The organism is Streptomyces macrosporus (assembly GCF_039533145.1).
Lineage (GTDB): Bacteria > Actinomycetota > Actinomycetes > Streptomycetales > Streptomycetaceae > Streptomyces > Streptomyces macrosporus.
This window is the reverse complement of record NZ_BAAASZ010000007.1, coordinates 6,973-50,347: the sequence shown is the minus strand read 5'-3', so window position 1 is coordinate 50,347 and position 43,375 is coordinate 6,973. Positions and strand designations below refer to the sequence as shown.

Annotated in this window: 39 protein-coding genes and 1 pseudogene; 18 read left to right on the top strand and 22 right to left on the bottom strand. The window is 74.5% G+C overall.

The window, feature by feature from the left end; all coding sequences use genetic code 11:
* Positions 1-185: 185 nt before the first annotated feature.
* The 6 genes from ABD335_RS04570 to ABD335_RS04545 form a co-directional block, all read right to left on the bottom strand.
* On the bottom strand, positions 186-1,835 hold the full coding sequence (locus ABD335_RS04570) for an FAD-dependent oxidoreductase (protein WP_344320765.1): 1,650 nt from the start codon (positions 1,833-1,835) through the stop codon (positions 186-188).
* Between the two features lie 17 nt (positions 1,836-1,852).
* Positions 1,853-2,767 carry an AurF N-oxygenase family protein gene (locus ABD335_RS04565; protein WP_344320764.1) on the bottom strand — a complete coding sequence of 305 codons (915 nt, stop codon included), beginning with the start codon at positions 2,765-2,767 and terminating at the stop codon, positions 1,853-1,855.
* Between the two features lie 539 nt (positions 2,768-3,306).
* The gene (locus ABD335_RS04560; protein ID WP_344320763.1) at positions 3,307-3,924 is read right to left on the bottom strand and encodes an Rv1733c family protein; all 618 of its coding nucleotides are present in this window, start codon (positions 3,922-3,924) and stop codon (positions 3,307-3,309) included.
* Between the two features lie 86 nt (positions 3,925-4,010).
* Positions 4,011-4,796 (bottom strand): rod shape-determining protein, encoded by a 786-nt coding sequence (locus tag ABD335_RS04555; protein WP_344320762.1) that lies wholly within the window; start codon positions 4,794-4,796, stop codon positions 4,011-4,013.
* Between the two features lie 283 nt (positions 4,797-5,079).
* Positions 5,080-5,397 carry a molecular chaperone DnaK gene (locus ABD335_RS04550; RefSeq protein ID WP_344320761.1) on the bottom strand — a complete coding sequence of 106 codons (318 nt, stop codon included), beginning with the start codon at positions 5,395-5,397 and terminating at the stop codon, positions 5,080-5,082.
* A 253-nt stretch (positions 5,398-5,650) separates the two neighbouring features.
* Positions 5,651-6,913 (bottom strand): NAD(P)/FAD-dependent oxidoreductase, encoded by a 1,263-nt coding sequence (locus ABD335_RS04545; RefSeq protein WP_344320760.1) that lies wholly within the window; start codon positions 6,911-6,913, stop codon positions 5,651-5,653.
* A 231-nt stretch (positions 6,914-7,144) separates the two neighbouring features.
* Between ABD335_RS04545 and ABD335_RS04540 the strand changes: the two genes are divergently transcribed.
* The 4 genes from ABD335_RS04540 to ABD335_RS04525 all read left to right on the top strand — a co-directional run bounded on the left by ABD335_RS04540 (position 7,145) and on the right by ABD335_RS04525 (position 11,198).
* Positions 7,145-8,740 carry a helix-turn-helix domain-containing protein gene (locus ABD335_RS04540; protein ID WP_344320759.1) on the top strand — a complete coding sequence of 532 codons (1,596 nt, stop codon included), beginning with the start codon at positions 7,145-7,147 and terminating at the stop codon, positions 8,738-8,740.
* 357 nt (positions 8,741-9,097) lie between these two features.
* Positions 9,098-9,424, top strand: coding sequence for a TraR/DksA C4-type zinc finger protein (locus ABD335_RS04535; RefSeq protein WP_344320758.1), 327 nt, complete (start codon positions 9,098-9,100; stop codon positions 9,422-9,424).
* Positions 9,425-9,661: 237 nt separating this feature from the next.
* Positions 9,662-10,483 carry a rod shape-determining protein gene (locus ABD335_RS04530; RefSeq protein ID WP_344320757.1) on the top strand — a complete coding sequence of 274 codons (822 nt, stop codon included), beginning with the start codon at positions 9,662-9,664 and terminating at the stop codon, positions 10,481-10,483.
* Between the two features lie 94 nt (positions 10,484-10,577).
* Positions 10,578-11,198 (top strand): Rv1733c family protein, encoded by a 621-nt coding sequence (locus tag ABD335_RS04525; RefSeq protein ID WP_344320756.1) that lies wholly within the window; start codon positions 10,578-10,580, stop codon positions 11,196-11,198.
* A 55-nt stretch (positions 11,199-11,253) separates the two neighbouring features.
* Here ABD335_RS04525 and ABD335_RS04520 read toward each other — a convergent pair whose 3' ends face one another.
* Genes ABD335_RS04520 through ABD335_RS04510 form a run of 3 tightly spaced genes read right to left on the bottom strand, consistent with a single transcriptional unit; the run spans position 11,254 to position 13,560 of the window.
* Positions 11,254-12,123, bottom strand: a complete 870-nt coding sequence (locus ABD335_RS04520) for a 5-oxoprolinase subunit C family protein (protein WP_344320755.1) — start codon at positions 12,121-12,123, stop codon at positions 11,254-11,256.
* Positions 12,116-12,793 carry a 5-oxoprolinase subunit B family protein gene (locus tag ABD335_RS04515; RefSeq protein ID WP_344320754.1) on the bottom strand — a complete coding sequence of 226 codons (678 nt, stop codon included), beginning with the start codon at positions 12,791-12,793 and terminating at the stop codon, positions 12,116-12,118. Before ABD335_RS04515 ends, ABD335_RS04520 begins: the two co-directional genes overlap by 8 nt.
* Positions 12,790-13,560 (bottom strand): LamB/YcsF family protein, encoded by a 771-nt coding sequence (locus ABD335_RS04510; protein ID WP_344320753.1) that lies wholly within the window; start codon positions 13,558-13,560, stop codon positions 12,790-12,792. Before ABD335_RS04510 ends, ABD335_RS04515 begins: the two co-directional genes overlap by 4 nt.
* A gap of 535 nt (positions 13,561-14,095) precedes the next feature.
* On the opposite strand from ABD335_RS04510, the gene ABD335_RS04505 reads away from it, so the two are divergent.
* From ABD335_RS04505 to ABD335_RS04485, 5 genes are all read left to right on the top strand, one after another.
* The gene (locus ABD335_RS04505; protein ID WP_344320752.1) at positions 14,096-15,547 is read left to right on the top strand and encodes an FAD-binding oxidoreductase; all 1,452 of its coding nucleotides are present in this window, start codon (positions 14,096-14,098) and stop codon (positions 15,545-15,547) included.
* Between the two features lie 5 nt (positions 15,548-15,552).
* Positions 15,553-16,791 carry an FAD-binding oxidoreductase gene (locus ABD335_RS04500; protein ID WP_344320751.1) on the top strand — a complete coding sequence of 413 codons (1,239 nt, stop codon included), beginning with the start codon at positions 15,553-15,555 and terminating at the stop codon, positions 16,789-16,791.
* 71 nt (positions 16,792-16,862) lie between these two features.
* Positions 16,863-18,194 carry a (Fe-S)-binding protein gene (locus ABD335_RS04495; protein WP_344320750.1) on the top strand — a complete coding sequence of 444 codons (1,332 nt, stop codon included), beginning with the start codon at positions 16,863-16,865 and terminating at the stop codon, positions 18,192-18,194.
* Between the two features lie 32 nt (positions 18,195-18,226).
* The gene (locus tag ABD335_RS04490) at positions 18,227-19,897 is read left to right on the top strand and encodes an L-lactate permease (protein ID WP_344320749.1); all 1,671 of its coding nucleotides are present in this window, start codon (positions 18,227-18,229) and stop codon (positions 19,895-19,897) included.
* Positions 19,898-20,190: 293 nt separating this feature from the next.
* Positions 20,191-20,685 (top strand): ATP-binding protein, encoded by a 495-nt coding sequence (locus ABD335_RS04485; protein WP_425583546.1) that lies wholly within the window; start codon positions 20,191-20,193, stop codon positions 20,683-20,685.
* A 70-nt stretch (positions 20,686-20,755) separates the two neighbouring features.
* Here ABD335_RS04485 and ABD335_RS04480 read toward each other — a convergent pair whose 3' ends face one another.
* From ABD335_RS04480 to ABD335_RS04455, 6 genes are all read right to left on the bottom strand, one after another.
* On the bottom strand, positions 20,756-21,979 hold the full coding sequence (locus ABD335_RS04480) for a cytochrome P450 (protein WP_344320747.1): 1,224 nt from the start codon (positions 21,977-21,979) through the stop codon (positions 20,756-20,758).
* Positions 21,980-22,414: 435 nt separating this feature from the next.
* On the bottom strand, positions 22,415-22,615 hold the full coding sequence (locus ABD335_RS04475; protein WP_344320746.1) for a ferredoxin: 201 nt from the start codon (positions 22,613-22,615) through the stop codon (positions 22,415-22,417).
* Between the two features lie 30 nt (positions 22,616-22,645).
* Positions 22,646-23,329 (bottom strand): TetR/AcrR family transcriptional regulator, encoded by a 684-nt coding sequence (locus ABD335_RS04470; protein WP_344320745.1) that lies wholly within the window; start codon positions 23,327-23,329, stop codon positions 22,646-22,648.
* 2 nt (positions 23,330-23,331) lie between these two features.
* Positions 23,332-24,504, bottom strand: a complete 1,173-nt coding sequence (locus ABD335_RS04465) for a cytochrome P450 (RefSeq protein WP_344320869.1) — start codon at positions 24,502-24,504, stop codon at positions 23,332-23,334.
* 388 nt (positions 24,505-24,892) lie between these two features.
* Positions 24,893-25,549 carry a TetR/AcrR family transcriptional regulator gene (locus tag ABD335_RS04460; RefSeq protein WP_344320744.1) on the bottom strand — a complete coding sequence of 219 codons (657 nt, stop codon included), beginning with the start codon at positions 25,547-25,549 and terminating at the stop codon, positions 24,893-24,895.
* Between the two features lie 165 nt (positions 25,550-25,714).
* Positions 25,715-26,284 carry a cytochrome d ubiquinol oxidase subunit II gene (locus tag ABD335_RS04455; RefSeq protein WP_344320743.1) on the bottom strand — a complete coding sequence of 190 codons (570 nt, stop codon included), beginning with the start codon at positions 26,282-26,284 and terminating at the stop codon, positions 25,715-25,717.
* 365 nt (positions 26,285-26,649) lie between these two features.
* Between ABD335_RS04455 and ABD335_RS04450 the strand changes: the two genes are divergently transcribed.
* The 3 genes from ABD335_RS04450 (at position 26,650) to ABD335_RS04440 (ending at position 28,576) form a co-directional block, all read left to right on the top strand.
* Positions 26,650-27,213, top strand: coding sequence for a DUF2243 domain-containing protein (locus ABD335_RS04450; protein WP_344320742.1), 564 nt, complete (start codon positions 26,650-26,652; stop codon positions 27,211-27,213).
* Positions 27,213-28,061: a cytochrome c oxidase assembly protein gene (locus ABD335_RS04445; RefSeq protein WP_344320741.1), complete on the top strand. Its 849-nt coding sequence runs from the start codon at positions 27,213-27,215 to the stop codon at positions 28,059-28,061. The genes ABD335_RS04450 and ABD335_RS04445 overlap by 1 nt, the downstream gene beginning before the upstream one ends.
* A gap of 161 nt (positions 28,062-28,222) precedes the next feature.
* A complete protein-coding gene (locus ABD335_RS04440; RefSeq protein ID WP_344320740.1) occupies positions 28,223-28,576 on the top strand; it encodes a hypothetical protein in 354 nt (117 codons plus the stop codon).
* 112 nt (positions 28,577-28,688) lie between these two features.
* Here the strand turns inward: ABD335_RS04440 and ABD335_RS04435 are convergent, their stop codons facing one another.
* Genes ABD335_RS04435 through ABD335_RS04425 form a run of 3 tightly spaced genes read right to left on the bottom strand, consistent with a single transcriptional unit; the run spans position 28,689 to position 30,977 of the window.
* On the bottom strand, positions 28,689-29,396 hold the full coding sequence (locus ABD335_RS04435; protein WP_344320739.1) for a B3/B4 domain-containing protein: 708 nt from the start codon (positions 29,394-29,396) through the stop codon (positions 28,689-28,691).
* Positions 29,397-29,449: 53 nt separating this feature from the next.
* Complete coding sequence (locus tag ABD335_RS04430; RefSeq protein WP_344320738.1) at positions 29,450-30,097, bottom strand: FMN-binding negative transcriptional regulator; 648 nt, start codon at positions 30,095-30,097, stop codon at positions 29,450-29,452.
* A 43-nt stretch (positions 30,098-30,140) separates the two neighbouring features.
* Positions 30,141-30,977, bottom strand: coding sequence for an EamA family transporter (locus ABD335_RS04425; protein ID WP_344320737.1), 837 nt, complete (start codon positions 30,975-30,977; stop codon positions 30,141-30,143).
* 117 nt (positions 30,978-31,094) lie between these two features.
* Between ABD335_RS04425 and ABD335_RS04420 the strand changes: the two genes are divergently transcribed.
* Entirely contained in the window at positions 31,095-31,679 is a 585-nt protein-coding gene (locus tag ABD335_RS04420) for a helix-turn-helix domain-containing protein (protein ID WP_344320736.1), read from the top strand.
* Positions 31,680-31,795: 116 nt separating this feature from the next.
* Here ABD335_RS04420 and ABD335_RS04415 read toward each other — a convergent pair whose 3' ends face one another.
* The 3 genes from ABD335_RS04415 to ABD335_RS04405 all read right to left on the bottom strand — a co-directional run bounded on the left by ABD335_RS04415 (position 31,796) and on the right by ABD335_RS04405 (position 34,486).
* Positions 31,796-32,929 carry a calcium:cation antiporter gene (locus tag ABD335_RS04415; RefSeq protein WP_344320735.1) on the bottom strand — a complete coding sequence of 378 codons (1,134 nt, stop codon included), beginning with the start codon at positions 32,927-32,929 and terminating at the stop codon, positions 31,796-31,798.
* A gap of 214 nt (positions 32,930-33,143) precedes the next feature.
* Complete coding sequence (locus ABD335_RS04410; protein ID WP_344320734.1) at positions 33,144-33,701, bottom strand: type 1 glutamine amidotransferase domain-containing protein; 558 nt, start codon at positions 33,699-33,701, stop codon at positions 33,144-33,146.
* A gap of 344 nt (positions 33,702-34,045) precedes the next feature.
* Positions 34,046-34,486, bottom strand: a complete 441-nt coding sequence (locus ABD335_RS04405; RefSeq protein ID WP_344320733.1) for a hypothetical protein — start codon at positions 34,484-34,486, stop codon at positions 34,046-34,048.
* A 579-nt stretch (positions 34,487-35,065) separates the two neighbouring features.
* Between ABD335_RS04405 and fdh the strand changes: the two are divergent.
* The 5 genes and pseudogenes from fdh to ABD335_RS04380 all read left to right on the top strand — a co-directional run.
* Positions 35,066-38,302: pseudogene (fdh, locus tag ABD335_RS04400) on the top strand (formate dehydrogenase); the annotation flags it as partial.
* Positions 38,303-38,385: 83 nt separating this feature from the next.
* A complete protein-coding gene (locus ABD335_RS04395) occupies positions 38,386-39,405 on the top strand; it encodes a 4Fe-4S dicluster domain-containing protein (RefSeq protein WP_344320731.1) in 1,020 nt (339 codons plus the stop codon).
* A complete protein-coding gene (gene nrfD, locus ABD335_RS04390) occupies positions 39,402-40,505 on the top strand; it encodes an NrfD/PsrC family molybdoenzyme membrane anchor subunit (protein ID WP_344320730.1) in 1,104 nt (367 codons plus the stop codon). The genes ABD335_RS04395 and nrfD overlap by 4 nt, the downstream gene beginning before the upstream one ends.
* Before the next feature lie 612 nt (positions 40,506-41,117).
* Positions 41,118-41,825 (top strand): helix-turn-helix transcriptional regulator, encoded by a 708-nt coding sequence (locus tag ABD335_RS04385; RefSeq protein WP_344320729.1) that lies wholly within the window; start codon positions 41,118-41,120, stop codon positions 41,823-41,825.
* Positions 41,822-42,790, top strand: a complete 969-nt coding sequence (locus tag ABD335_RS04380; protein ID WP_344320728.1) for a pyridoxal-phosphate dependent enzyme — start codon at positions 41,822-41,824, stop codon at positions 42,788-42,790. The genes ABD335_RS04385 and ABD335_RS04380 overlap by 4 nt, the downstream gene beginning before the upstream one ends.
* Before the next feature lie 206 nt (positions 42,791-42,996).
* Here the strand turns inward: ABD335_RS04380 and ABD335_RS04375 are convergent, their stop codons facing one another.
* A complete protein-coding gene (locus ABD335_RS04375; RefSeq protein WP_344320727.1) occupies positions 42,997-43,329 on the bottom strand; it encodes a TcmI family type II polyketide cyclase in 333 nt (110 codons plus the stop codon).
* Positions 43,330-43,375 lie beyond the last annotated feature (46 nt).

Genomic DNA, 43,375 nt, shown 5'->3' with positions numbered 1-43,375 from the left:
AAACCCACCCCGCCTCCGTACGGCACGGGGGACGGTGGTCACACCGCCCCAGGGGCACCGCGGACCGGGCGCCACCACGAGGCGCGGCACCGGCCCCGCCCGCGCGGATTCCGTGCGATCGGGGAGGCGGTGACGACGCTCCCCCGCGGGACCCGGGCCGAGCCGCCGGCTCGGAGCGGGCGATTTCAGCGCGGCAGCCACCGACGGCCGCCCTTGGCCGCCGCCACCAGCTCCCGGCTCGTGGCCAGTTTGACCCGCGGCCGGCCCTCCCGGCGGCCTCGGGCCACCTCGGTCCGGTCGATCGCGGCCAGGCCGCGGGCGTCGACCAGCCGGCGGCTGCGGCGCCGCGCGAGCCGGTGGAAGGCCCGCGCCCCACCCGTCGGCGCGGGCAGGGCGCCGTCGAGGGCGTCGCGGAGCAGCGTGCCGACCGTCTCGGCGGCGCAGACGCGGTTGGCGCCGATGCCGCCCGAGGGCCCGCGCTTGATCCAGCCGACGACGTACGTTCCCGGCCGGCCGGTCACACGGCCGGCCTCGTGCGGGACGGTGCCGGTGGCCTCGTCGAAGGGCAGCCCGGCGACCGGCACGCCGCGGTGACCGACCGCCCGCAGCACCATGCCGGCCGGTATCTCCGTCTCCCCCGCGGCTCCCGTCGTGCGTACGGCGCGGACGCCCTCGTCGCCGAGCAGCTCCACGGGCGCGGAGTGGAAGCGGAGCACGATGCGCCGCCCCGGCGCGGGCGGGCGCGTCCAGTCCACCCGCTCGCGGGCGACGCCCCGCAGCACCGCGGCCTTGTCCTTGGGCCCGGCGGCGTCGATGCTCGCCCCGGTGCGGGGATCGTGGTCGTCCACGACCACCCGCACGCCGGACAGGTGGGTGAGGGCGAGCAGTTCGGGTCTGGTGTACGCCGCGTCCTCGGGGCCGCGGCGCCCGAGGACCACCACCTCGCGCACCCTGCCGGCGTGCAGCGCCCGGAGCGCGTGGTCGGCGATGTCGGTGCCGGCCAGCGCCTCCGGGTCGGTGACCAGGATCCGGGCGACGTCGAGGGCGACGTTGCCGTTGCCGACCACGACCACCCGCTCGGCGGACGGGTCGACCGCGTCCGGCGCGACCTCCGGGTGGGCGTTGTACCAGGCGACGAACGTGGCGGCGGAGACGCTCCCGGGCAGGTCCTCGCCCGGGATGCCGAGGCGGCGGTCGGCGGGGGCCCCGACGGCGTAGACGACCGCGTCGTGGTGTGCGGCGAGTTCCTCCGGGGTGATGTCCTCGCCCACCTCCAGACCGAGGTACATCCGCACCCGCGGGTGCACGTGCAACCGGGCGAAGGTGTCCCCGACCTTCCTGGTCGCGGGGTGGTCCGGCGCCACGCCGTACCGTACGAGGCCGCCGGCCGCCGGTACCCGGTCGACGAGCGTCACCTCGGCGTTGGTGTGCAGCAGCAGGTCTTCGGCGGTGTACATGCCGGCCGGGCCGGTGCCGACGACGGCGATCCTCAGCGGCGCGAAGTCGGACGGCAGGGTGCGCTCGAACGTCGGCTTCCCCCACGCGTGGAAGTTCGGTCCGTCGCCGACCGGTTCGGGCTCCTTGTCCTCGAAGTACGCGGCGTTGAGGGCGGCGTACTCCCGCTGTGCCTCGGAGAGGCCGTCCGCCGGGAGGATCGCGTCCACCGGGCAGGCGTCGGCGCAGGCCCCGCAGTCGATGCAGGACCTCGGGTCGATGTACAGCATCTCCGTGCTGCCGAAGTCCCGTTCCTCCGGGGTCGGGTGGATGCAGTTGACCGGGCAGGCGGCGACGCAGGTGGCGTCGCCGCAGCAGTTCTGGGTGATGACGTAGGCCATGTCGCGCTCGCCCGGGGTCAGATCAGGTTGGCGCGCTTGTAGAACACGAGCGCCGGCTTGGTGAGCAGACGGGCGGAGGCCAGGAACTCCATGAGGCCCGAACAGCTCGACCGCATCATGGCCTTGTGGTGCTCGTTGGCCCTCGCCTCCCGGACGGCGCGCTTCTCGTCGAGCCCGGCCCTGGAGTAGACCTTCCTGTTCACCATGCTGGTGACGATGACGTAGGACGCGACCGCGATCACGAAGGCGTTGACCTGGCGGCGGAGGAACCCGGCGCCCGCGAGGCGCTTGCGCGTCTCGTCACGGGCGAACTTCATGTGCCGGGACTCCTCGACGACGTGGATGTTGTTGATGGTGCGGACGAACGGCACGACCCGCTCGTCGCGCATCCAGTCGCGCTGCATGACGTCGAGGACCTCCTCCGCCACCAGGATCGCCGCGTACGCCACCTCGCCGAACGCGAGCGTCTTGAAGGCCCGGCCGAGTTCCAGCGCGATCCGGTGCGGCCGGTAGTGGGGGGCCTCCAGCTTCGCGGCACCGCGGGCGAACATGATCGAGTGCCGGCACTCCTCGGCGATCTCCGTCAGGGCCCACTGGAACTCGGGGTCGGTGGGGTTCTTCGTGTAGATGTCGCGCAGCACCATCTGTTGGAGGATCATCTCGAACCAGATGCCGGTACTGGCCACCGAGGCGGCCTCCTGCCGCGTCAGTTCCTTGCGCTGCTCCTCGGTCATCTCGTTCCAGTACGCCGTGCCGTAGAGGGTGCTCCACTCCGGGCTCGCGCCGTGGAAGTCCTTGTCCAGCGGCGTCTCCCAGTCCACCTCCGTGGCCGGGTCGTACGCCAGCTTCGCGGCCGAGTCGAGCAGCCGTCGGGCGACATCGTGTTCCTGGGACCGGTCCTGCGTCTTCGGCCGAACGGTGCTGCTGGCCATGGTGCGCTCCTCGAAGCGTGTGCGACGTTCCTGGTTCGCCGTTGGGTCGAGGGCGGCTGCGGTGCCGTCGGTCGGCCCTCGTGCCCGATGGATCGCGGAGGGTCGCCCCCGCGCTTGTTAGACAGACTGTAAATCAAGGGTTCCGTCCGGGCTACCCCCGAGTAAGGAATCCGATCGACCGGGTTCCCGCGGCACCGGTCGCCAACACCGGTCACCGGCGGGCGAGTTGAGCCGGTGGTTCGGTCGGCGGTTCGGTCGACCGTTCCGGATCAGGGGGCGCGGCCCGACCTTCGGGGCCGCCGAGCTCCGGGAAGCGGTGCGCCGCCGCGTCGACGGCCACGCCGCGCACGAGGATCGCGGCGACCGGCACGATGCCGGCGGCCGCCGAGCGGGGGCGTCGCCGAGGCCGCCCGCGAGACGGGGAGCGGGGTGCGCGCCGGTTCCGCGCACCCGGCCGCGCACCCCGCCTCGGTCCGTGCCGTCCGGCGCCACCGGGCCCCGCCGTTCGCACGGGGGCCGGAACCGGCCGGGCCCCGGGGTCAGGGCGAGGCGGTCCAGCGGGGAGCGGTCCTCGCCCACGCCTCGTCCCACTCCGCCGCGCGGCGTCGGTCGAGGACGCGCCGGGCGAGGGCGTAGGCGGCCCCGCCCGCGACGGCGACGCCGATGGCGGCCAGGAGCGCCCAGCCGGTGGCGCTGCTGCGGATTTCGTCGGAGGTCATCGGGGGCTCGGCGAGGTCGCCGGCGCCGTCGATCCACACCCGGACGGTGTCGCCGGCGACCTGGCCGGAGCGCACGCCGGTGGTGGCGGTGCGGGTGGTGCCGTCGGGCGCGGTGTACCGCACGAGGGCCGGGTGGCGGCCCTCCTCGGCGGTGCGGGAGTCGGACGCGGGGTGCTCCGCGGCGTCGCGGACCAGCACGGCCGTGACCTGGCGTCCGGTGCGGGCCTGCTCGGAGGCGACGTGTTCCAGCGAACGGTGCGCGGCCCCGCCGGCCGCCAGTGCGGCCGGCGGGGCGGCCGCCGCGACGGCGACGGCGAGGATCAGGCCGATCCATGCCTCCAGCAGGTCCGTGGGCCGGCGTAGGGGGTTGCGCCGCCACCGCCATCCCCACCGGGACCGGGCGGGCGGTGGCTGGGCTTGCGGTATCAGATTGGTCACGTCGCCCTCCTTCGACGTCGTCGGGCCCGACGGGTGGTCAGGGCCGTGGGCGCCCGGTGGACGGACGGGCCGGGCGCGGTGGGTGGTCAGCGGGGGTGCCGCAGCGCGGAGCGCAGGACTTCGGCGGCGCCGCGCAGTGCCGCGGTGTGCGGCTGGGGGGCGGGGTGGATGGGTGTGTCCAGCCGCAGGGAGAGCTGGTAGGTCACCTCCGGGCGCAGTGCGCCGCCACCGCCCAGCAGCGGACCGCGCTCCAGGGCGTCGACGAGGTGCGGCACGAGGCTGCCGCGCAGCATGTCGGTGACCATCGCGGCGATCTCGGCGACGAGCCCGCGGGGGGTGGTGGTGTCGAGGTCGCTGGTGCCCAGGGCGGTCCTGCGAGCCGCGCTCACCGTGCCGTCGACCAACAGCGCCACCTCGGTGAGGTGGGCGCCGAGGTCCACCACCAGCAGCGGACGGGACAGGTCGGCCCGGGCGCCCAGGGCGATGGCCCGGGCGCTCTCGACGGGCAGCACGGTGCGGGGGCGCAACACCTCCAGCGCCTCGGTCGCGGCGGTGTGGTGGCGCCGGTCGCTGAGGACGGGCGTGGTGAAGGCGACCACGGGGCGGGTGAAGCGGGGGATGCGGCCGCCCAGCAGGCGCTCCACCATCCGGGCGGTGCCGTCGGCGTCGACGATGGTGCCGCGCCGGATGGGGTGGGTGACCCTGCTGTCGGGGAAGGCCACGGTGGGCACGTCGATGATGCCGCGGCGGCCCTGGGTCCAGGCGCGGGTGCGGGTGCTGCCCAGGTCGATGGCGACGCCCGGGCACAGTCGGCACGCCGGCCACGTGGGGAAGCGGTGGGCGGAGGTCGCCACGGATTCGGTGTCGGTCACCGTTCCGCCTCCCTGACCCGGTGGCGGCGCGCGGGGTGGCGGTCTCGTTCCGTCCGCTCCGGGACGGCCGCCACGCCGTCGAGGACCGTGCGGGCCGAGACGGCCGGTCGGACGGGGAGCCGGCGCCGCTCGCGCGGGCTCCCGCACGGCACGGTCGGGTCCACTGGGGTCGGGCCCGCGTTGTCGGGGACGACCTGCTGGTTCACGGCTTCACCCTCCACAGGGCGCACGAGGTGAGGAGGCTCCGGCTGGCACGGGGTACTGCGGCGTGGGACGACGGCGGTCAGCCGAGCCGCTGTCGGCAGGCGACGCGGCGGCGCGCGTACGGCGGGGTGTCCGTCCGCTCGGCGGGGACGGGCCCGGCGCAGCCCCGGCGGGTGCTGCCGTGGGCGCCGCCGTCCGGGTGCGCGAAAGCGGCGTCGATGTCCTCGATGTCCTCCCGTACCCGCTGCGCGGCGGCCCTCTGCGCGGTCGTCAGGGCGTCGTCCGGCACCGCGAGCCGGGCGAGGCGGGAGGCACGCTCGTGCTCCGGGCGCTCACGTGCCTCGCGCACGGTCGTGCCGCCCGGGCGCGGGCCGGGGCGGGTGGTGTCAAGCGACATCGATGCGGTCCTTGTCCGGAGGGCCGGCGTGGGCAGCGGCGCGACGGGCCGCCGGCTGTCGCTCCCCACCTTGGCCGAGCACCCGGCCCACGGCCATCGGTGGCAGGCCCCATTTCCGCCGGCGCGCGGGATGTACGCGACCGGGCGGCCGGCCCGACGGGCGCCTCGCGCATGGGCCCCGGTCCCCACCGGGCCGGCCGCGGAGCGCGGGTGGCGCGACCGGCGGCCACCCGCGCTCCGCGGCGGAGGACCGTCACCGCAGCGGGTCGAACGGCGCCAGCTCCGCGGGTTCGCGGCCGGTGGCCACCCGCTCCGCGAGCAGCCGGCCCGTGACGGGCCCCAGGGTGATGCCCCACATGCCGTGGCCGCCCGCGGCGAAGACCCGCGGGGAGCGGGTGGCGCCGATCAGCGGCAGGCCGTCGACGGTGCAGGGACGGGAGCCGACCCACTCGTCCCGGCGTGCGTCCAGGTCGGCGCCGTGGAGCAGCGGCCGCGCGGCGTCGACGATGGCCTTGATCCTGCGGCCGTCCAGTGGGGCGTCGGGGTGGCGGAACTCCATCATCCCGGCGACCCGCAGCCGATCGCCCAGCGGTGTGCAGGCGACCCGCTGGGCGGGGAAGTAGACCGGTCCGGCCGGCGGCTTCTCCACCGGGACGCTGAAGCTGTAGCCGCGGCCTGCCTGCACGATGCGGCGGATGCCGAACTTCCGGCCCAGCTCGCCGAGCCGGACGCCGCCGGCCAGGACCACCGCGTCGAACCGCTCGGACGCGCCGCCGGAGAGCACGATCTCCACGCCGGCGGCACGGTCGTGCACGGCGGCCACCTTCGCGCCGGTGCGGATCTCGCCGCCGCGGGCGCGGACGGAGTCGGCCAGCGCGTGCACGAACGCGCCGGGGTCGATGTAGCGCTGTCCGTGCAGGCGGATCGCCGCGCCGATGTTCCGCGACAGGGCCGGCTCCGCCTCGCGGGCCTCCTCCCCGTCGAGGACGTCGAAGTCGATCTCCTGGCCCGCGGCACGGATGTGCGCGAGCTCCTCCAGCAGGGTGGTGCGCTCCCGCGCGGTGCGGTACGCCGCCAGGAAGGACTTGGCCTCGACGGTGGGCGTCGCCACGCCGCCCCGGGCGAGGAGATCGAACGCCGGCAGGGCCAGCCGGTTGACGGGGACGAGCGCGCCCATCGCCTTCCGCCACCGGGCGGTGGTGCTGTGGCGGGCGAAACCGGTCAGGAACCTGACCAGGCTCGGGTTGGCGCTGGGCGGGACGTACACCGGCGAGGCGGGGCTGAACACCGCGCGCAGCCCGTACCTGAGCACGGCGGGTTCGGGCAGCGGGGTGGCCAGGCCGGGGGTCAGCCATCCGGCGTTCCCCAGCGACGCCCCGGCGGCCACACCCCCGCGGTCGTACACCGTGACCTCCACCCCGTGGTCCTGCAGGAACCAGGCGGTGGACAGTCCGACCATCCCCGCGCCGACGACGGCGACACGATCCGGGCGAGCACCGGAGACAAAGGAAGCCATGGCGGAAGCCTCTCCTCTCGATCACGACCCTCCGATCATGTGGCCGGCGGGCCCGTCCGTCTTTGTGCCGGCCGGCCCATCGGGGCGACGGAGGTGGTCCGGTGCGCACAACGGGACGCGCGCAGCGGGGACAGGGCACGATGAGGCCATGCGCATCTCCTCCACATCCCGCCCGGTGGGCCGTGCCGCGATGGACGACGCCCACTTCCAGGCAGCCGACCGGGGCCTGCCGTGATCACCGTCGTCGACCTCGTGGAGTCCCTGGGGGCGGGGCTGCTCCGGATCGTCGCCCCGGGTCGGGGCGGGGACGTCCACGACGTCGTCCTGGCCGAGCCGGGCGACGGCACGGGACAGCCCGGCGAACTCGTCCTCGGCACCGGCCTGACCGGCCCGGAAGCGGCCGTCGCCCTGCTGGAGCGGGCGGCGGCGTCCAAGGCGTCGGGCGTCGTGGTGAAGCACCCCCTGGCCACGGACCCCGACGTCCTGCGCGCCGCCCACGGTGCGGGCCCGGCGCTCGTCGAACTCCAGCCGCACACCTCCTGGACGCATCTGGTGTGGCTGCTGCGGGGCATCCTCGACCGCGCGTCGGCCCCGGGCGCGCCGGGCCCGGAGACCCCGGGGATGCACGGCGACCTGTTCGCGCTGGCCGACGCCGCGGCGAAGATCGCCGACGCCCCGGTGACGATCGAGGACGCGCACTCCAGGGTCCTCGCCTACTCCACCCCCCAGGACGCGACCGACGCCGCGCGGATGTCGACCATCGTGGGGCGGCGCGTGCCCCCGCACCTCCTCGCCCACTACCGCGCGGCCGGGGTCTTCCGCGAACTGGCCCGCTCCGACGACCCCGTCCTGGCCCCCGCGGGACCGGACGGCACCCTGCCGAGGCTGGTCGTCCCGGTGCGGGCCGGAGGCGAGTGGCTCGGCTCCATCTGGGTGGTGGTCCGCGGGCCCGTGCCGGCCGACCGCGTCCGCGAACTCGCCGACACCGCGTCCGTCGTCGCCCTCCACCTGCTCCGCCTGCGGGCGGAGGCCGACCTCACGCGGCGGCTGACGGCCGGGGCCCTGCGTGCGGTGCTGCGCGGTGTCCGGGACCCCGCCGACCCCACCGCCACGGCGCCCGTGCTCCCCGCGGGGCCGTGGCGCGTGGTGCGGCTGATGGACACCGTCGACACGGCGGACGCGCGGCTGCGGTTGGAGGTGTGGGAGTCGATCGCGCGGCGGTTCGGATGGCACCAGCCCCTGCTCGCCCCCCTCGACGGCCTGCTGTTCGGCGTGGTCACCGACCCTCCGCCGGACAGGCGGCCGCCGGGCGCGGCCGACGAGCCCGGCTCGCTGGCCTGGCTGCGGCACGTGCTCGCCCGGATGCGTTCGCACGGCTCCGGCCCGCGAGCGGCCGTCGGCGGGCTCGCGCACTCCCGGGCCGAACTGCCGCGCTCGCGGACCGAGGCCGTCGAACTCGGCCGGCTGCTCGCCGCCGGACGAGTGACGCCGGAACCCCGGGCCGACGGGCTGGTCGTGCTGGAGGACGCCTGGGACGCCATCGTGATCGAACGGGCCCGCGCCGCGGTCGCGACCGCGGCCACCCTGCCCGGCAGCCCCCTGGCGGCCCTCCAGGCCCATGACCGGGCCCACGGCACCCGCTACCTGCCCACCCTCAGGGCCTGGCTGGACCACTACGGCGATCCCCAGCAGGCCGCCCACGCCCTGCGGGTCCACCCCAACACCCTGCGGTACCGGCTGCGCAAACTCGACGCCATAGCCCCCGTGGACCTCACCTCGCCGCGGATGCGCCTCGCCCTGCGGCTGCAACTCGCCGCCTGGGAGTGACGGAAGCCCCGGCCCGCGCCGCGCGACGAACCGACGGGGCCGCGACGGGCCGACGACGGGCCTCCGGGCGACCCGTCTCGCGCCCGTCGCCGGGACGCGGGCGCGGAACGCGCCCCGGCGGGGCGCGGCGACCGTCCGGGTTCCGATCAGGACCGTTTCCCGAACCGTCTACACCCTGGGGCCGGCCGGAAATGGGTGCTGCACCCGATGGCCCCCGCCCCACGGCCCGACCAGGGTGGGGGCCGGTGGTTCCGCTCGCCGCGGCGGGCCGCGCGCGGCCGTGGGAGCACCCCGCCGCGGCGACGCGGCGGAACCCCGCCCCCGTCCCGCACGGCCCCCCGGAAGGACCCGCACTCGATGTCGCTCGACACGACCCGCTCGGCGTCCCGCGCCGAACGCCTCACCGCGTACGAAGCCCGCCAGCGCCTCGGACAGGAGCGCGCCTCGCGCCTCGCCCAGCTCGACGCGATCAAGGAGACCGGCCACGAGGAGACCGACCGCCTCATGGCCGCGCAGAAGAGCGCCGTCCTGGACGTGTTGAAGGAGATCGACGCCGCCTTCGACCGGGTGGCCGACGGCAGCTACGGAACCTGCCAGGGGTGCGGCAAGCCCATACCGGTCGAGCGGCTGGAGATCCTGCCGTACACGCGCTGCTGCGTCACCTGCCTGCGCCGCACCGCCTGACGGCCGACGGACCGCCCCCGCCACCCGCCCCGCCCAGCCCTGTCAAAGGGGTCACCTCGTGAACGACCAGGCCGCCGACGCCCGCACCGCGGCCCCCTCCCCGCAGACCCTCGCGGCGCTCCGCGGGAGCCCGCGGGAACAGCACCGCCTCCGCCGGAAGCCGCCTCGCCGGACCGCGGAACTCCCACCGGTCCGAACGGACCGCGCCCGCCGCCGGCGGGCCGGGAAGGCCGGACGGTGACCGTGGACCGCCCCCGCCCCTCCCCGCCCGGAGGACACGGCGCGCCGTCGGCGCGCCACCTGCGTTCGGGCATCGCGCTCGACCTCGGCAGCGCGCGGACCCGGGCCTGGGTACCCGGCTGGGGACTCCTCCTCGACGCGCCCACCCGGACCTCCTCCGACCCCGACGCCTCACGCCCCCTCCGGCAGGGCGCCATCGTCGATCCCGAGGGAACCGCCCGGATGCTCGAACACCTGCTGGGCCGTCACCTCCCCCGCTCCGAAGGTCTCCCGTTCGCCCTCACCACGCCCGTCCTGGGCGGCATCCCCTACCGGGAGGCGGCCCTGGCGGCGCTGCGGGTGCTGCGGCCCCGCACCGTCGTGACCGTCCCCACCGCCAAGGCCATCGCGCTGGGCGCCCACGCCGACCTGTCCCACCCCCTGGTCATCGTGGACGTCGGCGCCCAGGTCACCGAGGTCTTCCTGCTCGTCGACGGCGCGGTCGCGGACGCCCACCGCGCCGCGCTGGGCACCGACGACCTCGACGGCGCCGCCACCCACCACGAACTCGCCGAGGCGGTGGCCGCCATGGTGGCCGACACGGTCGGACCGGACCGCACCCCACAGGCCACGGACGCCCTGCAGCACGGCGTGCTCCTGGCCGGCGGCGGCGCCCTGCGTCCCGAGGTCCCCCGCCGTCTCGCCAAGCGGTTGAGCGTGCCCATCCAGCCGATCCCCGCGCCCCACACCGCCGCCGTGCGCGGCGCCGCCCAATTCCTCCAGGCCGCCCACGGGCGTCCTCCGGCCACCGGCGTCGCCGCCCTCCCCCGGCAGCGGTGACCCACGACGCGCGGCCACCGGCACGACTCTCGGCCCCCGCCGCCCCGGCGGGCGCCCAGGCTCCCCCTCCCCCGGCACCGGAAAGAGAGGCGACATGACCGACGGGACACCGCGGGCCCAGCCCCCGCCCGCACCACGCCCACCGCGGTGGTGGCGGTGGCGGCGCAATCCCCTGCGCCGCCCCATCGACCTGCACCGCGTCCGGACCGCCCTGGCCCTGACCGTGACCGTACTGGCCGCGGCGCCCACCGCCGCGCTGCTGGTGGGCGACGCCGTACACCGCTCGCTGGAGCGGACCGCCCACGAGCAGGCCCGATCGCTGCACCGCGGCACGGCCGTCCTGCTGCACGACGTTCCCCGTCACCTCGAACCCGGCTCGGAGGAGGCCCGGCACGTCCGCTACCCGGCCACGGTCCGCTTCACCGACCGCACCGGACGGACGCGCACCGCCGGCACCGAGGTACCGCCCGGTCTGCCCGCGGGGACCACCGTCCAGGTGTGGAGCGACGACGAGGGACGTCTCGCCGATCCGCCCCTGACGGCCGGACAGGTCCGGGACCGCGCCACGGCCTGGGCCGTCGCGACCGGCGCGGGGGTGGTCCTCACCGGTGCGGTCGCGTACGCGGCGATCGACCGTGTGCTGAAACGGCGAGCCCTGGACCGGTGGGAGAAGGCGTGGGCCGACACGGCGCCCCGCTGGACGACCTCCGCATGACGGCCCTCCGCCGCGCCGGCCGCGCGACGGGGGACGGGCCCGGTCCGAAGGACGCTCAGCGCCGCGCCGGCACGAACCGCAGCCGCGTCCCCGGCACCGCCTGGGCCGCCGCCCACAGGTGCTCCTCCGGTACGACGCCGATCACCGGATAGCCCCCGGTGACCGGGTGGTCGGCCAGGAAGACGACGGGCCGGCCGTCCGGCGGGACCTGTACGGAGCCGAGGACCATGCCCTCGCTGGGCAGCTCGTCCGCCCGCGCGCGCTCCAGCGCCGGCCCCTCCGTCCGCAGGCCGATCCGGTTGCTCGCGGTGGAGACCGTGTAGACGCCGCGGCCGAGGGCGGCCCGTGCCCGCGGCGTGAACCAGTCGTGGCGGGGGCCGAGGACGACCGGCAGCACCAGCTCGGCCGGCGGCCCCGGCCAGGGGATGGCGTCGGCGCCGCACGACCGGCCCCGCGGTGTGCCGAGCGGGAGGACGTCGCCGACGGACAACGGCGCCGGCCCGAGCCCGGACAGCAGGTCCGTCGAGCGGCTGCCGAGCACGGGCTCCACCGCCACGCCGCCGGCGAAGGCCACGTACGAGCGCAGCCCGGCGGCGGCCCGGCCGACGTCCAGCACCGCGCCCGCGGGCACCCGCACCGGCGCCCCCCACGCCGCGGGCCGCCCGTCCACGCGCACGGCGCAGGGCGCGCCCGTCACGGCGACCGTGACGGGCGACAGCGGCCGCAGCGCGGTGCCGTCGACCGTGGTCTCCAGGGTCGCCGCCTCGGCGGCGTTGCCGACGAGGCGGTTCGCCATCCGATGCGCGGGGGCGTCGAGCGCGCCGGAGCGGGGCACGCCGAGGTGGGCGTGGCCCGTGCGGCCGAGGTCCTGAACGGTCGTCAGCGCGCCGGGCCGTACGACCTCCACGCGGAGCCGGTCACTCACGGGCGTCCGCTCCCCCGCCGGAACGGGCGGCACCGGCGGCGCCCCCGGCGTCCTCGGCACCCTCCACGACGAAGCGGACCCGCGTCCCCGGCGACAGCAGGGCCGCCGGCTCGCGCGCCGGGTCCCAGAGCACCGTGTCCGTACGGCCGATGAGCTGCCAGCCGCCCGGCGAGGAGCGCGGGTAGACGCCCGCGTACTCCCCGGCGAGCGCGACGGACCCCGCCGGCACGGCGGTGCGGGGCGTGGCGCGCCGGGGCACCCGGTAGCGCTCCGGCAACCCCGTCAGATAGCCGAAGCCGGGGGCGAAACCGCAGAACGCCACCCGGAAGCGGATCCCGCCGACGATGTCCGGCACCTCCTCGGGCCGCACGCCCCACATGCCGGCGACCTCCGCCAGGTCGGGCCCGTCGTAGCGGACGGGAACGCGCAGTTCGGGGCCCGACTCCGCGGTGAGCGGCGGCACGTCCCAGCGGACCAGGTCCGCGGCGAGCGCGCCCGGGTCGGCCAGGCCGTCGAGGAGCACGGTCCGCGCGGCGGGCACGACCTCCCGTACCGGCGGCAGCGTGCCCGCGGCGCGGCGCCGCAGCACCTCGGCGTGGAGCGCCTCCGCCTCGGCGCCGCTGTCGACCTCGACGAGCAGTGCGTGCCGGCCCACGGGCAGCACCCTCACGCGAACGCCTCCAGGGCGACCCCGGCCGCGACCAGTTCGCGCCGCACGCGCTCGGCGAGTCCGGCCGCGCCCGGTGTGTCGCCGTGCAGGCACAGCGACCGGGCCGGGACGGCGACCCGCTCCCCCGTCGCGGCGGTGACGACGCGCTCGACCGCCATGCTCAGGGAGCGCGCCACGACCTCGTCGGGGTCCTCCACGACCGCTCCGGGCTCGGTGCGCGGTACGAGGGTGCCCCGCGCGGTGTACGCGCGGTCGGCGAACGCCTCGGGCACCACGGGGAGTCCGGCGGCGGCCGCCGCCTCGTGCAGCCGCGAGCCGGGCAGGCCGAGCACGGGCAGCCGCCGTTCGCCGCCCGCCAGGAGCGTCCCCTCGACGACCGCCGCGGCCTGTTCCGCGTCGTGCACGGTGCGGTTGTAGAGGGCGCCGTGCGGCTTCACATAGGCCACCCGCGCGCCGGCGGCCCGCGCGAAGACCTCCAACGCCCCGATCTGGTAGGCGATCTCGTCGGCCAGTTCGCGTCGCGGCACGTCCATGGAGCGCCGGCCGAAGCCCGCGAGGTCCCGGTAGGAGACCTGGGCCCCGATCCGCACGCCGCGCTCGGCGGCGAGTTCGCACACCCGGCGCATGGTCGAGGGGTCGCCGGCGTGGAAGCCGCAGGCGACGTTGGCGCTGGTGACCACGGACAGCAGGCGTTCGTCGTCGGTCAGGCTCCAGCGGCCGAAACCCTCGCCGAGGTCGGCGTTGAGGTCGATCACGAGAGCGGTCATGGGGATCCGTTCGTTGTGCGGGGCTCCGGGGCGGCACCGGAGCGGCCGGTCGTCGCGTGACACGACCTTCTCACACCCTGCCGAACCGTCTGGAAGCACAACACAAAGGGCTGTTCAACCATCCTACAAGAGGTGTGTCGCCCCTCCGCCGCCGGTGAGACTCCCGGTCGTCGAACCACGTCCGGCGCCCGGGCGGAGCGGGGAGGGATGCCGTGGCCGACGGGACGGAGCACCGCGTCGAAGAGGCGTCGGGGGGATGGCGAGGACCGAAGGAGCCGGGCCCCGCGGGCGTCGACCGACTCCTCCACGCATCACCCCGTCGTCGGATCGTCGAACGGTCTCCCGGCCTCCGTCCGTGCCGTCCGGCGCTCCCCGTTCCTCGCCCGGTCCGCGGGGAATCCGACCGTGACGAAGCATTGACGCACAGGCACAGTCCCCCTAGCTTCCGTATCGCGGTCACCGATTTCCAAATCATGGAAAAACCATGGAAAAGCAGGTCGGGGACCGCGGTTCCGTCACGGATCGGGGAGGCCCCGTGATCGACACTGCCCTTCGCCGCGCGTTCCAAGCCGCCCTGGGACCGGACGCCGTGCTCGACGACCCCCTGCAACTCCGCACGTACGAGTGCGACGGGCTCACGGGATTCCGTCGGGTGCCGGCGCTGGTCCTCCTGCCCCGCGACACCGAGGAGGTGGCCGCGGCCGTCTCGCTGTGCGCCGAGGCGGGCGTCCCCTTCGTCGCCCGGGGAGCCGGAACCGGGCTCTCCGGTGGCGCGGTGCCCGTCGCGCAGGGGGTCGTCGTCTCCCTCGCCCGGATGCGGCGGGTCCTGGAGTTCGACCCGGAGGACCGGCGGACGGTCGTCGAGCCCGGCGTCACCAACGCCGAGATCTCCCGGCTGGCGGCACCGCACGGCCTCCACTACGCGCCGGACCCGTCGAGCCAGGTGGTGTGCACCATCGGGGGCAACGTCGCGGAGAACTCCGGCGGCGCGCACTGCGTGAAGTACGGGTTCACCGTCCACCACGTCCACGCGCTGCGGGTGGTGCTCCCGGACGGCTCGACCGTCCGTCTCGGCGGGGACGCGCCGGAGACCGCCGGACCCGACCTGCGCGGCCTGTTCATCGGCTCCGAGGGCACGTTGGGCATCGCCACCGAGATCACCGTGCGGCTGCTGCGCTCCCCCGAGGGCGTGCGCACGCTGGTCGCCGACTTCCCCACCGCGAGGCAGGCCGGCGACGCGGTCGGCGAGATCATGGCGGCGGGGATCGTCCCCGCCGCCGTGGAGATGCTGGACGCGTTGGCGATCGAGGCGTGCGAGGCCGCCGTCGGCGCCGGCTACACCCGGGGCACCGCCGCGGCCCTGGTGGTGGAGCTCGACGGCCTCGACGAGGAGTGCGAGGAGCAGTTCCGGGACGTCGTCGCCGTCTGCCGGAGGCAGGGCACCACGAAGATCCGCGTCGCCGCGGACGCGCGGGAGCGCGCCCTCGTCTGGAAGGGGCGCAAGGCCGCCTTCGCCGCGATGGGACGGATCAGCCCGGACTACTTCGTCCAGGACGGCGTCGTGCCGCGCACCCGGCTCGCCGAGGCGCTCGACCGCATCGCCGAGATGTCGAAGGCCCGGGGTCTGCGCGTGGCCAACGTCTTCCACGCCGGCGACGGCAACCTGCACCCCCTGGTCCTCTTCGACGAGAAGGCCGGTGAGACCGAGCGCGCGGAGCGCCTGTCGCGGGACATCGCGGAGATGTGCGTGGAGTTGGGCGGATCGCTCAGCGGCGAGCACGGCATCGGCCTGGACAAGGCGTGCTCGATGCCGCGCATGTTCGGCGAGGACGACCTCGCCGCCATGGAACGGCTGCGGAAGGCGTTCGACCCCGACGGCCTGTCCAACCCCGGCAAGGTCCTGCCCACGCCCCGGCTGTGCGGTGAGCCGCCGGGCCGGTACCGGCCGCACCCCCTGGAGACGGCCGGCGTCGTCGAGAGGTGGTGAGGGCGGTGGCGGACGACTCCTCGGCCGCGGTGCGCCCCGGCGCGTCCCCGGCCCCGAGGTCCGGCGGCGTCCGGTCGGTCGTACGGCCGGAGAGCCTGGCCGAGGCGGTCGACGCCGTGCGGGCGGCGGCCGCGGCCGACCGGGCCCTGCTGTTCACGGGCGCGGGCTCCGCGCTCTCCTGGGGGGCGCCTCCGAGGCGGACCGACGTCGTGCTGGAGACGACCGGGCTGAACCGTGTGCTCGACCACGCCGCCGCCGACCTGACGGTCCGCGTCCAGGCCGGCATGTCCCTGGAGGAGCTCCAGCGGCTGCTCGCCCCCTCCCGCCAGTGGCTGCCGTTCGACCCGCCGGCGGCCTCCTCGGGCGCGACCCTGGGCGGACTGCTGGCGTGCGCGGACGCCGGTCCCCGACAGCCGGCCTTCGGCAGCCTGCGGGATCTGGTGATCGGCGCGACGCTGGTCCTGGCGGACGGGTCCGTCGTCCGCACGGGCGGACGGGTCATCAAGAACGTGGCGGGCTACGACCTGGCGAAGCTGTTCGCCGGTTCGCTCGGCGCCTTCGGCCTCGTGGCCGAGCTGACGCTGCGTGTGCATCCCCGCCCACGGGCGACCGCGACCCTGGCCGTCCCCGTGGCGGGGCCCGAGGGGGCGCTCACGGCCGCCCGTGCCGCGCTGCGCTCGCCGCTGGAGCCCGTCGCGGCGGAGTGGGACGGCGCGCACCGGCTGCTGCTCCGCTTCCACGGCACGCCGGGCGGCGTCGAGGCCCGGCTGCGGCTCGCCGCCGCGGTGCCCGAACTCGCCGGCGCGCGGCCGATCGGCGACGAGGCGGAGCAGGCGGACGTCTGGGCCGCGCAGGCCCGGCTCGTGAACGGCGACGAGGGCGACACGGTGCTGCGCGCCGGTGTCCGCCCCGCGCACCTGCCGGATCTGGTGCGGTCCCTGGAGGAGTGCGCCCGGCGCGACGGGGTCGAGGCCACCGCGTGCGGCAGCGTCGCCATCGGGGTGCTCACCGTGCGGCTGCGGGGCGGGGACGCCGCCTCGCACGCGGCGTGCCTCACCGACTGGCGCCGGACCGTCCACGCCCTCGGCGGCACGGTGACGCTGCGCAGACGCCGCGAGGGCGTCGACGCGCTCGCCGACGCCTGGGGCCCCGCCCCCTCCGCCCTTCCCGTACTGCGCGCCCTCAAGCGGCGGTTCGACCCCGCCGACCGGTGCGCGCCCGGCCGCTTCGCTCCCTGGTTCTGACGCGCCACGCCCTCCCCCCGCCCGGCTCCGGGCCCGCCCCGCGAGCCGGAACACTCTCGTGAGGAGCATCCGTGACCCCCCATCGACACGAGGAGAACACCCCGCCCGCACCGTCCCCCGAAGGCTTCGACGGACACCGCCCGCCGTCCCCGGAAATCGTCTCGGACTGTGTCCACTGCGGCTTCTGCCTGCCGGCCTGCCCCACCTACGCGCTGACCGGCGAGGAGATGAACTCGCCACGCGGCCGCATCTACCAGATCAAGCTGATCGGCGAGGGGCAGGAGCCCCTGAACGCCGCGGCCGTGAGCCACTTCGACGCCTGCCTCGGCTGCATGGCCTGTGTGACCGCGTGCCCGTCCGGGGTGCGGTACGACCGGCTCATCGAGCGCGTGCGCCCGCAGATCGACCGCAACTGGGCCCGCACACCGACCGATCGGCTCTTCCGGGGCCTGATCTTCCGCCTCTTCCCCCACCCGCGGCGGCTGCGTCTCGCCGCCCTGTTCGGCGCGCTGTACCAGCGGCTGCGGATACGCGACGTGCTCGCCGGGACCGGCGTCCTGGCGCGGCTGCCCGCGCGGCTGCGTGCCCTGGAGGGGCTGCTGCCCGACGTGCGGCTGCGTTCCGCCCTGCGGCGCCTCCCCGACCGCACGCCCGCCCTCGGCACCGTCCGGCGCACCGTGGGCCTGGTCACCGGATGCGTCCAGCAGGTGTTCTTCGCGCACGTCAACGAGGCGACGGTGCGTGTGCTCACCGCCGAGGGGTGCGAGGTCCTGGCGCCCCGCGCGCAGGGGTGCTGCGGCGCGCTCAGCGGGCACGCGGGACGCGAGGAGGAGGCCCTGGACCGCGCCCGGAGGCTCGTGGACACCTTCGACCCGCTCGACGTCGACGTGATCGTGACCAATGTGGCCGGCTGCGGCTCGTCCCTCAAGGAGTACGGGCGGCTGCTGGCCGACGACCCCGACTACCGGGAGCGGGCGGCCGCGTTCGCGGCGAAGGTGCGGGACGTCTCCGAGTTGCTGGCCGAACTGACGCCGGTGGCGCCCCGCCACCCGGTGCCGGCGCGGGTGGCGTACCACGACGCGTGCCACCTCGCCCACGCCCAGGGCGTCCGGGACGAGCCCCGCGCCGTGCTGCGCGCCGTGCCGGAGCTGGACCTCGTCGACATCCCCGAGGCCGACATGTGCTGCGGTTCCGCCGGCGTCTACAACCTCGTCCAGCCGGAGACGGCCGAGCGGCTCGGCCGCCGCAAGGCCGAGAACGTCCTGGCCGCCGAGCCCGAGGCGGTGGTGACGGCCAACCCCGGCTGCCTGCTGCAGATCGGCAGGCACCTCGGCCCCGACCTGCCCGTGCTGCACCCGGTCCAGATCGTCGACGCCGCCATCCGAGGCGTCCGTCCCTGGTGAGCCCCGGCCCCCCGACGCACCTGGAGGCTTCCGTGTTCAGACCCGAACCGGCTCCCCTGGGCGGCTCGCTCGCCTGGTCGGCTCTCGTCGCGACACTGCCCCTGATCGTGTTCTTCGTCCTGCTCGGCGTGGTGCGCCTGAAGGCCCACTGGTCCGGGCTCGCCGCCCTCGCCACGTCCGTGGCGATCGCCGTCGCCGTGTACGGGATGCCCGCCGGCCAGGCCCTCAACGCGGCCGCCGAGGGCGCCGTGTTCGGGCTGTTCCCGATCATGTGGATCGTGGTCAACGCCCTGTGGATCTACCGGATGACGGTGGACACGGGGGACTTCGAGGTGCTGCGCCGCTCCTTCGCCAGGATCTCCGACGACCAGCGTCTCCAGGCGATCATCGTGGCCTTCTGCTTCGGTGCCCTGCTGGAGGCCCTGGCCGGCTTCGGCGCACCGGTGGCCATCACCTCGGTCATGCTCATCGCCCTCGGTTTCCGGCCGTTCTCGGCGGCCACCGTGGCCCTGCTCGCCAACACCGCCCCCGTGGCGTTCGGGGCGATGGGCACCCCGGTGATCACCCTCGCCCGGTTGACGGGCCTGCCGCTGGACGCCGTCTCCTCCACCGTCGGACGGCAGACCCCGGTGCTCGCCCTCTTCGTGCCGCTGCTGCTCGTCTTCCTGGTCGACGGCCGCCGGGGGGTGCGGGAGACGTGGCTGCCGGCCGTCGTCTGCGGAACGGCCTTCGCCCTGGCGCAGTTCGCCTGCTCCAACCACCTCTCCGTGGAACTGACGGACATCGTCGCCGCGCTCGCCGCCCTGGGCGCCACGGTCCTGACCATGCGTGCGACGGGGATCGGCGTGCCCGATCCCGCCGGCCGCCCGCGGACCGCGCCGATCACCGCGGGCGGGAGCGGGGAGACGGACCCCGCCGGCCCGGAACGGTCGGAGGGCGTCCCGGAGGAGCGGGACCGTCCCGGCGCCGCCGTCCGGGCGTACGCGCCCTACCTCGTCATCATCGCGGTCTTCGCCGTGACCCAACTCCCCGCCGTGAAGACGTTGCTGGCCCACGGCACGGTCGCCTTCCCGTGGCCCGGCCTGCACGTCGCCGACCCGGTCACCGGGGAGCCCGTCAAGGCCACGGTCTACACGTTCAACTGGCTGCCCGCCACCGGAACGCTCCTGCTGCTCAGCGGGTTGATCACGGCGGCCGCGCTGGCCGTGCGCCCGGCCGTGGCGGCGCGCGCGTACGTCGGCACCCTGCGACAGTTGCGGTGGGCGATCCTCACCGTGGCCTCGGTCCTGGCGCTCGCCTACGTGATGAACCTGTCCGGCGAGACGAACACGATCGGACGCTGGGTCGCCGCGGCGGGCACCGGCCTGGTCTTCCTCTCCCCCGTGCTGGGCTGGCTGGGCGTCGCCGTCACCGGGTCCGACACCTCCGCGAACGCCCTGTTCGGCGTCCTCCAGGTGACCGCCGCCAGGAGTTCCGGGCTCAGTCCCGAGCTGTTGGCGTCCGCCAACAGCTCGGGGGGCGTCCTCGGCAAGATGATCTCCCCGCAGAATTTGGCCATCGCCGCGGCCGCGACCGGTCTCGGCGGCCGGGAGTCCGAGCTGTTCCGCAAGGTCCTGGGCTGGAGCCTCCTGTTGCTGCTGATGATGTGCTGTCTCGTCGCCCTGCAGTCGACACCGCTGCTCGGGTGGATGCTGCCGACCTGACGCCCCGAGCCGGTGCTCCCGGCGCCCGTGCGCGACTTCCGCGCACGGGCGCGGACGGGCGGGGACGGGCGTGGTGGACGGGCGCACCCGCGGGAACCACCGGCGTCGACCACACCCGCCATCGGTACTCTCGCCGGTTTCGCGCGGCACGGCGGAAGAACCTCGACCGACCGCCCCGCACGGGCGGGAGGTCCGGCGGACCGGTTCGCGGGACGTCGCGTCATGGGGCCCGCCCACCGCGGGTACACGGTGGGCGGTGATTCGGGAAAGGGGTTCTTGTGTCCGAGTCCTCGATGCGAGCGGTGGGATGGGCCCGGTCGATACCGGTGGCCAGCGAGGTGAGAGCGGCACGGCAGTGGGCGCGCGAACACCTGGAGTCGCTCGGGTGGACGACGACGGCGCCGGAGACGGTGGACGCGGTGCTGCTGACCGTCTCGGAGTTGGTGACGAACGCGCACGTGCACGCCCACAGCACCGCGCAGTTGGTGCTGGTGTGGGACGACCGGTGCCTCCACGTGTGTGTGCACGACTCCTCCGCCAACCTGCCCGCGCCCCGGTCGCCGAGCACCGAACGCACCTCCGGGCGCGGCATGTTCCTGGTCGACGCCCTCGCCGACACGTGGGAGGCCCACCCCTGCACGGACGGAAAGACCGTCATCGCCTGCTTCCGTCCGCCCGACCGGCCCACCCGCACGCCCGACGAACCCGGCGAGCCCGACGGCCCCGAACAGGCCGCCACGCCCACCGGCGAGGTCCGGGAAGGCGAGGTGCGGGAAGGGGCCGACTGAGCGCGGGGGGGGGCGGCCCGGTCCGGTCCGCGCGGAGGGCCGAGGTCCCGTCCCACCTCTCGGGGCGGGGCTACCAGGCCACCGGCAGTTCGTGGACGCCGTAGACGAACCCGTCGTGCTTGAACGGGATGTCCTCGAAGTCCGCCGCCGGTCTCAGCCCGGGCACACGGCGGTAGAGGGTGCGGTAGACGACCTCCAACTCCAGCCGGGCGAGGGTCTGTCCGAGGCACTGGTGGACGCCGAAGCCGAACGCGACGTGGTGGCGCGCCCCACGGGTGATGTCGAGGCGGTCGGGGTCGGGGAAGGCGTCGGGGTCGCGGTTGGCGATCTCGTTGGGCAACACCAGCCCCTCGCCGGCGCGCACCCGCCGGCCGGCGATCTCCATGTCCTCCAGCGCGACGCGGCGGCGCCCGCCGTGGGCGATGCTGAGGTAGCGCAGCGTCTCCTCGACGGCCCGGGTCGCCACGGCGGGGTCGTCGGAGTCGCGCAGCAGGGCCAGTTGGTCGGGGTTGCGCAGCAGGAGCAGCGTGCCGAGCGCGATCATGTTGGCGGTGGTCTCGTGTCCGGCGATGAGCAGCAGCACGGCCGTCGCGGTGGCCTGGTCCGCCGTCAGCTCACCGGCCCTGATCCTGTGGCCGAGCCCGGACAGCAGGTCGTCGCCGGGGTCCTCCAGCTTGGCGGCGACGAGTCCGCCCAGGTACCGGGCGAGTCGTCCGAACGCCTCGTCCCGCTGCGCCGGGGTGGTGCCGCGGCTGATGATCGTCCTGCTGTTGTGCTGGAAGAAGCCGTGGTCCGCGTAGGGGACGCCGAGGAGTTCGCAGATCACCAGCGACGGGACCGGCAGCGCGAACGCCTCCACGAGGTCCGTCGGGTTCGGCCCGTCGAGCAGGTCGTCGACCGCGTCGTCGACGATCCGCCGCACCATCGGCCGCATCGCCTCGACCTTCTTCACCGCGAAGGCGGAGCCGACCATGCGCCGCAGCCGGGCGTGCTCGGGGTCGTCCATGCCGATGAAGCTCAAGGTGGCGTTGCCGCCGGGGGCCTGGCGCGGATAGGCGGGGTGGGTCATGTCGGCGCTGACGCGGGGGTCGGTGAGCACGGCGCGCTGGTCGGCGTGGCGGGTGACCAGCCAGGGGGTGCTGCCGTCCCACAGCCGCACCCGCGTCAGCGGTGTCTCGCGCTGGAGGTCGCGCAGCGCGGGCGGCGGGTCGAAGGGGCACCCCCGCGCCCTGGGCATGGGGTACTCGGGCACTTCGGCCGTGCTCTCGGCGGCCGGGTCCGACGTCCTGGTCATGGTCGTCCTTCCGGTGGGGGTGGTGTGGAACGTCCCGGTGGTCGTGCCGGGGCCGTGTCGGAACTCCGCGTCCTCGGACACCGCCGCGGTCAGCGCGCCCCGTGAGGTCGCGCGGTGCCACGAGGTGGTGTTGCCGGTGCCGGCGCGCCTGCTTGGGCATGTTCCAGCCGACCACGCCGACGGTCTCGCCGTCGCGTTCGTAGCGGGCGACGAAGCGGCGGGAGGCGGTGTCGCCCTCCACCACGGTCACCTCCGCGTCGGTGGCGGGCGGTGCGCAGCGCGGCGCGCAGGGCGAGCGCGTCCTCCAGGGAGCGCAGCACGTGCACGCCGCCCAGCCCGGCCTGGCCGGGCAGGAGCGCGGTCGCGCCCCGGTCGCCACCACGACGGCGTCGGCGGACAGGACGAGGCCGACGACGAGCACGCTCGCGGGCGTGCTCACGTCCGCTCGCCCAGCGCGATCGCCGCGGCCGGGCAGACGTCGGCGGCCTCACGGACCGCGGCGTGCAGGTGCTCGGCGGGCTCCGGGTCCAGCAGGACCACCACGCCGTCCTCGTCGCGCTGGTCGAACACGTCCGGCGCGGCGAGCACGCAGGAACCGGCGCCGCAGCACCTGTCCTCGTCAACGGTGATCTTCACGTCTCGTACTCCTCGGTGTGTCGTTCCCGGTCACGCGCCGGTCGTGGTGACCGGCGCCGCCCACAGGCCGGTGATCGCGTCGATCAGACCGGCGGCGGTGTCCTCCCAGGTCCTCTCGTGCCGGTTCCTCTCGTGCGCGGGGCTCCCCTCGGCCAGGGCGCGCTCCCGCTCGGCGCAGACGTGGGACACGAGGTTGCGGGCCATGTCGCCGCGCTCCAGGCGGACGGACGGCGGCAGCGCGGGCAGGCACCGGTCGAGCCCGTCGAGGACCTGTTGGACGGGACGTGTGGCGAGCGCCTCGTCGAGGACGACCCGCCGCGGCACGGGGTCGGTCGTCACCTGCGCGCCGAAGCGGGCGAACCAGGTGGGGCCGCCCAGGGCTTCCAGGTGCTCGGTCAGCGGCCGCACCAGGCACGCCACCCAGTCGCGCACCTGCCCGTGGCCGCCTCTCCGGGCGCGCGTCTCCGCGATCATCCGGCTCCGCCTCCGCTCCATCGGCTCGGCGTGGCGCCGCACGACGGCACGCACCGGATCGGCCCTGGTGCCGAAGTGGTGGCCGACGGCGAAGTTGTTCCCCTGCCCCGCCGCCTCGCCGATCCGACGGTTGGACAGGGCGGAGATCCCGTGCTCGGCGAACAACCGCTCGGCCACGGCGAGGATCGACTCCCGCGTCGCCGGCGACCGCCCGTTCCGGCCGGTTCGCGTGTCCGCCACCGCTACCAGCGCACCGGCAGCGCGCGCAGTCCGCCCACGACGAGCCCGTCCACCCGCTCCAGCTCCCGGACGGGCACCGCGAGTTCCAGCCCGGGGAGCCGGCGCAGCAGCACGTCCAGCACGGCCCGCAGCTCGGTGCGGGCCAGCGACTGGCCCAGGCACGCGTGGGCGCCCGCGCCGAACGCCAGGTGGGCGTTGGGGGTGCGGCCCAGGTCCATCTCGTCCGCGTCGGCGAAGGCGCTCCCGTCGCGGTTGGCCGCGGCCAGACTGCACACCACGGTCGTGCCGCGCGGGATCACGGTGTCCCCGACCTCGGTGTCCTCGGTGATGTGGCGGGGGATGCCGAAGCCGGCGTCGGCGTCCGTCCGCAACGCCTCCTCGACCGCCGTGCGCACCAGCGACCGGTCGGCGAGCAGCGCCTCCCAGCGTCGCCGGTCGGCCAGCAGCATGCCGACCATCTTGCCGATCATGTTGGCGGTGGTCTCGTGCCCGGCGACCAGCAGACCCTGAGCGGTCGACAGCAGCACCTCGTCGGACATGACGTGGCCCGCCCCGGCGGCGGAGATCAGTTCGCCGATCAGATCGTCACCGGGGTCGTCGCGGGTCGCGGCGATGTGCTCCGACATGTAGGCGCGGAACTCCGCCTGCGCGACGTCGATCTCGGCCTGCGTGTAGCGGGTGAGGCTGAGCAGGGTGTCCGACCAGTGGGAGAACTTCTCCCGGTCGCTCTCCGGCACGCCGAGGATGTCGCAGATGACCCACACCGGCAGCGGGAACCCCAGGGCCGCCTTGAGGTCCGCGGGCGCGCCGCTCGCGACCATCTCGTCGATCAGCCGCTCGGCCATCGCCTCGATGCCCGGCCGCAGGGCGGTCATCCGCTTGGCCGTGAACCACGTGCCGACCATGCGCCGCCACTGCCGGTGGGTCTCCGCGCTCATCGGCCCGCCCAGGGCCCCGCCGAACACGCCGCCGGACTCGTTGGCCGTCACGCGGGCGGCGTCGGGGGCGTCGAGGTGGCGGCCGAACCGCGGGTCCGCCAGGACCTGCTTGACGTCCTCGTAGCGGGTCAGCAGCGCCGCCTCGTCGCCGCTGGGCAGTCTCACCCGCGCCACCGGGCGGTTCCGCCGCAGTTCGGCCCACTCGGTCGGGGCGTCCAGCGCGGCCGGGGCGGACATGGGGTAGTCGAGCACTCGGTCGGCGTCACGGTGTGCCACCGGACCTCCTCGTGTTGGTCGGTCGGCCCCCCGGATCAGCTAATCGACTTCCCCAGATTGAATCAAGTGACTGACTTAAAATCGCCGGTCATGGCCGAGTGTGATCGGCCTGTTTCCTTCCGTGACGGCATGGGCGGCGTCGACGGCGTCGATCATCGGCAGGGTCGCACCGCCGCACGGCGCGTGCACACCGGCGGAACCCGGCGGTCCACGGAGGAGCCCGCACCGTCGGGGACGGAACGGCCCCACCCGACGCCCCCGGACACGGCGTCGCGTCCGGCACGGCGCCGCGGTGTTCGACGTCCGGCGCACGGTGTCCCGGCGCGGCCCTCGCGCCGGGGCATCCCCCTCACGGGCGCGTGACCGGCGCGGTCCACAGGCCCGTGATGGCGTCGACGAGCCCCGCGGCGGCCTCGGCCCACGTGGCCCTCGGGGTGACGGTCCCCTCGGCGAGGGCGCGCTCGCGCTCGGCGCACACGTGCACCATCAGGGTGCGGATCATGTCGCCGCGCTCGGCGCGGATGTCGGCCGGCAGATCCGGCGAGCAGCGGTCGAACCCTTCGAGCACGCGCTTCAGCGACGGCGTGGCCAGGGCCTCCTCGGCCATGATCGCCCGGAACGCCGGGTCGGTCACGACCTGCGCCCCGAACCGGGCGAACCACGTGGGGCCGCCGAGGGAGTCCAGGTGCGCGGTGAACGGGCGGACCAGGCAGCTCACCCAGTCCCGTATGTCCCGCGAGCCCTCGACGGCGGCGACCATCTCCACGCGCAACGCCTCGATGCGCTCGGTGTGCTTGCGCACGATCGCCCGCACGAGATCGGCCTTGGTCCCGAAGTGGTAACCGACGGCGGCGTTGTTGCCCTGCCCGGCGGCGGCGCTGATCTGACGGTTGGACACCGCGTAGAGCCCCTGTTCGGCGAAGAGTCGCTCCGCCGTGACGAGGATCTGCTGCCGCGTGGCGCCGACCTGCTCGGCTCGCGGGGTTCTGCCGACCTTGGTCACCACGATCACCATCCCACCGACACGGTGCGCAGGCCCCCGACCACGAGCTCTTCGACGCGGACGAGCCCCTCCGGGGCGGCCACCGACTCCGGACGGGGCGGTTCACGCGGCGGCGCCTCGCCCGACAGCCCGACAGCCCGCCGGACCCGCCGCCGCACGCCCGAGCGGTCAGCGGGTGGGCTCGGGGGCCTCCTCGGTGGTGTCGCGCTGGAAAGTGACGTACAGCCACCACAGGGACGGCAGGAGCAGGACCGCCCCCACCGCCAGTGCGCCCAGGCTCGCGGAGAGCACGGTGTCGGTCGCGGCCGCCTCGTCGAGGGTGACGCCGGGCAGGAGGTCGGGGTACTGGCCGATTCCCCGTCCCCACAGCAGCCCGACGACCGCGAGCGCGGCGGTGAGACGGACGACGAGGTAGTGCCGGCCCTGGACGAGCAGCAGCAGGGAGACCACCCCCGCCACCACCGACAGCACGAGGAACGGCAGGGCCGCCCCGGAGGTCGGCTCGTCGAACAGCGGGCGGGCGTCCGCGCGCAGGACGACCAGGCCGACGGCGGACAGCGCCCCGACGACCGTTCCGGCCCACAGCGCGCGGCGCCGGAAGACCCGGACGAGGTCGGCGTCGCCGACGCGCTGGGCGTCGCGGGTGAGGTAGACGGCGACCGGGTACGCCGCGGTCCCCACCGCCGGCAGACCCGTCCGCGCAGCCGCCAGGTCCGGCTCGCCGAAAACGGCCTCCACGACACGCAACGTCGTTCTCCCAACGGTGACGGACCGGTCCGCGTCCATACGACGCCGGCCGTGCCGCCGAGAGGGGAGCCCGGCCGCGCACACCTCCGCACGGCCGTCAAAACCCCACGGGCGCCCGGAACGAGACCGCGCGGCTCGTCCGAACGGCCGTCTCCCCGCGCCGGTGCCGGACCCCGCGGCCTCCCCGGCACGGGGGCTCGCGGCTCCCCGCCCTCCCGTCCGATGGGACCGGTGGGCCGCCCGGGGGACGACTGGTCGGCGAAAATTCGGGCACGCCGTGATTGCGGTGCCCGCCCCGGGGGACTCTCAGCGACCGACGGTCGACTGGACCGCCTTCCGACAGGACGGAGGAGACGATGGCGAGCACGGCGGGCGAGGCCCGGGCGGGCGCGACCGCGCCCCCCGACATCCGGCTGCCCGGGATCCTGCTGGGGTCGGGGCTCGGTGGGTTCGTCGACGGCATCCTGCTGCACCAGCTCCTGCGGTGGCACCACATGCTCACCGGCACCGACGGGGACCGCATCGGGGTGAAGTACTACGACCCGAAGACCGTCCCCGGGCTGGAGATGAACACCGTGTGGGACGGCGTCTTCCACGCCGTGTGCTGGATCCTCGTCCTGCTGGGCCTGGCCACCTTGTACTCCCGGGTGACCCGCGACCGGCGCCGGGTGTGGACTTCACGCGTGCTGTGGGGCTGGGTGCTGGTCGGCTGGGGCGTCTTCAACCTCGTCGAGGGCGTCCTGAACCACCACGTCCTCGCCATCCACCACGTCCACGAAGGTCCCCACCGGACCTGGTGGGACCTGGGCTTCCTGCTCCTGGGCGCCCTGCTGGTCATCGGCGGCCACCGACTCCAGCGCACCGGACGGCCCTTCGACCCCGACGCCCCCGACGCCCGCCGGACGGGACCGGCGACCTGATGGACGGCCACGTACACCCCGTGCACGACCACGGCACGGGCAGCGGCGTCCTGGAGGCGCTGCCCCCCGTCCTCGTCCTGCTCCTGTGCGCCGGCGCCTACCTCCACCTGGCCCGGCGGGCCCGGCGCCGCAACCCGGCGCGGGGCTGGAGCCGGTGGCGGACGGCCTGCTTCACCACCGGGCTGGCCCTGCTCGCCGTGGCGCTCGTGCCGCCCGTGTCGTCCTTCGCCCACTCCGACTTCCGCGGCCACATGGTCCAGCACATGCTCATCGGCATGTACGCCCCCCTGGCCCTGGTGCTGGGAGCCCCCGTCACCCTGTCGCTGCGGGCCCTGCCCGCCGCCCACGGTCGGCGCCTGACCGCCGTTCTGCACAGCCGCCCCGCCCGTGTGCTCACCCATCCGGCCACCGCCCTGCTGCTGTCCACCGGCAGCCTCGCGGTGCTCTACTTCACCCCGCTGTACAACGCCGCCACGGAACGGCCCGTCGGACACTGGCTGCTGCACGTTCACTTCCTGCTCTCCGGCTGCCTGTTCGCCCACGCCATCGCCGGACCCGATCCCGCGCCCGCCCGCCCCGGCGTCCGCACCCGTCTGGTCTACCTCGGCCTCGCCATCGCCGCCCACGCCTCGATCTCGCAGTTGATGTACGGCGGTTTCCGGGTCGACGTCCACGCCCCCGTCGCCCAGGTCCGGGGCGGCGCGGAGATCATGTACTACGGCGGCGACATCGCCGAACTGCTCCTGGCCGCGGCCCTGGTCGCCACCTGGCGCCCCGACCGGCGGGCCGTCCCCGGCTCCGCCGCGCGGGCGCAGGCGCCGACGTCGGCGCGTCCGGCGGGGACGTGATCGTGCCGCGACGGCCGCGAGCGGGGCGAGGTCCGTCCCGCAACCGCCGGTCGGCCGTGGGCGGGGCCGGAACTCCGTGGCCGCCGCGCCCGTACCGCCGGTATCGTCCGGTCTCCCGACCGGCCGCACCGGCGGCCGGTCCGACACGGAGAGCGGTTCCCATGACCGGCCGGCGATCGACGACGACCCTGTGGCGGCCCACCGGACCCGAGGAGTTGGACCTGGTCCGAGAGCTGAACTGGCGTGCCTGGCCGCCCCGGCTGCCCGAGCAGCCGATCTTCTACCCGGTCCTCGACGAGGACTACGCGGTCAGGATCGCGAGGGACTGGAACGTCAGGCACGACGGTGCCGGCTTCGTGACCCGCTTCGAGGTCGAGTCGGAGTTCCTGAGCCGGTATCCCGTCCGGCAGGCGGGCGGACGGACCATTCTCGAACTGTGGGTGCCGGCCGAGGAACTCGACGAGTTCAACGCCCACATCGTCGGCACGATCCAGGTGGTGCACGAGTTCCGGTGAGACGCCGGCTCGCCGACCGGGCGCGGCGCGGCCCCGCTGCTCGTCGCCGGGGCCGGACCGGACATCCCGGCGGGCGGATCGTGTGCGAGGTGCTCGGGGCGGGGTGGAGGTCTCAGACGGTGGTCCGGGGGTGCGCCGGGTCGAGGTAGCGCACGGCGGTCTGTTCGGCGTGCGGGGCGAGCAGGTGCTGCAGTTCGTCGGCGGCGGCCTTCAGGAGGTGGCCGTCGCGGGCGGCGTGGAGGGTTTCGAGGACGAACGCGACGTGGGTGGAGTCCTCGGTGACGCGGGTGCGGTGCGCGTCGCGGTGGTTCCAGTGCCGGGTGAGGACGCCGCCGGCGTCGACGTAGATCACCTCGCCGGGCCTGGGGTGTTCGACGGTGTCGGGCTCGCCGAGCGGGGTGAAGGACTCGGTGCCGTCGGCGTGGCGGATCTCCACGTCCCCTGCCACGGCGTCCAGGTCGAAGGCGCCGGCCGGCAGGCCGTGGCGGACGGAGACGGCGTTGTAGGCGTCCACGGCCGGGGTGATGCGGGGCAGGGCGCCCTTCTTGGCGAGACGGCGGCCGAGCGCGTCGACGCTGGGGCGGACGCGGCGGGGGTTGGTGCCGAAGGAGCGGTAGGCGGCGTGCCAGGACGCGATGCGGGGGTCGGTCTCGTCGGCGGGCGCCCAGGTGCCGGCGGCGACCTCGGCCTCCGTCTCCGCCAGCGCCTGGGCCACCTCGGGCCAGGGCTCGCGCCCGCGCAGGCCGGCGGCGGTGACCAGGGCGATCAGGGTGTCGGGGAAGGCGTCGGCGACCTCGGGGGCGATGCGGAAGGCGGTCATGGCGGGGTTTCCGTTTCCTGCGTGTGGGCGGGCGAGTGGGGGACGGGCGGGGGTCAGGGCTTCCAGACGCCGATGCGGTCCAGGCGGCGGCGCTGCCGGCGTGCGGCGGGCACGTCGAGGCCCTGGCCGCGTGCGGTGAGGCGGTCGGCGACGGCGGCGCGGTGCTCGACGGGTTTGTGGTCGTCGTACTTGAACTTGGCCACCACGTCGGTGACTTCCAGGCGCAGGCCGCGGATGCCGGACAGCATCCGGCCGTAGGGGGGCTGGTCGACGGCGACGGGGGCGTGGTCGCCGTCGGGCTGGAAGTGGGCGAGCTGGCGGCGCAGCAGTTCGGCCTTGGCCTCGGGGTCGTCGACGATGTGGGCGCGGCAGGTGAACTGGACGGCCGAGTAGTAGCTGGTGGGGACGCCGTCGGTGGGCGGGGTGCCGGCCTGGGCGCGCCAGGGGCCGGGAATGAACGCGTAGTCGCCGATGACGGTGAAGACGACGTGCGGCTCGTGCTCGATCGCCTTCCACACCGGGTTGGGGCGGGCGAGGTGGATCAGGAGGTCGGATCCTTCGCAGGTGAAGTGCGTGGGGACGACGGTGGGCGGGTGGCCGGGCAGGCCGTTGACGATGAGCTGTCCGAAGTCGTGGCCTTCGGCGATCCAGCTCTGCCATTCGGCTTCGTCCAGGCCGGCGTCCCAGGGGTGGACCAGCATGGTGTTCTCCAGGGTTCGGTGGTGTGGTGGTCCGTGGGCTTGCTCAGGTGAGGGCGAGGAGGCCGACGGCGACGGCGGCGGTGCCCAGACCGACGAACTGTCCGCGGTGAATGCGTTCGGCGAGCACGCAGCGGGCGAGCAGGACCGTGCCGGCCGGGTAGAGGGCGGTGATCACGGCGACGACGGCGAGGTCCCCGCTGCGGGCGGCGAGCAGGAACAGCAGGTTCGCCACCGAGTCCAGCACACCCGCGGCCGCCGACATCCCGTACGCGGGCCGCTCGGGGCCCAGTCTGCGGTGCATCAGCCCGGCCGCGGTCAGGGTGACGGCCGAGGAGACCGCCCGGCCGATGATCAGCGGGGCCACCCCGCTGTCGGACGGCGCCTGGTGCAGGAAGACCAGCTGGAGGGCGATGGCGGCGCCCGCTCCGAAGGCCGACAGCAGCGCGGTACGGGAGGGGCGCGCCGATCCGGCGCCGTGTCCGGCGCTGACCAGGACCACCGCCACCAGCGCGAGCGGCAGGCCCACCAGTCCGGCCGTACCCAGGTGCTCGCCTCGCAGCAGGCCCACTCCGACGGGCAGCGCGGCGGACACCAGCGCGGTCACGGGCGACAGCACGTTCATCGGGCCGATCGCCAGGGTGCGGTAGAGCAGGGCGAACGCGGCGGCCGAGGCGATCCCGGACGCGGCGCCCCAGCCGAGGGTCGCGGCGCTGAACGAGGCGCCGAGCAGCGGCCACAGCAGCAGCTCGACCGCGAGACTGGCCGGGGCCGCGATCACCACGGTCCGCAGTACATGGGCCTTCCGGGCGCCGAGTCCGCCGAGGAAGTCGGCGCACCCGTAGGCGAGCGAGCTGCCCAGGGCCAGCAGCAGAGCGATCACGGCACAAATCCCTACTATCATTGGAACGACCACACCGTACAACAGAACGACCGGGTACCGTCAACCAAACGACCGGACGGTGCATTGGAATGATCCAGCTGCGAGGATGGTGACCAGGTGGCCGAGACAGCCGCAGCCCTGCGGACGGTCGCGCACAACGTCCGGGCGGCCCGCATGCGCGCGGGCCTGTCCTTGGAGGAACTCAGCCGACGCGCCCAGGTCAGCAAGGGCGCCCTGGTGGGACTGGAGAAAGCCCAGGGCAACCCCAACCTGGCCACCCTGGTCCGGCTGGCCGACACCCTCGGCATCTCGGTGTCCGCCCTGATGCAGGGACCGCCCGAAGGCCGTGTCCGCGTCGTGGCCGCCGATGCCGTGGCACCCCTGTGGACCGGGAAGCAGGGCAGTGAGGCCCGGCTCGTGCTGACCACCTCGGGCCCGGCCCCCGTCGAGGTCTGGCGCTGGCGTCTGGAGCCGGACGAGGAGTACCCCAGCCACCCCCATCAGGCCGGGGTCGTGGAGACCGTCAGCGTCACCTCCGGCCGGATGACCCTGGTCGTCGACGGCACCGAGCACACCGTCGAAGCCGGCCAGACCGCCACCTTCGACGGCGACGCCCCCCACACCTACCGCGGTGCGGGCACCGAAACCTGCCACCTGATCATGACGGTCCACCTGCCACCGGGCCCCGCTTCCACAAGCTGACCCGCGCCGCGCACGCGCAGGCCGCGGGGGACGACGCCGCACCGCGCGAAGCACCGCGGGGTCGGAAGCACCTCGGGGCCGGCGGCGGCGGAACCGCTCGTCGCCGCGTGAGGCCGTCAGGGATTGGCGGCCAGGAAGAGGAACGCGGCGCAGATGACCAGGTGCACGGCCGCCTGGAGCAGGGTGGCGCGGCCGGGCATGACGGTGAGGATGCCGACCCCGGCGGTGAGGGCGAGGAGCACGAGCTGGGTGGGGCCGAGGCCGAGTTGGAGAGGCGTCGCCAGCCAGATGGAGGCGACGGCGATGGCGGCGATGGTCAGTCCGATGCTGGCCATCGCGGAGCCGAGGGCGAGGTTGAGGCTGATCTGTACGCGGTCGCGTCGGGCGTTGCGGACGGCGGCGAGCGTTTCGGGGAGCAGGATCGTCAGGGCGATGACGACACCGACGACGGAGTGGGGGAGGCCGGCGTCGGCCACGGCGGTCTCGATGGTCGCCGATTCGACCTTGGCGAGGCCGACGACGGCCACCAGCGAGACGACGAGCAGCACGAGGCTGCTCAGGGCGGTGCGTACCGAGGGCACGGCGGCACGGTCCTCGTCGGCCGGTCCGGAGGCGTCGCCGTGGTGCCGCCGGGTGCCGGCGGAGCGCAGGAAGTAGTCGCGGTGACGTACGTTCTGCACGAAGACGAACAGCCCGTACAGGACCAGCGAGGCCGTGGCCGCGAAGGCCAGTTGCGGTCCGGTGAACTCCGGCCCGGGAGTGCCGATGGTGAAGGTGGGCAGGACCAGGCTCAGCGTGGCGAGGGTGATCACCGTGCCCAGCATCGCGCCCGTGCCCTCCGGGTTGAACACCGCGACCCGGTGGCGCAGAGCGGTGACGAGCAGGGAGAGTCCGACGATGCCGTTGCAGGTGATCATGACCGCGGCGAAGACGGTGTCACGGGCCAGCGTCGCCGCTCCGGCCCCGCCGGACGCCATGAGGGTGATGACCAACCCCACCTCGATGACGGTGACGGCGACGGCGAGGATCAGGGAACCGAACGGCTCGCCGACGCGGTGGGCGACCACTTCCGCGTGGTGCACCGCGTCGAGCACCGAGCCGGCGAGCAGGAGCACCACGCACACCTCGACGACCGCCGGAAGGTCGCGCCCCCACACCGCGATCAGCGTCGCCACGGCGAGCAGCGGAACGACGACGGTCGCGCGGTTCAGCCACGTGCCGAGTGCCGAGGTGCGCGACGCGGGTGTCATGGCTCTCCCCTTCTCGCCGGTTCGAATCGTCGGCCGAAGGGCCGGTCTTCGGTGCTCGGGCACCGATACGGCGGCGAAGTACCCGGAACCTGCCGACGTACGCGCCGTCACCGCACGTCACGGGCCGGGACGGGTGGGCACCCGCGGGTGGCCGTCGGGCCGTGCCCGGTCGGCGTCCGCTCGGCCTCCGCTCGTCGCTCGCCTCTCGCGGCGGTCAGGAGCGTCGCAGGGCCCTGACGACCTCCTCGACGACGGCGGCACAGAAGGCGGGCAGGTCGTCCGGGCCGCGGCCGGAGACGAGCTGCCCGTCGACGACGACCTCCTCGTCGACGACGTCCGCCCCGGCGTTGCGCAGATCCGTGCGGATGCCGGGCCAGGAGGTGAGGCGCCGACCGCGCAGGACACCGGCCTCCGCGAGGGTCCAGGGGCCGCGGCAGATCGTGGCCACGGGTTTGCCGGTGCCCATGAACTCCCGCACGAAGGCGACGGCGTCGGGGTCCGTGCGCAACTGGTCGGGGTTCACGGTGCCGCCGGGCAGCAGGAGCGCGTCGTAGTCGTCCACGGACGCGTCGGCGACCCGCTTGTCCACGGAGAAGGTTCCGGCGGGGGCGATGTCCTTCTGGCGGGCGTTGATCTCGCCGGTGTGGAGGGAGAGGAGTTCGGTCCGGGCCCCGGCTCCGTGCAGTGCGCCGCGCGGTTGTTCGAGTTCGACGCGCTCCACCCCGTCGGTGGCCAGGATGGCGACCCTCCGACCGCTCAGCTCGTCGGTCATGGTGTTCCGCTCCTTCGTCTGTCGCCGTCCCTCGCCGTCCCTCGCCGTTCCTCGGCGTCGCGCTCGGCGGGTGGGGACGGCCCGACCGGGAGCCGTGCGGTGGGCTCCTCGTCCCAGGCTCCCACGCGGGCACGGTGTGGCGCGGTGTGTCACGGACGGAACGAGGGGTTCGACGCTCGGATGCGTCCGAGCACGGGTGGGCACGTGGTCCTCCCCCACCGCCCGGCCCGCGGACGGTGGTCGGACTCCGCTCGGCACCGGGTCGGGGCGGCAGTGGCCTGCCTCCGGGCTCCGGGCGGTTCGGCGCCCCGCCCGACGGCTCGGGGCCCTCGACGCCGGCACGGTCACCGACGCCGCATACCGCGCTTGTGCCGGGGGGCGCGGCCCGTGGTGAGTCCGTCGATCACCAGGGACACCCCGATGCCGAGCATCCAGACGTCCTTGGCCAACGGAAGTCCCTGCTCCGTCCAGCGCAGGCTGCCCTCCCGACGCATGCCCGGAGTGCGCAGGTACAGGCCGAGGGTGCCGAGCGAGAACGCGGTCAGCCCGGCTCCCGCCACGGCCGCCGGGACGACGGGCAGCAGCAGGGCCGCGCCGAGCCCGATCTCCGTCTTCGACAGGATCCCGACGAACCGTCGGGGCTCCATCTGCTTGACGAACGGGTAGGTCCCGGCGGCGAAGCCGTGCAGCCCTCCGGCGGCCTCCTCGCCCACGTCGATCTTCGACAGGCCGGAGTTGAGCAGGAAGGCCCCGACGGCCGCCCGCAGCGGCAACCGTCGGGCCATGGCGGTCACGTTCGGGAATGCGGAGCGCGCGTTCGACGCGTGCATGGGACCTCCCGCAGAAGTGTCGGCCCGGCCGCGCCCCTCGTCCGGGGACGGGGGCGAACGGCACCGGTGCGGCCCCACCCCACTGGGCGGGGAACCGTGGGCGAGCGCCGCCCGCGGCGGCACCTCGTCCACGGTAACGGGACGCGCCGCCCCCCGCACCGCGGCGCCGACGGGCGGCGAGGAGGCCGACGGGCGCTCCCCCGGGGCGGTGTCGGAACGTTCACCGGCGCGAAGCTCGGGCGCGGGAAGCGGTGCCGTGCCCCCCTCGGACGCTCCGCCGGGCCGTTCGCCGTCGCCCGAACGGCCCTCGGCGGCCCGACGGCGGGGAGGGACGCGGAAGAGGCCGATCGGCTGACGCCGGCGGACCGGTTCCGACGGGCGATCACACCCTCGGCGCCCTTGGGGGATCGCCGATCACGGCCGCGTCCGGCGGCTCCCGCCCACCGATCCACCCGTTTTGAACGGGTTTGCCAGAAAAAGCGATCGGGAAGAGCACGGATCGGCCCCAGGACGACGAGGCGGCTGGAGAAGCAGATGGGCATTCGGACGTGGATCAGGTCGTGGCCGGTCTACCGGCAGCTGACCGGTGACGACCCGCTGGGCCGCGGCAAGGCCGCGCAGTCCCCCCACTCGGCCGCCCTGGACGCCCGCACGGCCTCCGCCGACCGGGTGGCGCACTCGGTCTGTCCGTACTGCGCCGTCGGCTGCGCGCAGAAGGTGTACGTCAAGGACGAGCGGGTCCTCCAGATCGAGGGCAATCCCGACAGCCCCATCTCGCGCGGCCGGCTCTGCCCCAAGGGCGCGGCGAGCAAGCAGCTGGTCACCGGGCCGCAGCGGGAGCGGAAGGTGCTCTACCGGGCGCCGTACGCCACCGAGTGGAGCGAGCTGGACCTCGACACGGCGATGGAGATGGTCACCGACCGGGTGATCGAGGCCCGCCGCAAGGGCTGGCAGGACACCGACGCCCACGGCAACCGCCTGCGCCGGACCATGGGGATCGCCGGGCTGGGCGGCGCCACGCTCGACAACGAGGAGAACTACCTGATCAAGAAGCTCTTCACCGCGCTCGGCGCGGTGCAGATCGAGAATCAGGCCCGTATTTGACACTCCGCCACCGTTCCCGGTCTGGGAACCTCCTTCGGTCGCGGCGGAGCGACGGACTTCCAGCAGGACCTGCTGAACTCCGACTGCATCATCATCATGGGCTCGAACATGGCCGAGTGCCATCCGGTCGGCTTCCAGTGGGTCACCGAGGCCAAGGCCCGCGGGGCGAAGGTCTTCCACATCGACCCGCGGTTCACCCGGACCAGCGCCCTGGCCGACCGGCACGTCCCGCTGCGCGCCGGCACCGACGTCGCCTTCCTCGGCGGCGTGATCAACTACATCCTCACCCACGACCTGGACTTCCGGGAGTACGTGCTCGCCTACACCAACGCCTCCTTCCTCGTCCGGGAGGACTACCGGGACACCGAGGACCTCGACGGCCTGTTCAGCGGCTACGACCCCGAGACGGCCTCCTACGACCCGACGACGTGGCAGTACGAGAGCACCGAGCCGAACCCCCGCGACGCCGAACGGCCCCACGAGCGCAAGGAGCAGGCGGCCGGCTACGAGCACGGCGCCGGCGGACCGAAGATGGAGGGGGCGGCCGGGGACATCGCCTCGGACCCGACGCTGCGCCACCCGCGCTGCGTCTACCAGATCCTCAAGCGGCACTACGCCCGCTACACCCCGGAGATGGTGGAGGCGATCTGCGGCACGCCCAAGGAGCACTTCCTGCGCGTGTGCGAGGCGTGGACGGCCAACTCCGGCCGCGAGCGCACCGCGGCGGTGGTCTACAGCGTGGGATGGACCCAGCACAGCATCGGCGCCCAGTACATCCGCACCGCGTCCATCATCCAACTGCTGCTGGGCAACATCGGCCGCCCCGGCGGCGGCGTCTTCGCCCTGCGCGGCCACGCCAGCATCCAGGGCTCGACCGACATCCCGACCCTGTTCAACCTGCTGCCGGGGTACCTGCCGATGCCCTCGGCCCCCGCCACCCCGGACCTGGCGAGCTACATCGAGCACATCCGCGCCGAGCGACAGAAGGGGTTCTGGTACAACGCCGACGCCTACATCGTGTCGCTGCTCAAGGAGTACTGGGGCGACGCGGCGACGCCGGAGAACGACTTCTGCTTCGACTACCTGCCGCGGATCGACGGCGACCACGGCACCTACCGCACCGTGATGGACATGATCGACGGGAAGGTGTTCGGCTACTTCCTGCTCGGTCAGAACCCGGCGGTCGGATCGGCGCACGGGAAGCTGCAACGCCTGGGCATGGCCAACCTGGACTGGCTGGTCGTACGCGATCTGGTGATGATCGAGAGCGCCACCTTCTGGAAGGACTCCCCCGAGGTCGAGACCGGCGAGATCGTCCCGGAGCGGTGCCGCACCGAGGTGTTCTTCTTCCCGGCCGCCTCGCACGTCGAGAAGGAGGGCACGTTCACCCAGACCCAGCGGATGCTCCAGTGGCGCGAGAAGGCGGTGGAGCCGACCGGCGACCAGCGTTCGGAGCTGTGGTTCTTCTACCACCTGGGGCGCCGGCTCAAGGAGCGGCTGGCCGGCTCCACCGACGAGCGCGACCGTCCCCTGCTCGACCTGGCCTGGGACTACGAGATGCTGGGCGACGAGCCGTCCGCCGACGACGTGCTGCGGCACATCAACGGCCACGACCTGACGACCGGTCGCGTCGTCGACGGCTACCTCGAACTCAAGGCGGACGGGACGACCTCGTGCGGCTGCTGGATCTACAGCGGCGTCTACGCGAACGGGGTCAACCAGGCGGCGCGCCGCAAGCCGCGTCAGGAGCAGAACCTGTACGCCCTGGAGTGGGGATGGGTCTGGCCGCTCAACCGGCGCGTCCTGTACAACAGGGCCTCGGCCGACCCCCGGGGTCGCCCCTGGAGCGAGCGCAAGGCACTGGTGTGGTGGGACGAGGAGCTCGGCCGGTGGACCGGCCACGACGTGCCGGACTTCGAACTGCGCAAGCCCCCCGGCCACGTCCCCCCGCCCGGGGCGGTCGGGCCCGAGGCCCTGCACGGTGACGACCCGTTCATCATGCAGGCGGACGGCAAGGGCTGGCTGTTCGCCCCCTCCGGCCTGGTGGACGGCCCGCTGCCGACGCACTACGAGCCCCACGAGTCGCCGGTGCGCAACCCGCTGTACGGGCAGCAGGGCAACCCGGCGCGGAAGGTGTACGGCCGCCCCGACAACCCCTCCAACCCGGCGCCGCCCGAGAGCGGAGGCGAGGTCTTCCCCTACGTCCTGACCACCGCCCGGCTCACCGAGCACCACACCGCGGGCGGCATGAGCCGGTGGCTGCCGTACCTGTCGGAGCTCCAGCCGTACCTGTTCGTCGAGGTCTCCCCGGAGCTGGCGCGCGACCGCGGGCTGGAGCACCTGGGCTGGGCGCACGTCGTCACCAGCCGGACCGCGGTCGACGCCCGCGTCATGGTCACCGACCGGATGAAACCGCTGCGCGTGCAGGACCACGTGATCCACCAGGTCTGGCTGCCCTACCACTGGGGCGGCTCGGGGCTGGTCGACGGGGACGTGGTGAACGACCTGTTCGGCGTGGCGCTCGACCCCAACGTGTTCATCCAGGAGACCAAGGTGACCACCTGTGACGTCAGGCCCGGGCGCCGTCCCCGCGGCCGGGAACTGCTCGACTACGTCGCGCGCTACCGCGAGCGCGCCGGGGTCACCGTCGAGACGGGCACGCGCGTGGCGACCACGGGCGGTTTCGGCGGGACCGCCCACACCGAGCCGGCGGAGGGGCCGGACGACTCGCACCGACCGGAGGAGGACACGTGAGGTCCCGCCACAGCCTGTTCGGGCCGCTGGAGGACGTGGCCGCCGAAGCCGGTCACACCGAGCACCCGCCGCGCATGGGCTTCTTCACCGACACCTCCGTCTGCATCGGCTGCAAGGCGTGCGAGGTGGCGTGCAAGGAGTGGAACCTCGTCCCCGACGACGGGTTCAACGTGCTGGGGATGTCGTTCGACAACACCGGCATGCTCGGGGCCGACAGCTGGCGGCACGTCGCCTTCGTCGAGCAGGACCTCCCGCTCGGGGGCCAGGACGCGGGCCTCTCCGGACTGCCGGCCGGACCCACGGCCGGCGGGGACCAGACCGGAGTGGTGGCCGCGGGGGTGCGCCGCACCGAGCGCGGCGGAGGCGAGATGGGCACCTCGGCCGTCGACCTCGGCATGCCGTCGTTCCAACGGCCCGGCGACGCCGGCGGAGCGGAGACCCGGACGGACTTCCGCTGGCTGATGATGTCCGACGTGTGCAAGCACTGCACCCACGCCGGCTGCCTGGACGTCTGCCCGACGGGCGCGCTGTTCCGCACCGAGTTCGGCACCGTCGTCGTCCAGCAGGACATCTGCAACGGATGCGGCTACTGCGTCTCGGGCTGCCCCTTCGGGGTCATCGACCGCCGCCACGGCGACGGACGCGCGCAGAAGTGCACGCTCTGCTACGACCGCCTGCGCGACGGCCTGGAGCCGGCGTGCGCCAAGACGTGCCCGACCGACTCGATCCAGTTCGGGCAGTGGGACGAGCTGCGCGAGCGGGCGCGGCGCCGGGTGGAGCAGCTCCACGAGGACGGTGTCCCCGAGGCGCGTCTGTACGGCGACGATCCCGACGACGGTGTCGGCGGCATGGGGGCGTTCTTCCTGCTGCTGGACGAGCCGGAGGTGTACGGCCTGCCGCCGGACCCGGTGGTGCCGACGCGGGACCTGGGCGCGATGTGGAAGTACGCCGGGATGGCGGCGGGGGTGATGGCCGCCGCGGCCGTCTCCGCCTTCGTGGGAGGACAGAGACGATGAGCGGGGTACCCGAGGAGCGCGAGGGCCGGGACCGGCACGAGAGTCCGCTGCGGAGCGAGCCGCTCAGCGACGACGACGCACGCGACCGCGAGGCGCACATGTTCACGGGCGAGCGCGACGGCGGCCGGGGCGGCGGACGCGGCAGGCGGCCGTCGCTGGTCCCGGAGGCGGAGTTCCGGTCGTACTACGGTCGCGCCGTGCTCAAGACACCCGTGTGGGACTGGAAGATCCCGGCGTACTTCTTCACCGGCGGGCTCTCCGCCGGCTCGGCCCTGCTCGCCGCCGGCGCGGACCTGACCGCGCGGCCGACGCTGCGCCGGGTGGGCCGGATCAACGCCCTGGTGATGCTGGGAACCAGCACCTACCTCCTCATCGCCGACCTCGGCCGGCCCGAACGGTTCCACCACATGCTGCGCGTGGCCAAGCCCACGTCACCGATGAACGTGGGCACCTGGATCCTGGTGGCCTACGGCGCGCCGGCCGCGCTGGCCGCCGCGAGCGAGCTGGTGCCGCGGCGACTGCGGCGCACGGTCGTCGGCCGGCTGCTCGGCGCGGCCGGCCGCCCCGCCACGCTGGCGTCGGCCGCGGTGGCGCCCTCGGTCGCCTCGTACACCGCGGTGCTGCTGTCGCAGACGGCGGTACCGGCGTGGCACGAGGCGCACCCGTACCTGCCGTTCGTCTTCACCGGTTCGGCCGCGGCGAGCGCCGGCGGCCTCGGCATGGCGCTCACGCCGGTGCGCGAGGCGGCCCCGGCACGCCTGTTCGCGGTGTGCGGCGCCGCCCTGGAGCTCGCCGCCTCCCTGCGGCTGGAGGCACGGCTGGGCCTGCCCCGCGAGGCGTACACGACGGGCAGGGCGCACCGGCTCCGGAAGGTGTCGGAGTACCTCACCGTCGGCGGCCTGGCCGGTACGGTCCTGCTGGGGGCGCGCAGCCGCGCCGCCGCGGTGGCCGGCGGACTCGCCCTGATCGCGGGCGGCCTGCTGCAGCGCTTCGGCGTCTTCGAGGCCGGTGTCGCCTCGGCCCGGGACCCGAAGTACGTCACCGTCCCGCAGCGCCAACGCCTCGACCGGGGGCAACCGGTCCGGTACGAGCGCGGGTGACGTCCCGCCCGGACGGACGGGGACGCTCCCCTCGCCCGTTCGGCGACGGCACGCTCCCCCGGCCGCGGCGGCGCCGGACCGGAACGGATCGTGGGCGCCGATGCGGCGGCCCCGCGCGCACCCTCTCGAACCGGCCTCGCACCTTCGGCGAGCGTTCCGGGCGGCCTCGGCCGCGTTCGACTCGCCGAAGCGCACGCGGTTTCCGGCGGGCTCCCGGACGGCGAACCCGCGGCCCCGGAGCACGTCACCGACGCGTGTCACGGCCGGCTCGTCGGCGTCCCGCCCGACCGGAGGAAACCGATGCCCGATCAGGGTTGGACTGACAGTCCATCTCGTATACATTCTGTCCAAGCCCCGGATCGGGGTCCCACGACCCCGGAGGACGGATGGCACCCGGACAGCCGGTCGAGGACGGCGCCGACGAGCGCCCCTGCTCGGTGACGTCCCGCGGCGTCCCGGTCACGACAGCGGGGTGCCCGAGCACGTCCGGTGTACCGGCGTCGGGCGGGCTCGGCGGGGAGCGCGCAGGCGTTCGCCGACCCGGACGAGATCCCGCGACCCGTCGGCGTCGAGGCCCTTGCCCTCATGCGGGAACACCACGAGGAGCGTGAGATGTCGACCCGAGAACAGGACGCGATCATCGCCGCGTTGATCCCGGTCGTCGACGGCATCGCCGCGACGCTGGGCTCGTTCTGCGAGGTGGTCGTCCATGACTTCCGCCGCCCGGAGAAGTCGGTCGTGGCCATCGCCGGCTCGGTCACCGGACGCAGCGTCGGCGGAGCGATGAGCGAGATCGGCATGGGGCTCCTCGCCCGCGGCGACGACGCGGACAACGAGCTGAACTACATCACCCGCACCCGGACCGGAAAGATGATCAAGTCCTCCACGATGGTCCTGCGCGACTCCACCGGCACGGTGTTCGGCGCCCTGTGCATCAACCTCGACATCACCGCCATCGGCCAGGCCGGCGCCCTGATCGGCGAGCTCGCCGGCGTCGCCGACCCCGCCGCCGTCCCGACCACGACCTTCGGCAACGACATCGACTCCGTCGTGGACGCCATCGTCGACGCCCACCAGTTGCGGCAGCGCAAGCCCTGGGCCGAACTCGACCGCGACCAACGCCTCCACCTGTTCCGCAGCCTGGACCAGCGCGGGGTCTTCGCCGTACGCCGCGCGGTCGAACAGGTCGCCGCCCGCCTGGGGATCTCCCGGGCCTCCGCCTACAACTACCTCGCCCAGGCCAGGGCCGGCTCCACAGCCGGTTCCACCGCGCCCGACGCCGAATCCGACACCACTTCACCCGATGGAGCACCGACATGACCACCACACCGCCGGTCACCCTGGAGGACGTCCGTGACGCCGCCGCGCGGATCGCGGGCGTCGCGCACCGCACCCCCGTGCTGCGCTCGCGCACCCTGGACCGCCTCGTCGGCGCGGAGGTCTTCCTCAAGTGCGAGAACCTCCAGCGCGTCGGCGCCTTCAAGTTCCGGGGCGCCTACAACGCCGCCTCGCGCCTGTCGCCGGAGCAGTTGGCCAAGGGCATCGCCGCCTACTCCTCGGGCAACCACGCCCAAGCCGTCGCGCTGGCCGCGCGGGAGTTGGGCACCACCGCGGTGATCCTCATGCCCGAGGACACCCCCCGGTCCAAGCTGGAGGCCACGGCCGGCTACGGCGCGGAGATCGTCACCTACGACCGCTACACCGGCGACCGGGTCGCCCTCGGCGAGGCACTGGCCGCCGACCGCGGCCTGACGCTGATCCCGCCCTACGAGCATCCGCACATCATCGCCGGTCAGGGCACCGCGGCCCTGGAACTGATCGAGGAGGTCGGCGAACTCGACGCGCTGGTGACGCCGGTCGGCGGCGGCGGACTGATCGCCGGCAGCGCCACGGCCGCCAAGGGACTGCTGCCCGGAATCCGCGTGATCGGCGTCGAGCCGGAGGTCGGGGACGACACCAAGCGGTCCCTGGAGGCGGGCGAACGCGTCTCCATCCCCGTGCCGCGCACCCTCGCCGACGGGCTGGCGGCGAACGTTCCCGGCGAGCTGACCTTCTCCGTCAACCGGCGCTTGGTGGACGAGATCGCCCTGGTCACCGACGACCAGGTCCGCGACGCGATGCGGCTGCTCTTCGAGCGTCTGAAGACCGTGGTGGAGCCCAGCGGCGCCGTCGCGCCGGCCGCCCTGCTGGCCGGACGGATCTCCTCGCTCCCGCGCAGGATCGGCGTGATCCTCTCCGGCGGCAACATCGGCGCCCGGCGCTTCGCCGAGATCCTCGGAGCCTGACCGACCGGGCGCTCCCACGGCCGGTCCGGACACGGTCGGCACGTCGCCGCCGCCTCCCTCCCCGGTTCCGTCGCGCGCGACGAGGGCAGCGCCCTCGGACAGTCCTGAACCCGTGCCCGTGCCCTGCGCTCGCCACCGCGGACGCAGGGCACACGCACGGAAAGGGGCCGCACCGTCGTGGTCGCGCCGTCGTGTCGTGGTGGGGGTCAGGGGGTGGGGTTGTCCCACTGGTAGAAGCAGTGGGCCATGGCGTCCTGGGGGGTGCGCCAGGTGGCGGGGTTGTAGGCGGTGACGTGGGGGGCGAGCCGGGCGGAGATGGCGCGGAATTCGGGGTGGTCGGTGGTGCGGGCGATGGTGGGGGCGGGGTCGTGGTGGCTGGTGATGAGGTGGAGGTAGAGGTCCCGGTCGAAGTGGAAGAGGCGGCGGTGGGTGACGCCGATGAGGTGGGGGAGGTCGGTTCGGTCGGAGGCGGCGAAGGCCTCGGCGATGGCCGGGGCGGCGTCGGGTTTCATGCGGGCGACGATGAGGGTGTGGTGCACGGCGGGGTCTTTCGGGTGGGGGGTCTTTCGGGTGGGGGATCAGTCG

Coding starts and splice junctions, on each gene's coding strand:
- ABD335_RS04525 (WP_344320756.1), top strand. CDS start 10,578: ATGACCGACGGGACACCGCGGGCCCAGCCCCCGCCCGCACCACGCCCA.
- ABD335_RS04485 (WP_425583546.1), top strand. CDS start 20,191: ATGCGAGCGGTGGGATGGGCCCGGTCGATACCGGTGGCCAGCGAGGTG.
- ABD335_RS04430 (WP_344320738.1), bottom strand. CDS start 30,097: ATGCTGGTCCACCCCTGGGACGCCGGCCTGGACGAAGCCGAATGGCAG.
- ABD335_RS04440 (WP_344320740.1), top strand. CDS start 28,223: ATGACCGGCCGGCGATCGACGACGACCCTGTGGCGGCCCACCGGACCC.
- ABD335_RS04445 (WP_344320741.1), top strand. CDS start 27,213: ATGGACGGCCACGTACACCCCGTGCACGACCACGGCACGGGCAGCGGC.
- ABD335_RS04465 (WP_344320869.1), bottom strand. CDS start 24,504: ATGTCCGCCCCGGCCGCGCTGGACGCCCCGACCGAGTGGGCCGAACTG.
- ABD335_RS04450 (WP_344320742.1), top strand. CDS start 26,650: ATGGCGAGCACGGCGGGCGAGGCCCGGGCGGGCGCGACCGCGCCCCCC.
- ABD335_RS04545 (WP_344320760.1), bottom strand. CDS start 6,913: ATGGCTTCCTTTGTCTCCGGTGCTCGCCCGGATCGTGTCGCCGTCGTC.
- ABD335_RS04535 (WP_344320758.1), top strand. CDS start 9,098: ATGTCGCTCGACACGACCCGCTCGGCGTCCCGCGCCGAACGCCTCACC.
- ABD335_RS04415 (WP_344320735.1), bottom strand. CDS start 32,929: ATGACACCCGCGTCGCGCACCTCGGCACTCGGCACGTGGCTGAACCGC.
- ABD335_RS04480 (WP_344320747.1), bottom strand. CDS start 21,979: ATGACCAGGACGTCGGACCCGGCCGCCGAGAGCACGGCCGAAGTGCCC.
- ABD335_RS04435 (WP_344320739.1), bottom strand. CDS start 29,396: ATGACCGCCTTCCGCATCGCCCCCGAGGTCGCCGACGCCTTCCCCGAC.
- ABD335_RS04565 (WP_344320764.1), bottom strand. CDS start 2,767: ATGGCCAGCAGCACCGTTCGGCCGAAGACGCAGGACCGGTCCCAGGAA.
- ABD335_RS04405 (WP_344320733.1), bottom strand. CDS start 34,486: ATGGCCCGACGGTTGCCGCTGCGGGCGGCCGTCGGGGCCTTCCTGCTC.
- ABD335_RS04550 (WP_344320761.1), bottom strand. CDS start 5,397: ATGTCGCTTGACACCACCCGCCCCGGCCCGCGCCCGGGCGGCACGACC.
- nrfD (WP_344320730.1), top strand. CDS start 39,402: ATGAGCGGGGTACCCGAGGAGCGCGAGGGCCGGGACCGGCACGAGAGT.
- ABD335_RS04380 (WP_344320728.1), top strand. CDS start 41,822: ATGACCACCACACCGCCGGTCACCCTGGAGGACGTCCGTGACGCCGCC.
- ABD335_RS04570 (WP_344320765.1), bottom strand. CDS start 1,835: ATGGCCTACGTCATCACCCAGAACTGCTGCGGCGACGCCACCTGCGTC.
- ABD335_RS04385 (WP_344320729.1), top strand. CDS start 41,118: ATGTCGACCCGAGAACAGGACGCGATCATCGCCGCGTTGATCCCGGTC.
- ABD335_RS04510 (WP_344320753.1), bottom strand. CDS start 13,560: ATGACCGCTCTCGTGATCGACCTCAACGCCGACCTCGGCGAGGGTTTC.
- ABD335_RS04410 (WP_344320734.1), bottom strand. CDS start 33,701: ATGACCGACGAGCTGAGCGGTCGGAGGGTCGCCATCCTGGCCACCGAC.